Here is a 49,570-nt window from a genome sequence, read left to right as displayed (position 1 = left end):
GTTCACCACCTCCGACCTGGACGATCTGCTGGCCAGACTCGACCGACACTCTCTCGACCGACAGGAAGAATCCTCCACCGCACCGACTGCTTGATCAACCCCCGAAGGACTTCGCGCGTCGACCACTTAGCCTTCGCGCAGGGCGCGAACGGCCTCCTCGACGCGCTTGCCGTAGTCGGCGTCGGCGGCGTGGAAGTGAGCCAGGTTCTTCTCGATGACGTCCTCGAGGGTGACCTGCGAGAGGCCACCGGCGATGTTCGCCACCAGACGCAGCTTGGCGTCCTCGGACATCAGGCGGTAGAGCTCACCGGCCTGGAAGAAGTCGTCGTCCTTGGTGTGGGCCGGGGCCTCGTGCGTGCCCGTGTAGCCACTGACCGCGAGCGGGGCGCCGAGCGCCAGACCCGTCTCGGCCGGACCCTGGTGCGAGTTGGGCTCGTAGTTCTTGTCGTGGCGCGAACCGTTGCGCAGCGCCATGACACCGTCGCGCCCGTAGTTCTCGGCCTTCGACGCCTTCGGGGCGTTGACCGGCAGCAGGGTGTGGTTCACACCGAGGCGGTAGCGCTGGGCGTCGGCGTACGCGAAGAGACGACCCTGGAGCATCTTGTCCGGCGAGGCGGTGATGCCCGGGACGAAGTTGTTCGGGGAGAACGCCGCCTGCTCGACCTCGGCGAAGACGTTGTCCGGGTTGCGGTCGAGGACCAGACGGCCCACGCGCTGCAGCGGGTAGTCGCTGTGCGGCCACACCTTGGTGAGGTCGAACGGGTTGAAGCGGTAGTCCGCGGCCTCGGCGGCGGGCATGACCTGGACGTAGAGGGTCCAGCTCGGGTTCACGCCGCGCTCGATGGCCTGGAGCAGGTCGGTCTGGTGCGAGTTCGCGTCGGAACCGGCCAGCTCGGCGCCCTGCTCGGCGGAGAGGCAGCGGATGCCCTGGTTCGTCTTGAAGTGGTACTTGACGAAGAAGGCCTCGCCCTGGGCGTTGGTCCACTGGTACGTGTGGGAGCCGTAGCCGTTCATGTGACGGTACGACGCCGGGATACCGCGGTCACCCATCAGCCAGGTGATCTGGTGCGTCGCCTCGGGGGCGTGCGCCCAGAAGTCCCAGACGTTGTCCGGCTCCTGCTTGCCCGTGAAGGGGTCGCGCTTCTGGGAGTGGATGAAGTCGGGGAACTTGATCGGGTCCTTGATGAAGAACACCGGGGTGTTGTTACCGACGAGGTCGTAGTTGCCCTCTTCGGTGTAGAACTTCAGCGCGAAACCGCGGGGGTCACGCACGGCGTCGGCGCCACCGAGCGAGTCGGCGACGGTGGAGAACCGCAGGAAGGTCTTGGTCTTCTTGCCGACCGTGTTCAGGAACGCGGCGCTGGTGTACGCGGTGACGTCGTCCGTCACCTCGAAGTGGCCGTAGGCGGCCGAACCGCGGGCGTGCACCACGCGCTCCGGGATGCGCTCGCGGTTGAAGCGGGCGAGCTTCTCCAGGAGCTGCTGGTCCTGGACCAGCAGGGGGCCACCGACGCCGGCGGTAGCGGAGTTCTGGTTGTCGGCGACCGGGGCGCCAGACTCGGTCGTCAGCGTGCGCTTCGACATGGTGACCTTCCGTACGGAAAACTGCTGACGGAAATCGTCTTCCGTCATGCGGAACAGCCTAAATTCGGCGTGATCGTGGCGTCAACAGTTTGTTGAAAAGAAAGATTGAGGAGAGGTGATCCGGACGGTGCCGGCGCTTGGGCGCGACAGGACAGGTGTCAGCACCGGCACCATCCGGAAACTCAGGTCCCCGCGAGCGGGGAGGAGCGCGGCCCGGAGAGCGGGCCGCGGGCTCAGATCTGGGCGCCGGAGAGGCGCTCGACCGCGCGCAGCAGCGCGGAGTGGTCCAGGGCGCCGTCACCCTGGGCGCGCAGCGAGGCGACCAGCTGGGCGACGACCGCGCCGACCGGGAGGGCCGCACCGACGTTGCGGGCGGCGTCGGTGACGATGCCCATGTCCTTGTGGTGCAGGTCGATCCGGAAACCGGGCTTGAAGTCGCGGTTCAGGAAGTTGTCCTTCTTGCGGGTCAGGACCGTGGAACCGGCCAGACCACCGTTGAGGACGTCCAGGGCGGCCTGGAGGTTCACGCCGGACTTCTCCAGGAAGACGACGGCCTCGGCGCACGCCTGGATGTTCACCGCGACGATGAGCTGGTTCGCGGCCTTGACCGTCTGGCCGGAGCCGTGCGGGCCGCAGAGCACGATGGTCTTGCCGAGGGCCTCGAGGATCGGGAGCGCCTCGTCGAAGTCGGCCTGCTCGCCGCCGACCATGATCGACAGTACGGCCTCGATGGCACCGGCCTCGCCGCCGGAGACGGGCGCGTCGATGACGCGAATGCCCTTCTCGGCGGCGTTCTTCGCCAGGTCGATCGAGGTCTGCGGGGTGATCGAGGACATGTCCACGATCAGCGCGCCGGACTTGGCGTTCTCGAGGATGCCGTTCTCGCCGTAGGAGATGGCCTCGACCTGCGGGGAGGCGGGCACCATCGTGATGATGACGTCGGCGTCCTTGACGGCCTCGGCGATCGAGCCGGCCACGCCGCCGCCGGCGGCGGCCAGGCGGTCCAGCTTGTCCTGCTCCAGCGTGAAGCCGGTGACCGAGTAGCCGGCCTTCAGGAGGTTCTCGGCCATGGGGGAGCCCATGATGCCGAGACCGATCCAGGCGATCGACGGACGCGCGGTGGGGTTGCTCATGATGAGGGTCCTTCTCTTAATGCTTTGTACGAAAAGTGTGTGGCGTGCCTGGCTGATCGCCCGGACTTTGTCCGCTACTTCGCGGCGCGGGCCTCGGTGGCGAGCCACTCGAAGGACGCGGCGGCGTCGGCGGCCTTGTACTCGAGGCCTACGTAGCCCTCGTATCCGGCCTTCTTCAGCTGGTCCAGCAGCTCCTCGAGAGGCAGCTCGCCGGTGCCGGGGGCACCGCGTCCCGGCTTGTCCGCGATCTGGACGTGGCCGGTCTTGGCGGCGTACTTTTCGATGACCTCGGAGAGGTCCTCATCGTTCATCGCCAGGTGGTACAGGTCGAGCAGGAACTTGGCGTTGCCGAGGCCGGTGGCCTCGTTCACCTTGTCCACGACCTCGATGCCGGCCGGGGCGCTCACCAGCGGGTAGAGCGGCGACTCGGGCTTGTTCAGGGTCTCGATCAGGAGGATCGCCCCGACCCGGTCTGCGGCTTGCGCCGCCACGACCAGGTTCTTCAGGGCCAGCTCGTCCTGGACGGCCGGGTCCACACCCTCGACGCGGTTGCCGTAGAGGGCGTTCAGGGCCTTGCAGCCGACCGAGGCGGCGAAGTCCGCGGCCACGTCGATGTTGGCGTTGAAGCGGTCCGACTCCTCGCCGGGCACGGATACCGCGCCGCGGTCCGGCCCCGGCAGCTGGCCGGCGTAGAAGTTCAGGCCCACCAGCTGGGTGCCGGCGTCCTCAAGAGCCTTCTTGAGGACGCCGAGCTCCGACTGGGCGGGGGTGGGGGTTTCGATCCAGGGCCACCACAGCTCGACCGCCGTGAAGCCCGCCGCGGCGGCAGCCGCGGGACGCTCCAGAAGCGGGAGTTCCGTGAAGAGGATCGAGAGGTTCACATCGAAGCGCTGGTCCGTGTATCCCATGAGGGGTGTGCGCTCCTTCCGTATCGCGGAAGTTGTTTTCTGCTTGATGGAAGACTGCATCGAGGTTCGCGTGGCTGTCAAGTACGGACCGCCGAAAAGTCATGCCCGCCCGCCACCCGGCCGCCGCCCCTCGAGGGAGCGCTTCGCACCACCCCCCTCGCTTGGGTAGGTTGACCGTTGTGCGATTGAGAGTGGAGTTCACGACCGAGCCCTTCGACCTCGAAGAGGCCCCCGCCCATGCCCTGGCCGCCCGCGAGGTCATCCAGAGGGCGCGACTGGACGCGGTGGACGTCGGCCCGTTCGGCAACACGGCCGAGGGTGAGACCGCGGACGTGCTGGACGCGGTGGCCGCGCTGCTGCGCGACGCGCTGGGCGCCGGGGCGACCCGGGTGTCCCTCCAGGTGAACGTGATCGAGGAGGGCACCCCGTGACCGAGCCCCTCGATCACCCCTTCGTCACCGCGGTCAAGCCTCTGGTGGACGCGATGGGCGGCGAGCTGATGGACCCTGCCCTGGCCCAGCCCGACGACGTCGTGCTCGCCTGGGAGGGGCAGGACCTGCTCGCCGTACGGCTTCCGCAGCTGTCCGACTCGCTGGACCGCATCCTGGCCGCCCTGGAGCGTCGCCACGGCGTACCTTTGGCCCAGCTGGACCGGAAGTCCAAGCAGGACGTCGTACGGATACTGGAGGCGCGGGGCGCCTTCTCCGTGCGGCACGGTGTGGAGACGGTCGCGGGCGCCCTGGGCGTAAGCCGCTTCACCGTCTACAACTACTTGAACAGGGAAAACCCCAATAAGCGGAGCCCGGAGTGAACGCCGTCTGACCCACGGTGACGAGCCGCCGCCCAATTCATCCGGGCGGCGGCTTTTGTGTACGGGAAGTTTCAACAAAGTGTTGACGCCGTGTTGTCGAGGGCGTTAGCTATGCCCAGCCCGTTAAGCAACAAGGCCACGGAGGCCTACCGTGACTTCGAGTCCGACCCCGGGTCTCACCCGGATCAACACCTTGGACGACAGCGCGGCCACGGCTGAGCTGCACGAGGTGTGCGCCAGTTCGGCATGGGGGAGCAAGCTGCTCGCCCAGCGCCCCTTCATCAGCGTCGACGCCCTCTTCTCGGCCAACGAGTCCGCCATGGCGGAACTGACCGCCGAGGACCTGGGCGAGGCGATGGGGGGCCACGCGCCGATCGGCCGGCCGAAGCCTGGTGACCCGACCTCCGCCCGCGAACAGCGGGGGATGGCCGGCGCTTCCGAAGAGCTGAAGTCCGAGCTGCTCGAACTGAACCTGGCGTACCAGGAGAAGTTCGGTCACGTCTTCCTCATCTGTGCCACCGGTGCGACCGGTGCGTTCATGCGGGACGCGGTCAAGAGCCGGATCGGGAACTCGCCGGAGCAGGAGCGAGAGATCGCCCGCGGTGAGCTCGTGAAGATCAACCGGATTCGCCTGACCCGACTCGTCGAGGAAGAGAGCGCATGAGCACCGACACCACCGCTTCCGTGTCCACGCACATCCTGGACACGAGCATCGGCCGCCCCGCCGGAGGCGTGGCCATCTCCCTGTCGGCCCGTACGGGCCTCGACGGCGAGTGGTCCGCCCTGGGTGGCTCCGCCACCGACGCGGACGGCCGCTGCAAGGACCTGCCGGCCCTGCCGGAAGGCACCACCCACGTACGGCTCGACTTCGAGACCGAGACGTACTTCTTGAACAAGCACAGTCCTAAGAAGCAAGCCGAGGCGCAGCAGGACGCCCCCCGCGTAAGGGACAGCGGTGCGTTCTTCCCCGAGGTGACCATTACCTTCTCGGTCAACCCGGGCGAGCATTACCACGTACCGCTGCTGCTCAACCCGTTCGGCTACTCCGTTTACCGAGGGAGCTAGCAGACATGCCCACGATTCTCGGCCAGAACCAGTACGGCAAAGCAGAGAACCGCGTAGTCAAGATCACGCGGGACGGCGACACCCATCACATCAAGGACCTGAACGTCTCGGTCGCCCTCTCGGGCGACATGGACGACGTCCACTACTCCGGCTCGAACGCGAACGTCCTTCCGACGGACACCACCAAGAACACGGTGTACGCGTTCGCCAAGGAGTACGGCATCGAGTCCGCCGAGCAGTTCGGCATCCACCTGGCGCGCTGGTTCGTCAACAGCCAGGAGCCGATCCAGAAGGCCCGGATCCGGATCGAGGAGTACTCCTGGAGCCGGATCGCCACCTCGGACGCCAACTCGAAGTTCATCGGCTCCGACGAGGTGAACCACTCCTTCGTCCGCGAGGGCATGGAGACCCGGGTCACCCAGATCACGTACGACGGTCAGAACTGGGAGGTCATCTCGGGCCTCAAGGACCTGGTCGTCATGAACTCCACGAACTCCGAGTTCTGGGGTTACGTGAAGGACAAGTACACGACGCTCAAGGAAGCCTACGACCGCATCCTGGCCACCCAGGTGTCGGCCCGCTGGCGCTTCAACTGGTCGGACGACGAGCAGCGGATGCCCAACTGGGAGAAGTCCTACGCCGAGACCCGCAAGCACATGCTGCAGGCCTTCGCGGAGACCTACTCCCTCTCGCTGCAGCAGACCCTGTACCAGATGGGTTCGCGCATCATCAACCACCGTTCGGAGATCGACGAGGTCCGCTTCTCGCTCCCGAACAAGCACCACTTCCTCGTCGACCTGGAGCCCTTCGGCCTCAAGAACGACAACGAGGTCTACTTCGCCGCGGACCGGCCGTACGGTCTGATCGAGGCAACGGTTCTCCGGGACGGCGTCGACGCCCGTATCCCCGTGGACATGACCAACCTCTGACGCGGCACGCGTGTCCCGGGGCTCCGCAGTGGCCCCGGGACGGCGCGACACTCTTCAGCTTCCTGAATCGGCACCCGGACGCACCACACGGGGCGGCAGTACTGTCAGCTGTCAAGGCCCCCGGCTCCGGCACTCAAAACCCTGGGCTTTGCCGTGCCCGTACCGCCACTGAAAGCACGAGGAAGTCCCATGGCAGCATCGGCAGCCATTGACGGCGCGGTAGAGCGCATCGTCATCGAGAACTGTGCGATTGCGACCGTCGACGCGAAGGACACCGAGTACGCCTCGGGACACGTCGTCGTCGCCGGCAACAAGATCGAGTCCATCGGCGCGGGCAAGGCCCCCGAGAACCTCGAGAACGTCGTCCGCCGCATCGACGGCACCGGACACCTCGTGACCCCCGGTCTGGTCAACACGCACCACCACTTCTACCAGTGGATCACGCGTGGTCTGGCCACCGACCACAACCTCTTCAACTGGCTCGTCGCGCTGTACCCGACCTGGGCGCGCATCGACGAGCAGATGACGTACACGGCCGCCCAGGGCTCCCTGGCGATGATGGCCAAGGGTGGTGTGACCACCGCGATGGACCACCACTACGTCTTCCCCAAGGGCTCCGGCGACCTCTCCGGCTCGATCATCCGTGCCGCGTCCGAGATGGGTGTCCGCTTCACCCTGGCCCGTGGCTCGATGGACCGCAGCGAGAAGGACGGCGGCCTGCCGCCGGACCACGCGGTCGAGACCCTCGAAGGCGCGCTCGCCGACACCGAGGCGACCGTGAAGAGGTACCACGACTACTCCTTCGACGCGATGACCCAGGTCGCCGTCGCCCCGTGCTCCCCCTTCTCGGTCTCCACCGAGCTGCTGAAGCAGGGCGCCGAGCTGGCCCGCCGCCTGGGTGTGCGGATGCACACGCACGGCTCGGAGACCGTCGAGGAAGAGCAGTTCTGCAAGGAGCTGTTCGGCATGGGCCCGACCGACTACTTCGAGTCGACCGGCTGGCTCGGCGAGGACGTGTGGATGGCGCACAGCGTCCACATGAACGACTCCGACATCGCCGCGTTCGCCCGTACCAAGACCGGTGTGGCGCACTGCCCGTCCTCCAACGCGCGGCTGGCCGCGGGCATCGCCCGGGTCCCGGACATGCTGGCCGCCGGTGTCCCGGTCGGCCTCGGCGTGGACGGCACCGCCTCCAACGAGTCCGGTGAGCTGCACACCGAGCTGCGCAACGCGCTGCTCATCAACCGCCTGAACCCGGTCCACCGCGAGCGCGCCCTCAACGCGCGCCAGGCCCTGCGCCTCGGTACGTACGGTGGCGCCCAGGTACTCGGCCGCGCCGACAACATCGGTTCGCTGGAGGTCGGCAAGTGCGCCGACCTGGTGATGTGGAACCTGAGCACCCTCGCGCACTCGTCCATCGCCGACCCGGTCACCGCCCTGGTGTTCGGTGCCGCCGCCCCGGTGACCCTGTCGCTGGTCAACGGCAAGCAGATCGTCGAGAACAACCGACTCCTCTTCGCCGACGAGGACGCCATCGCGGTGTCCACCCGGGAAGAGGCCCAGCGCCTCGCGCGGATCTCCGCGCAGGCCTGACCCAAGGAGTCCGGTCGGGGGGGACGGCCCCCGTCCGGTCGCCGCGGACCCGAGCGGGGTCCGCGGCAGCCGGTCCCGGGTGGTGCCGGAGCATTCCACGGCGCCCCCGGGGACGGTGACTCGTGACACTTGCTCAGCAGTACGTGCCCCGCAGCACCTGCTCCGCAGTACGTGCCCCGCGCCACTGCCACGGCACCTCCAGCCCTCGTGCGGTCCTGCCTGGCGAAACGACTCGGGCGAATCGTTTCCTCTCACGGCCTCCCCCGCATCCCCCCACACACACCCGCACCCCCCACCACTGAACACAGCTTCACAAGGCTCGACTCGCACAGCTTTCGCACCACCTCCAAGACACCCACGTCACTGCCGACGTGTTTAACCGACCGGAGGAAGCCGTGGCCGCAACGCCCAGGTTTCGCAAAGACGCAGTCGCAGTACCGGAGGAGAAGCACCCGGTCGACGAGACCCTGCCTCCGCTGAAAATGTTCACGAGCGGTCTTCAGCACGTGGCCGCCATGTACGCCGGTGTAGTAGCCCCACCCATGATCGTCGGGCCCGCCGTCGGTCTTTCCCCGACCGAGACCGCCTTCCTGATGGGCGCCTCGCTCTTCACCGCAGGACTCGCCACCCTCCTCCAGACCCTCGGAGTCTGGAAGATCGGCGCCAAGCTCCCCTTCGTCAACGGCGTCTCGTTCGCCGGTGTGACCCCGATGATCGCCATCGGCAAGGGCGAGGGCGCCGATGCCATCCCCATCATCTTCGGCGCCATCATGGTCGCCGGACTCGTGGGCTTCTTCGCGGCCCCCTACTTCGGCAAGCTCGTCCGGTTCTTCCCGCCGGTCGTCACCGGTACGGTGATCACCCTCATCGGGATCTCGCTGCTCCCGGTGGCCTTCAACTGGTCGCAGGGCGGCAACCGCACCGCCACCGACTACGGCTCGATGAAGAACATCGGGATGGCGGCCGTCACCCTGGTCATCGTCCTGGTGATGCGCAAGTTCCTGCGCGGCTTCCTCCAGCAGATCGCCATCCTGCTCGGTCTGGTGGCGGGCACGCTGATCGCGATCCCGCTGAACATGACCAACTTCGACCCCATCAAGCACGCGGACCTGGTCGGCTTCCCGACCCCGTTCCACTTCGGGGCCCCGCAGTTCCAGGTCGCCGCCATCATCTCCATGTGCATCGTCATGCTGGTCTGCATGACCGAGTCCACCGCCGACATCCTGGCCCTGGGCAAGATAGTCGGCCGTCCGGCGGACGCGAGGACCATCGAGGGCGGGCTGCGCGCCGACACCCTCGGCAGCGCCATCAGCCCGCTGTTCAACGGGTTCATGTGCAGCGCCTTCGCACAGAACATCGGTCTGGTCGCCATGACCAAGGTACGCAGCAGGTTCGTGGTCGCGGCCGGTGGCGGCATCCTGATCCTGCTGGGGCTGTGCCCGATGGCGGCGTCCGTCATCGCCCTGGTCCCGCTGCCGGTCCTCGGCGGCGCGGGCATCGTCCTCTTCGGCTCGGTCGCGGCCAGCGGCATCCAGACCCTGGCGGGCGCGGCCATGGAGAAGGGCGAGAACGCCCTGATCGTCGCCGCCTCCATCGGGATCGGTCTGATCCCGATCGCGGCGCCGGGCTTCTACCACGCCTTCCCGAAGGACCTGTTGGTGGTCCTCGACTCCGGCATCAGCACGGGCTGCGTGGTGGCCATCGTGCTGAACCTGGCCTTCAACCACCTGGGCAACCGGAAGGACGCGGCGACCGCCGCGGTCCCCGAGGCGGTCCCGGTGCACTGAGGCACCGTTCGGCGGCGCGCACGCCACCCACTGCGGGTGTGGCGTGCGCGCCGCCGAACGCGGGCTTCTCCGCAACGTGCTCGGCGCCGCCGCCGGGACGCGCTATCCGGGCTGCTTGACGCAGGTGCGGTCCTTCGTCGGCAGGGCGCCGGTGGCGAGGTACCCGTTGACCGCGTCGTCCACGCACGTGCTGCCGTAGCGCCCGAAGAGACCGTGCCGGTTGGCGCCCTCAAGGGTGACCAGCCGCGAACCCGGCAGTTGGCGGTGCAGCTCGACGCTGCTCTTGTACGTGGTGCGGGGATCGCCGTCGGCGGCCACGATCAGCGCCCGGGCACCCCTCGTGATCCGCGTGGGTTCCTCGCGCGGCCGGTCCCAGAAGGCGCACGGGCCGATGGTGTCGGTCAGCGGTCCGAACAGCGGGTGCGCGGCCCGGCCTCGCTCGATGTCCCGCCAGTAGACCTCGGGGTCGTGCGGCGCGGCCGCGTCCCCGCACAGGATCGCGAACTGGGCGCCCGTGGGCTCGGATCCGCCGTGCAGCAAGTACCGCAGCGTCGCGGCGAACCTCGGCGACAGCGTGGTCGGCGCGCCCTGCGCCGCCCTGTTCAGTACGGAGACCTGCTCACCGAGGTCCGCCCGCGTCGGGTCGCCGTCGTCGGCGAGGGCCGAGAAGAGGAGGGTCGGCACCTGGGTGTCGTCGATCCGGAAGGAGTCGGGGGCGGCGCCGATGGTCAACGGGCCGCGCGCGGACGCCGCGTAGACGCGGTCGACGGTGGCGAGCACCTCGGCTCCGGTACGCCCGAGCCCGTAGGTGTCGTGGCGCCCGGCCGCCCAGGCGGCCCAGTCGGAGAGCGCCTTCTCGCTCTCGCGCTCGGAGCCCTTCAGCAGCCGGGGCCGGTAGTCGCCCGGGGCCATCGCCCCGTCGAGCACCATCCGGTCGTAGCGGCCGGGGAACATCTGGGTGTAGACCGTGCCCAGGTAGGTGCCGTAGGAGTAGCCGAGGTAGGAGATCTCGCGCTCGCCGAGCGCGCCCCGGATGACGTCCATGTCGCGGGCCGTGTTGCGGGTGCTGACGTACGGGAGGACCGAGGCGTCGGCGGCCCGGCACTGGTCGGCCAGGCCCTTCTGGAAGGTGACCTGACGGTCGAAGCCCGCCCGCCCGGCCCCGGCCGAGAACCAGGCCATCGGGACGGGCCAGCCGCAGTCGAGGGGGGTGCTGCGGCCGACGAAGCGCGGGTCGAAGCCGATGATGTCGAAGCGGGCGCCGACCTCCTTCATCGAGGCCCTGGCCGTCGGCGGGGAGGCGACCGCGGGGCCGCCGGGCCCGCCGTTGTTGAGCAGGATCGCACCGATGCGGTGGCGGGTGTCGGTGGCCTTCAGGCGGGAGAGCGCCACCGTGATCGTGCGCCCCCGGGGAGCGCTGTAGTCCAGCGGTACGGTCAGGTCCGCGCACCGCACAGCGGCCCGGTCCAGATCGCGGCCCGCCGTGTCGCCGGGTCCCTCGACGCAGCTGCCCCAGCGCAGCCGCTGCCGGTAGTACCGGTCGAGCCCGGCTCCCGGGCCGTTGCTCACGGAGGACCCGGCGGGCGCGGCCGCGGCCCGGGCGGGGGAGGTGGTGAGGCAGGCGGCGAGCGCGGCGGTGAGGGCGAGGCCCAGGGCGCTGGCGCGGCGCGCGGCGGGGCGGAGGGTGCTCACGGGGTCTCCTGGGGCTGGGGCGTACGGGTGGCGGCCTCGGTGCGGCCGCATGCCCCGAGGCTAGGGAGCCGCACCGGTACGGCACATCGCCCACGGGCCCGAGGACCCCGGTCCCGGACGCCCCTTCCGTGCGGGAGCCGCGGCCCGGTCCGGCCTCCTCCTCGGGAGGGAGGGGCCGCACCCGTCAAGGGCGGCTGGGGTCCTGGGCGGGGTTCCAGAGCATCAGGTTGCTCATCAGCTCGGCCTGCTCGATCGCGTCGTCGAGGGCGTGGTGCGTGTGCCGCCGCGCCGGGAGCAGCTCGGGCGCCATCGTGCGCTTGGCGACCGAACGCAGCGGCACGCGCGCCTTCGTGGCGTACAGCGTCTTCATGTCCAGGCAGCCGGAGTGCCCGAAGGGGCTCTCGCCGCCGAACCGCATCAGGTACCAGTACAGGAACGTCCAGTCGTACGACGCCGGGTAGCCGCACATCACGGCCCGGGCCCCCGCGCAGACCTCACGCACCCAGGAGCGGAACTCGTCCATGGCCAGGGCCGGTTCGCAGCCCTCCCGGACCAGCCGGGCGCGGTCGAGTCCGCTGACGGCCAGCGCCTGCGGCACGAACTCCGCGCTGATCGGCCGTAGTTGGCGGTAGAAGGTGTGCTGCTCCGGGTCGGCGGCGGTGTACGCCGCGCCGTCCTGGCGCCCCGCGACGGCGGCCCCGAAGCTGATCATCGAGTACGGGCCGGGGATCGGCCCGTCGGCCTCGATGTCGACGGAGAGGTAGAGACTGGGGCGCGCGGGACGCGCGGTACGTGCTGCCATGCCCGGAGCATGGCAGCCGTACCGCGCGCGATCACCCGATTTTTGTCCACCGGGCACGATCCGCTACGGCACTAGTTGGCCGGGGCCAGGTACATCCCGCTCTGGTCGCTCCCGGCCGTGTTGCGGCAGCCGAAGCCGCCGGTCGCGGGCTGGGCGTAGATCAGCGAGAGGCAGCGCCCGACGGCCAGCTGGCCGAAGTAGTTCGGGTGCATGTCCTCCTGGATCGGTCCCTGCGTCTGGCTGCTGTCGATCCACCGCGCCCACTCGCTCGTCTTGGCCGAGGCGGGGGCCGCCGTGGTGACCTGCTTGCTCGCCTTCGCGCAGACCTCCCGGCCCTGCATCATGTCCCGCAGGTCCAGGAACTGCGCGCCCTTGGCACTCGCCACGGCCTTCAGCCGGTCCGCGATCTGCGGTACGAGCGAATCGCGCGCCCAGTCGGAGTCCTTGTTCCAGAACGGGCAGCCGCCGGTGTTCAGGCGGCTCCAGTCGCTCTGCGTGTAACGGTTCTCAGCGCCGCGCGGGATCGGCGACGGGTAGGACTGCAGCACGATCCGGTACGCGGAGTCGGCGTAACCGGCGCCGCGCATCACCGCGCGGATCTCGTCGACCGACGTGCCGACCTTCGCCATCACCCCGTCCATCTTCTGGGTGACCACCGCCTGCTGGTCGTCGTAGCAGTAGGAGCCCCAGAGCACGAAGTCGTACGCGCACTCCTGGATGATGTCGGCGAAGCCGAGGTCGTTGCCGCCCACGGACAGTGCGATGACCTTGACGTTGTTCGTGGCGGCCACCCCGGCGAGCTGATCGGCCTGCGGGGCCTCGCCCTTGAAGGCCACGCCGCCGTTGGACGCGCGGAACACGTTGTCGGTGACGGCCCCGGAGCAGGCCAGGTTGACCGCCACGTCGGCGATCGGCCCGGCGCTGCGCACCTCGGCGGAGTCCGAGCGGTCGCACCCGTTCGCGGTGGCGCCGTACACCTTCGACGGGTCGTAGCTGCTGCCGCTGACCCAGGCCCGGTCGGTGCCCGTACGGCTGCCGCTGTTGGTCAGGCTGTTGCCCTTCCAGCGTCCGCCCTCGCCCGAGATGTAGCTGTCGCCCATGGAGACGACGGCGGTGGGCCCGTTCCCCGGACTGGCGGCCGAGGTCCCGGCCCCGCCCGCCAGGAGCGCGCTGACGGCGAGCGGGACGACCATCCCGGCCCCGGCGAGCCGTCGCACACGGCTGCCGGCCCGGTTCTTGCTGACGTTGCGGAATCCGATCACTGCGGAACTCCTGCGGTCGGCCACGCCGGAGTCGGGAACAACTCCGGTGTATGGCTGTGTAAGTGGGGGTACCGCCGGCCGGTGGCAACCGGAAAGGTGACACGCCGCACGTTGTTACCGCTAGGTAGCCGCAGATTACGATGATGTAACGCCCGACCGTCCGTTCGGTCAGCGGACGCGCCGGCGCCCCCGGAGTCTCGGGCTCCGGGGGCGCCGGGGGCGAACTGCCCCACAAGAACTATGCGTTCGCGAAGGTCATCGCCGAGGCGGCCGGCACGTGCGGCCCGGCCCCGGTCCCGGCGGCACTGTTCGCGAGAACGACTGCGCCCCCGGCGCCAAGGGGCGTCGGGGGCGCAGTCGTTGATCCGGCCGCTGTGCGATTCAGCCGAAGCGGGGGTGTCAGCCGATGAGCTGGTCGTACGCGGGGAGAGTGAGGAAGTCCGCGTAGTCCGCGTCGAGGGAGACCTGGAGCAGGAGGTCGTGGGCCTGCTGCCACTTGCCGTTCGCGAAGGCCTCCTCGCCGACCTCGGCGCGGATCGCGGAGAGTTCGGCGGCGGCGATCTCGCGGGCCAGGTCCGCGGTGGCCAGGGTGCCGTTCTCGAAGACGACACCCGCGTTGATCCACTGCCAGATCTGCGAGCGCGAGATCTCGGCGGTGGCCGCGTCCTCCATCAGGCCGAAGATGCCGACCGCGCCCAGGCCGCGCAGCCAGGCCTCGATGTAGCGGATGCCGACCTGGACGGCGTTGCGCAGGCCGTCGTAGGTCGGGCGCGCGTCCAGGGAGTCGATCGCGATCAGATCGCCGGGGGCGACCGCGACGTCCTCGCGCAGGCGGTGCTTCTGGTTCGGCTGCGCGCCGAGCACGGCGTCGAAGGAGGCCATGGCGATCGGGACCAGGTCGGGGTGGGCGACCCAGGAGCCGTCGAAGCCGTCGCCCGCCTCGCGGTCCTTGTCGGCCTTGACCTTCTCGAAGGCGACCTTGTTGATCTCGGCGTCCTTGCGGGACGGGATGAAGGCCGCCATGCCGCCGATGGCGTGCGCGCCGCGCTTGTGGCAGGTGCGGACCAGCAGCTCGGTGTACGCCCGCATGAACGGGGCGGTCATCGTCACCGCGTTGCGGTCCGGCAGGACGAACTTCTCGCCGCCGTCGCGGAAGTTCTTCACGATCGAGAAGAGGTAGTCCCAGCGGCCCGCGTTCAGGCCCGCCGCGTGGTCGCGCAGCTCGTAGAGGATCTCCTCCATCTCGTACGCGGCGGTGATGGTCTCGATCAGGACGGTCGCGCGGACGGTGCCCTGCGGGATGCCGACGTAGTCCTGCGCGAAGACGAAGATCTCGTTCCAGAGGCGCGCCTCCAGGTGGGACTCGGTCTTCGGCAGGTAGAAGTAGGGGCCCTTGCCGAGGTCGATCAGGCGCTGCGCGTTGTGGAAGAAGTAGAGGCCGAAGTCCACGAGGGCGCCGGGGACCGGGACGCCGTCGATCTGGAGGTGGCGCTCGTTGAGGTGCCAGCCGCGGGGGCGCATCACGACGGTCGCGAGCTGGTCGGCGGGCTTGAGGGCGTACGACTTGCCCGTGCGCGCGTCGGTGAAGTCGATCCGGCGCTCGTAGGCGTCGATCAGGTTGAGCTGGCCGGTGACGACGTTCTCCCAGGTGGGAGCAGAGGCGTCCTCGAAGTCCGCGAGCCAGACCCTGGCGCCCGAGTTCAGGGCGTTGATGGTCATCTTCCGGTCCGTGGGACCGGTGATCTCCACGCGGCGGTCGTTGAGCGCGGCCGGGGCCGGCGCGACCTTCCAGTCGCCCTCACGGATCTGTGCGGTATCCGGGAGGAAGTCGAGGCTGGAGGTGCGGGCGATCTCGGCGCGCCGCTCGGCGCGGCGGGCGAGCAGCTCGTCGCGGCGCGGGGTGAACCGCCGGTGCAACTCGGCCACGAAGGCGAGGGCCGCTTCGGTGAGGACTTCGTCCTGCCGGGGCAGGGGCTCGGCGTCGACGATGGCCAGCGGGGACGGCGCTGGTGCGGACATATCTGTCACTCCTTCAGCGGCGGTGCCTGGCGGCCGCGGGGGAATGCTCGCGCGTGCGGCACGCAGTGCCGCTGACTGGTGAGAGTTCCGGGAAACGGTCGCGGGCGCCGTCTGTGGTTCAGGGCGCTTCTGACCAGTGGATAGTAATTTCCTCATGGTGGAAGTTCAATGGTTTGTTGATGTCGAGATTCTCCGGTTCGACAGATTCCGCCTTCCAGTGGCCCTGAGTGCCACGCCGGTCACGCACCGGTCACACCCCGTTCGGCCCGGGCCCCACCAGGGCTCAGGCCAGACGTGCCAGGTCCGCGGGCGTGTCGATGTCGAAGGCCTCCGCTACGTCCGCGCACTCCACGAGAACGAGTTCGTCGGCGTGTCGCGAAAGGTGCACCCGCGCTCCCTTGTCGCCCGTCGCCGTCGCCGCGATGTCCGCCCACCGGTCCGCCCCGAAGAGCACCGGGTGGCCGCGCTCGCCCGCGTAGGCCGCCGCGACCAGACTCGTGGGGGAGCGGTACGCCTCCCGCACCCGCGCCACCGCCCGCGCGCCGATGCCCGGCTGGTCCACCAGGCAGACCAGGGCCGCGTGGGCTCCCGTACCGGCCAACGAGGCCAGTCCGGCGCGCAGCGACGAGCCCATGCCCTCGGCCCAGTCGGGGTTGTCGGTCACCACGCAGCCCGTGAGGTCGGCCCGCTCGCGCACCTCGGCCGCCGAGGCGCCCAGCACCACGTGCACCGGGTCGCAGCCCGCCTCGCGCAGCACCCGTACGGCGTTCTCGACGAGCGGTCGGCCCCGGTAGGGCAGCAGGGCCTTGGGGCGCCCGCCGAGCCGCCGGCCGCCGCCCGCCGCGAGCAGCAGACCCGCGATCACCGGGCCTGGCGCCGCGTCCGGGGCGGCGTCGGGGACGAGGGCGTGATCGGGGACTGCCGGGAGGGCCGAGGAGTCTGACATGCCTGCGATTCTCCCTCGCGGCCCCGGCGGACCGACCGCAGGAGGGCCCGTACGGAGGCCAGGGCCGCCCCGAGCCGCACCGGGGCCGAGATCCGGTTCTCGGTGGCCAGGAGCAGCGCGCGTTCGTCACGGTCGGTCAAGTCGGTGGGCATTTTCGGTACGTCCTTGCCAATCGGGGTCCAATACCGCGAGTCTGGACCCTGGATTGGCCTGGCTGGCAGAGCCAATCGGGGGAGGTTGGCATGGCGAACGAGCGAGTGGTCCAGACGGCGGACAGGACCATCGGCAGCCGCCAGCTCGCGGCGCTGCTCCCCGCCGAGGTGCTGGCCCGCCCCGGCTACCGCTCGCTGGCCGACGCCGTCCGCACCCTGATCCTCGACGGCCGGATAGCCCTGCACGTGCGCCTGCCCGCCGAACGCGAACTCGCCGAGGCCGTCGGCGCCAGCCGGGCCACCGTCTCCAGCGCCTACGACCTGCTGCGCGAGAGCGGGTACGTCCGCAGCCGCCGCGGCTCCGGCACCTGGACCGAACTCCCCGACGGCCACGCCCCGGTCGGCGCCCACGCCCTCCTCGGCGCGGGCGGCTACAACGCCGACGGCGACCCCGGCATCGACCTCGCCATCGCCGCCATGGGCGCCCCCGGCGACAGCCTCACCGAGGCCCTGGCCTGGGCCGCGACCCGGCTGCCCGCCGTGTCCCGCACCCCCGGCTACCACCCCTTCGGCCTGCCCGACCTGCGCACGGCCGTCGCCGATCGATTCACCCGGCGCGGCCTGCCCACCCGGCCCGAACAGATCCTGATCACCTCGGGCGCCCAGCAGGCCTTCGCGCTCGTCGTCAGCCTGCTCTGCCGGGCCGGAGACCGGGTGGTCACCGAGAACCCGACCTACGCCAACGCCCTCGACGCGCTGCGCCACGCCCGGCTGCGCACCGCCTCCATAGCCGTCTCCGACGCGGGCTGGGACATGGAGATCGCCGAATCCACCCTGCGCCAGACCGTGCCGCGACTGGCGTACGTCATCCCCGACTTCCAGAACCCCACCGGCGCCCTCATGCCCCCCGAGCAGCGACTGCGGCTGCTGGCCGCCACCCGCCGCACCGGCACCTGGCTGGTCGTCGACGAGACCATCGCCGACATCGCCCTCGACGTGCCCGCGCCGCCGCCGCTCGCCTCCCTCGCCCCGCGCGGGGGCGCGGACCACGTGGTCACCATCGGCTCGCTCAGCAAGACCCACTGGGGCGGGCTCCGGGTCGGCTGGATCCGCGCCACCGCCAAGATGATCGCCGAGCTGACGGCCGTACGCGTCACCACCGACATGACCGGTTCGGTCCTCGACCAGCTCGTCGCGCTGCCCCTGCTCGACAACATGGAACGGTCGCTGCCCGAGCGGCTCGCCCACCTGCGCGTCCAGCGGTCCGCGCTGGTCGACTCGCTCCAGCGGCACACCCCGGAATGGAGCTGGCGGCTGCCGCCCGGCGGGCTCTCGCTCTGGGTGGACCTCGGCGAACCCGTCAGCTCGGCCCTCGCCGAACGGGCCCGGGCGGGTGGGGTCCACATCGGCCGCGGCGCCCGCTTCGGCGTGGACCCGGGGACCTTCGAGCACCGCCTGCGGATCCCGTACTCGCTGCCCGCGGACCTGCTGGACGAAGGCGTACGCCGCCTCGCCGCGGCCTTCCACGAGGGCGTCCCCCTGGCGCCCGCGGTGGAGCGCCCGCACTGGGTGGCCTGAGCCGCCCCCTCGGGCCCCGGCCCGCGGGGGCGGGCGGCGCACGTACGCGTTCGACGCCGGGCGGAACATCAGCGCCACCGCGGGCCAGGGTGATCCGGGCCGCCCCGTCCCGCCCTCAGGGGGTGCGGATCAGGCGGCGTGCGCCCGCCGCCGCCACGGCGGACGTACGCGAATCCACGCCGAGCTTCGCGTAGATGTGGACCAGGTGGGACTTCACGGTCGCCTGGCTCAGGAACAGCTTCTTGGAGATCTGCTGGTTCGACAGGCCGTCGGCGACCAGCTGGAGCACCTCCAGCTCCCGCTTGGTCAGGGCCTCGGCCGGTGTGCGCATGCGGTCCATCAGGCGCAGCGCCACCGCCGGGGCGAGCGCCGACTGGCCCGCCGCGGCCGTCCGCACCGCCGAGGCGAGTTCCTCCGGCGGGGCGTCCTTGAGGAGGTAGCCGGAGGCACCCGCCTCGACCGCGGCCAGGATGTCCGCGTCCGTGTCGTACGTCGTCAGGACCAGCACCCGGGGCGCGCCCGGGCGGGCCGTGATCAGGGCCGTGGCCTCGGAGCCGTGCATCCCGGCGCCGAACTGGAGGTCCATCAGCACCACGTCCACCGGCTCCGAGGCGGCCAGCTCCACGGCCCGCTCGGCGGTCGCCGCCTCGGCGACCACCGCGAAACCGGGCTCGGTGTGCAGCACCGCGCGCAGCCCGGCCCGGACCACCGGGTGGTCGTCGGCGAGCAGCAGCCGGATGGTCATCAGGGGGCCTCCACGGGCAGGGGCAGGGTGACGGCCACGGCGGTGCCCTGGCCGGGCGCGGACTCCACGGTGAAGATGCCGCCCAGGGTCTCGGCGCGCGAACGCATCGCCGGGAGCCCGAAGCCGCCCCCACCGTCGCCGTCCGCGGACCGGGCCGCCGCGGGGTCGAAGCCCGCGCCGTCGTCCACGACGTCCAGGGTGACCGAGGTGTCCATGAAGGTCAGGGTCAGCTCGGCGCGTCCGGCGCCCGCGTGCCGGACCACATTGGCCAGCGCCGACTGGGCGATGCGCAGCAGGGCCACCTCGTACGGGGTCGGCAGCACGGCCGGGATCCCGCTCAGCGAGAACCGCGCCCGGACCCCGGGCGCCCCCACGCACAGCCGCTCCAGCGCGGCGGCCAGCGAGCCGTGCTCCAGATCGGGCGGGCTCAGCGCCCGGACGAACCGGCGGGCCTCGGCGAGATTGTCCTGCGCGGCCTCCCGGGCCCGTGCGATGTGCCCCAGCGCCGCCGCCCGCCCCTCCTCGGAACCGCCTCCGCAAGGCCCCCCGGAAGGCCCCCCGGACACTGCCGGGGGCGGCCCGGGGGGCGAAGCCCGCCCGGGGTCCGGGGCCGGACCGGGGCCCGTGGGCGGCCCCTCCCCGAGGGAGCGCTCCGCCGCGCGGAGCAGCAGCTGGATGGAGGAGAGGCCCTGGGCCAGCGTGTCGTGGATCTCCCGGGCGAGGCGCTCCCGCTCGGCCAGGATCCCCGCGCCCCGCTCGGCGGCGGCCAGCTCGGCGCGGGTGGTGATCAGCTCCTCGATCAGCTCCCGGCGGCGCTCGCTCTCCCGGTACAGCGCCTCGTAGCCCAGTACGGTCGCCACCGCCACGGCGCCGCCCAGCAGCGGCCCGAGGAAGGCGCCCGGGGACACCACGGGGCTGTGCGCCAGGAACCCCCCGATCGCCGCGCACGCGGTCACCGCGACCGCCGCCACGCCCCAGCGCAGCCGGAGCAGGTGCAGTTCGAGGAAGTACAGCGGGAAGGCGATCCACAGCCCGTCGGGGGAGACCACGAGCAGCCCGGCCCAGACGGCGCCGAGCGCGGCCAGCCAGAGCGCCCCGGCGAGGGGCGAACGGTGGACGATGGGCGCCCGTACCCCGGCGGCGTACACGACGGCGAGCACCGCGCAGGCGGCGATCACCCACGCCGCCCGGGGCGCGGAACCGGTCACGGCCCGCCCGGCGGCGAGGGCGAGCAGCCCGAACAGCAGGGCGTGCAGGCACAGCCGCAGCACCCGGGAGACGGGCGTCAGCGCGCGGGCGGCTCCGGCGGGGCGGATGAGCGGGCTGGTTTCCATGGCCTGACCAGCGTAAGTCGCCCCTGCCCGGCCCCGGTCAACCAAAAGTTTGATGTCGGTGTGCGCCCTTCGATACGAGGATCGCTACCGAGGCGCGATGCCGTGGGCACACGGTGAAGACCAAGGTGGGAAGCATGTTCGTCGCATGGAGAGATCTACGGTTCGCCAAAGGCCGCTTCGCCCTCATGGGCTCGGTCGTGGTGCTGATCACGCTGCTCGTGGGCCTGTTGTCGGGGCTCACCTCCGGACTGGCCCGGGAGAACGTCTCGGCCATCACCGGCCTGCCCGCCACCCGCCTCGCCTTCGCCGCCCCCGCCGGTGACCAGAAGGTGTCCTTCACCAATTCCCAGCTTCCCGAGAGCGCCTGGCGGGCCTGGCGCGAGCGGCCGGGGGTGACGTCCGCCGACCCGCTCGGCATCCGCACCACCAACGCCGTCTCCGGCCAGCGCACCGCCGCCGTGTCCGCCTTCGGCGTCGAGCCGGGCGGGAGCCTGGCCCCGAAGGGGACCGGTCGGGCCACGGCCCTCACCCAGGGCCGGGTCGTCCTCACCGAGAAGGCCGCCAAGGAACTCGGCGGTCTGACCGCGGGCTCCAAGCTCAAGATCGGCTCGCTGGAGGTCACCGTCGGAGCCGTCTCCGGCACGGCCGCCTACAGCCACACGCCGGTCGTCTGGATGGACCTCGACGACTGGCAGCGCATCGGCAACCCCGGCACCTCCATGGACACCCTCGCCACGGTCGTCGCCCTCGACGCCACGGCGGGCGTGGACTGGGCGGCCGGGGACGAGGCCTCCGTCAGCAAGAGCCAGACCATCGACGAGGCACTCGGTGCCATCGGCTCCTACCAGGCCGAGAACGGCTCGCTCCAGCTGATGCGCGGATTCCTCTTCGCCATCTCCGCCCTCGTCATAGGAGCCTTCTTCACGGTCTGGACGATCCAGCGCAGCGGGGACATCGCCGTCCTCAAGGCCCTGGGCGCGTCCACCCCGTACCTGCTCAGGGACGCGCTCGGCCAGGCGGTGGTGATGCTCGCCATCGGTACCGGGCTCGGCACCGGCCTCGCCGCCGGATTCGGCGCGCTGATCAGCGGCGGCGCCGTGCCCTTCGTCCTGGACACCGCCACCGTGCTGGTACCCGCCGCCATCATGATCGCGCTGGGCGCGGTCGGGGCCGCCCTGTCCATCCGGCGGATCACCGCCGTCGACCCGCTGACCGCCCTCGGGAGCGCCCGATGACCCTGCTCGTGCACGACGTCACGCTCACCTACCCGGACGGCGACCACCGGCTCACCGCCCTGGACGCGGTCCGCCTAGAGGTCCCCGCGGGCACCCTCACGGCGGTGGTCGGACCCTCCGGCTCCGGCAAGTCCAGCCTGCTCGCGGTGGCCGCGACCCTGGTCACCCCGGACTCGGGCAAGGTCGTGGTGGCCGGGGAGGACACCGCGGCGCTCGGCGCCGCCGACAAGGCGCGGCTGCGCCGGGAGCGGATCGGGATCGTCTTCCAGCAGCCGAACCTGCTGGCCTCGCTGACCGCCGCCGAACAGCTCCAGGTGATGGCGCACATCTCGGGCAGGCCCGCGCGCACGCTGCGCCGCCGGGCCCTGGAGCTCCTGGACGCGGTGGGCCTCTCGGACAAGGCCGACAAGCGCCCGCACCAGCTCTCCGGCGGGCAGCGCCAGCGGATCAACATCGCCCGCGCCCTGATGAACGAGCCCGCCGTGCTGCTGGTCGACGAGCCCACCAGCGCCCTGGACCACGAGCGCGGCGCGGCCGTGCTCGACCTGCTGGTCACCCTGACCCGCGAACGCTCCACCGCGACCGTCCTGGTCACCCACGACCACGCCCACCTGGAGCGGATGGACCGCACGGTGACGATGACCGACGGCCGCCTGACGGAGGCGGGGGCGCAGGCGCGGGCGGTCCCGGCCGCCTGACCCGCGTACGGACCGCACCGATACGTCGGGTCCCGTCGTACGCCCCGCGCCGCGGCCTACTGCGGCGGGTTCTGCGTGGAGAGCGCCACCGACAGCTCGGCCGCGATCCCCTGGAGGATCGGCACGATCGAGTCCGTCAGGGCCTCGGTGACCCGGCCCGCGGGACCGGAGATGGAGATCGCGGCGGCGGTCGGCGAGTTCGGCACCGAGACGGCGAGGCAGCGGACTCCTATCTCCTGCTCGTTGTCGTCGACCGCGTAGCCCACCTCGCGGACCTGCTCCAGCGCCGCGAGGAAGCCCTCGGGCGTGGTGATGGTCTTCTCGGTCGCGGCGGGCATGCCCGTACGGGCCAGCAGGGCCCTCACCTCGTCGGCGGGGGTGTAGGCGAGCAGCGCCTTGCCCACGCCCGTGGAGTGCGGCAGCACCCGGCGGCCGACCTCCGTGAACATGCGCATGGAGTGCTTCGAGGGCACCTGGGCGACGTAGACGATCTCGTCCCCGTCGAGCAGGGCCATGTTCGCCGTCTCGCCGGTCTCCTCGACCAGACGGGCGAGGTACGGGCGGGCCCACGTGCCGAGCAGCCGCGCCGCGGACTCGCCGAGGCGGATCAGCCGGGGACCGAGGGAGTACCGTCGGTTGGGCTGCTGCCGGACGTAGCCGCACGCCACGAGGGTGCGCATGAGGCGATGGATGGTGGGCAGCGGCAGACCGCTGGTGGCGGACAGCTCGCTCAGGCCGACCTCGCCCCCGGCGTCGGCCATGCGTTCGAGCAGATCAAAGGCGCGCTCAAGGGACTGGACACCGCCGCTGGCTGCGGGGGTCTTGGAGGAAGCGTCGGTGGTGCTGGCGCTGGACGTCGGCACGGCGCGGTCCTTTCGGTGCTGGCAGGCAAGGCAGCAGCCTACCCGGCTGCGGGCGCCGCCCCTAGTGCGGGGGCCGAGCCGTCTTTGCCGGTCAGAGGCGGTTTGTCCTGGTGGCGGACAGCCTCGGGAGGTCACCCGCCGGGGCCCCGGTGGTGGTAGCTACATTCTGTAGAGCGAAATCTTAATTCCATCCTGTGGAAACATCCAATTGCGGTGCGGGTGTGTCAGCGGTCCCTCCGGGGGCTCTTGACTGGCCCCGCATCGGCGTGAAGACTCCGTCAACAGAACGTTGAATTTCGCTCTGTGGAAGTAGATGGGGAGGTTCCGGTGTCCGCCGACGTCGTGGAACTGGTACTGCGCTCGACGCGCGTCATCACCCCCGAGGGGACGCGTGCCGCTTCGGTGGCCGTCGCCGACGGGAAGATCGCGGCCGTGCTGCCGTACGAGGCCGAGGTGCCCGCCGGTGCCCGCCTGGAGGACTTCGGGGACGACGTACTGCTCCCCGGACTGGTCGACACCCACGTCCACGTGAACGACCCCGGCCGCACCGAGTGGGAGGGCTTCTGGACGGCCACCCGCGCCGCCGCGGCCGGTGGCATCACCACCATTCTCGACATGCCGCTCAACTCCCTCCCGCCGACCACCTCGGTCGACAATCTGCGCGTCAAGCAGGAGGTCGCCCGGGCCAAGGCGCACGTGGACATCGGCTTCTGGGGCGGCGCGCTGCCCGACAACGTCAAGGACCTGCGCCCGCTGCACGACGCCGGGGTCTACGGGTTCAAGTGCTTCCTGTCGCCCTCCGGCGTGGACGAGTTCCCGGAGCTCGACCAGGACCAGCTGGCCGTCTCCCTCGCCGAGATCAGCGGCTTCGGCGGCCTGATGATCGTGCACGCCGAGGACCCGCACCACCTGGAGTCCGCTCCGCAGGTGCCCGGCCCCAAGTACGCCGACTTCCTCGCCTCCCGCCCGCGGGACTCAGAGAACACCGCGATCGCGAACCTGATCGCCCAGGCCAAGCGGCTGAACGCGCGGGTCCACGTCCTGCACCTGTCCTCCTCCGACGCGCTGCCGCTGATCGCCGCCGCCAAGGCCGAGGGCGTGCGGATCACCGTCGAGTCCTGCCCGCACTACCTCACCCTCACGGCCGAGGAAGTGCCCGACGGCGCCAGCGAGTTCAAGTGCTGCCCGCCCATCCGCGAGGCCGCGAACCAGGACCTCCTGTGGGCCGCGCTCGCCGACGGCACCATCGACTGCGTCGTCTCCGACCACTCGCCCTCCACCGCGGACCTGAAGACGGACGACTTCGCGACCGCGTGGGGCGGCATCTCCTCCCTCCAGCTGGGCCTCCCGGCGATCTGGACCGCGGCGCGCGAGCGCGGGCACAGCCTGGAGGACGTCGTCCGCTGGATGTCCGCCGCCCCGGCCGCGCTGGCGGGCCTCGCCCACAAGGGCGCGATCGAGGCCGGCCGCGACGCCGACTTCGCCGTCCTGGCCCCCGAAGAGACCTTCACCGTGGATCCCGCCCACCTGCACCACCGCAACCGGGTCACGGCGTACGCGGGCAAGACCCTGCACGGCGTCGTGAAGTCCACCTGGCTGCGCGGTACGCAGATCGCCGACCACGGCACCCCGAACGAGCCCACCGGCCGTCTTCTCGAAAGGCAGAACTGACAAGTGGCGATTCCTACTTTCACCGGTAACGCGAACCCGTACGGGGGCGGCGACCCGTACGCGGACTACCGCACCGCGGACTTCCCCTTCACCCAGTACGCGAACCTCGCCGCCCGCACCCTCGGCGCCGGTGTCATCGCCGCCAACGACGAGTTCTTCGCCGAGCGCGAGAACCTGCTCATCGAAGAGGCCGCGCACTTCGACCCCGAGCACTTCGGCCACAAGGGCAAGGTCATGGACGGCTGGGAGACCCGCCGCCGCCGCGGCGTCTCGGCCGTGCAGCCCTGGCCGACCCCCGAGGACCACGACTTCGCGCTGATCCGCCTCGGCGCCCCCGGCGTCATCCGCGGCATCGTCGTCGACACCGCGCACTTCCGCGGCAACATGCCGCAGGCCGTGTCCGTCGAGGGCACCTCGGTCGAGGGCGCGCCGACTCCCGAGGAGCTCCTCGGCGACGACGTGAAGTGGACGACCCTCGTCCCGCGCACCCCCGTCGGCGGCCACGCGGCCAACGGCTTCGAGGTCGACGCGGAGCAGCGCTTCACGCACCTGCGCCTCAACCAGCACCCCGACGGCGGCGTCGCCCGCCTGCGCGTCTACGGCGAGGTCCTGCCGGACCCGCGCTGGCTCACCGCGCTCGGCTCCTTCGACGTGGTCGCGCTGGAGAACGGCGGCTCGGTGCAGGACGCGTCCAACCGCTTCTACTCCCCGCCGGCCAACACCATCGCGCCGGGCCGCTCGCGCAAGATGGACGACGGCTGGGAGACCGCCCGCCGCCGTGACAACGGCAACGACTGGATCCGCTACCAGCTCGTCGCCGAGTCCGCGATCCGCGCGATCGAGATCGACACCGCCTACCTCAAGGGCAACTCGGCCGGCTGGGCCTCGCTGTCGGTCAAATCCGGCGAGGACGGCGAGTGGCAGGAGTTCCTGCCGCGCACCCGCCTGCAGCCCGACACGAACCACCGGTTCGTGCTGGACGCCCCGGCGGTCGGCAGCCACGTCCGCATCGACATCTTCCCGGACGGCGGCTTCTCCCGCCTGCGCCTCTTCGGCTCGCTGACGGACCAGGGCACGGCCGCCCTGACCGCCCGCCACCAGGAGCTGGGCGGCTGATCCCGCACTGAACCGCCCGTGGGGCGCACCGGTCACATGAGTGCCGGTGCGCCCCACGGGCGTGTGCGCGTGCGTCCTACGGGCGTGTCCGGGTACGCCGTCCAGGCGCCGCCCCCGCACGCCGAGCCCGCTGCCCGCCCCGCCCGCGCGCCCTACGCCGCGTGTCCGCCGTCCACCGAGAACTCGGCGCCCGTGACGTACGCCGCGTCCGGTCCGGCGAGGAAGGCGACCATCGCCGCGACCTCCTCCGGGGTGCCGAAGCGGCCGAGGGCGGTCATCGCGCTCTGCCCCGCGGCGTAAGGGCCGTCGGCCGGGTTCATGTCGGTGTCCACCGGGCCCGGGTGGACCAGGTTCGCCGTGATCCCGCGTTCGCCCAGCTCCCGGGCCAGGGCCTTGGTCAGCCCCGACAGGGCGGCCTTGCTCATCGCGTACAGGGTGCCGCCCGGGCCGGGGACCCGCTGGGTCATGCAGGAGCCGATGGTGATGATCCGGCCGCCCCGGTCGAGCCGGGCGGCGGCGGCCCGCGCCGAGAGGAAGACCGCGCGCACGTTCACCGCGAGCACCCGGTCCACATCGGCCGTGGTCAGCGATTCCAGCGGGCCGAGCACGCCCACGCCCGCGTTGTTGACCAGGACGTCGAGGCGGCCGAGTGAACGTACGGTGTGCTCCACCGCCGCGGCCGGGGCCCCGGGGTCGGCCGCGTCCGACCGGACGGCCAGGCCGGTCCGTCCGTACGCCTCGATCTTGCCGACGACCTCGGCCGCCGCGTCCGCGTCGTTGACGTAGGTGATGACCACGTCCGCGCCGTCGGCCGCCAGGCGCAGCGCGGTCGCCGCGCCGATGCCCCGACTGCCGCCCGTGACCAGGGCCACCTGACCGCTCGTGCCGTTCCCGTTCCCGTTCCCGTTCATGGTGTTCCTCCCGTAAAAGTCAGTAAGTGGTTGCGGGTTCAATGAAAGCGGCGGGGCGGTACCCGCGCTGGCAGGAATCGGACCTCGCGTTCACGCGCGCCGCACCGATGAGTTCCGTACCGGGCGGGAGTCTGAATCCCCGTACGGTCCGGCGCACGGGCCCCCGCAAGGAGACGAGCGACCATGAGCAAGCTGACCCTCATCACCTTCCTCACCCTCGACGGCGTGATGCAGGCACCCGGAGGTCCGGAGGAGGACCCGAGCGGCGGGTTCGCGTACGGCGGCTGGCAGGTGCCCTTCGAGGACGAGGGTGTGGACGAGTTCGTGACCGCGGCCTTCGGCCGGGCCGGAGCCTTCCTGCTCGGGCGCCGGACCTACGAGATCTTCGCGGGGTACTGGCCCCGGATGACCGACCCCGACAACCGGATCGCGGCCACGCTGAACGGCCTGCCCAAGTACGTGGCCTCGGGCACCCTCGAAGACCCCGAGTGGGCGGGCAGCAGCGTCCTCGGCCCCGACCTGGAGGGGGAGATCGCCCGGATCAAGGCGGCCACCGACGGCGAGGTGCACATCTGGGGCAGCGGGGAGCTCGTCGGGTGGCTGCTGGCCCGTGACCTCGTCGACGAACTGAACCTGCTGGTCTACCCCGTCATCCTGGGTGCCGGGCGGCGCCTCTTCCCGGCCGGGGGACCGCCCACCACCTGCGAACTCACCGCTTCCCAGGTCACCGGTGGCGGGGTCGCCATCCAGACCTACCGGCCCGCGGGGCGGGCCTCCTTCGGCTCCTACTGAGGAGCCCGCCCACCGGCCGAAACGCGGTGTACCCGCCGGTCAGTGCTCCGGTACGGTGGCGACCCCCGTGCGAGCCGTCGAAGTCTCCACCTCCCCGAAGCCGTTGGAGACCCGTGTCCACGCTCGCCGTCGCTTCGACGCCCGGCCCCGCACCCCGCCGTGCCTGGCTCACCGACCTGCCCGTCCTGCTCGTCGCCCTCGTCTGGGGCGGCAGCTACCTCGTGGCCAAGGACGTCACCACCGCGCACACCGTGATCGCCGTCCTGGTGCTGCGCTTCGCGCTGATCCTGCCGGTCCTGGTGGTCGTCGGGGCGCGGCGGCTGCGCCTGCTGCGGCCCGCCCAACTGCGCGGCGGCGCCCTGCTGGGGCTGGTCCTCGGTGCGATCTTCCTGCTGGAGACCTACGGGGTCGTCCACACCTCCGCCACCAACGCCGGGCTGATCATCAGCCTGGCCATGGTCTTCACCCCGCTCGCCGAGGCCGTCCTGCGGCGCGTGCGGCCCCCGGCGGCCTTCCTCGCCGCCGCGGGCGTCTCCGTCGCCGGGGTCGTCCTGCTCACCCAGGGCGCGGGCTTCACCGCCCCTTCCGTCGGCGACCTGCTCATCCTCGGCGCCGCCCTCGCCCGCACCCTGAACGTGCTGCTGACCGCCCGGATCAAGTCCGTCCAGGATGCCGACCCGCTCTCCCTGACCACCGTTCAACTCGGCGGCGCCGTCCTGGTCTTCGCCCTGCTGGCCACCCTGCCCGGCACGGGCGACACTCCGTGGGCCGCGGCCGCCGACTTCGGCCCCCGCGCATGGGCGGGCCTCGCCTTCCTCACCGTCTTCTGCACCCTGTTCGCCTTCTTCGTGCAGATGTGGGCGCTGCGCCGCACCTCGCCCTCCCGGGTCAGCCTGCTGCTCGGCACCGAACCGCTGTGGGCCGCCGCCGCGGGCATCGCCATCGGCGGCGAGCACCTGGGCGCCGCGGGCCTCGCGGGCGCCGTCCTCGTTCTGGCGGGCACCGCCTGGGGCCGCCGCACCGCCGCCCCGGACCCCGCGCCCGAGCCCGCCCCTGACGCCGCCCCGGACCGCGCCCGATCCGCCGCTGCCGAGGCCTGAGGCCCGTACGACGAGCGGCGGCCGTCGCCTCCCGCGCCCCGACGAGTGGCCGAAAACGCCGCTTCCACCGGTGAACGGCGCCCGTACGGTGGACCGATGCCAGTAGTGGACATCAGCGGGAGCGACGCGGACTTCAACGCCGACCCCTACTCCTTCCACGCCGGACTCCGCGCGGCCGGACCGGTCCACCGGGTCACGGTGTCCGCCGACGAGTTCGAACCCGGCTGGCTCGTCCTGGGCAACGAAGAGGCCAGGCAGGCCCTCAACCATCCGGCCCTGTCGAAGGACTGGCGTGCTTGCGGCCGGTTCCCGGACGCCCTGGTCACCGCCGCCAACGCGAACGTGCTGGAGTCCGACCCGCCGCACCACACCCGGCTGCCCGTGACCTGGTGACCGTACGCGCGGACGACTCACAGTCCGGGCAGCTCGGCGAGGAGCACCCGTCGCCGTTCCCGCCGGGACAGCTCGCAGGCCTCGGCGACCCGCACCGCGGCCAGTGCCTCCACGCCGTCGCACGGGTTGGGGCCCTCGCCTCGCACCAGGCTCACGAACGCGGCCAGCTCGGCCTCGTAGGCGGGCGCGAACCGCTCCAGGAAGCCGGTCCACGGCTTGCGCGCCGGGGGCGGTCCCTGCGGTTCCGTGGAGGCGATCGGCGTACGGTCGTCCAGCCCGGCGGAGACCTGGTCCAGCTCCCCGGCCAGCTCCATCCGGACGTCGTACCCCGCGCCGTTGCAGCGGGTTCCGGTGCAGGTGACCAGGGTCCCGTCGTCCAGGATCAGCACGGCCGCCGCCGTGTCCACGTCCCCGGCCTCCCGGAACCGCGCCGGGCCGGCGTCCGAGCCGGTGGCGTACACCTCCAGCACCTCGCGCCCGGTCACCCAGCGCGCCATGTCGAAGTCGTGCACGAGGCAGTCCCGGTACAGGCCACCGGAACCGGCCAGGTAGGCGGCGGTCGGCGGCGCCGCGTCCGCGGTCATCGTCCGTACGGTGTGCAGCCGGCCCAGGGCGCCCGAGCGGACCAGCTCCCGCGCCGTGACGAAGCCCGCGTCGAAGCGGCGCATGAATCCCACCTGGAGCACCCCGCCCACCGCCGCGACCTCGCGCAGCACCGACAGGGTCCGGCCCAGATCGGGGGCCACGGGCTTCTCGCAGAACACCGGCAGCCCGGCCCGTACCGCCCGGACCACCAGTTCCGCGTGTCCCGAGGTGGCGCACGCCACCACCACCGCGTCCACGCCCCAGCTGAAGATCTGGTCGACACCGGGCGCGGCGGTCGCCCCCAGCCGGTCGGCCAGCAGCGCCGCCCGCGCCGGGTCGGCGTCGGCGAGCACCAGCGACCCCGCGTGCGGCTGGCGGGCCAGGGCGGCAGCGTGGAATGAACCGATCCGGCCCGTACCGATCAGCCCGATGCGCATGCACTCAACGTGACCCCGTCCGGGTCACCTGTCAATCCGCCCGGCCTGCCCCGATGACCACCTCATGGTCCACTGTGGCGGATACTGGGCGGCTGGAACCGGAATGACCGCATTGACGACCGCTCGACGACCGCAGGGTTTCAGGACGAGGGAAGGGCACGACAGACGTGGCTAGGGTTCGGACAGGGGTACGCGCCGTGGGCGCCGTACTCGCGGCGGTACTGGGGGCCTCCCTCGTGGGGTGCAGCAGTACGGGCGGCAAGCGCGCCGAGGAGCGGGCGAAGGCCGCCGAGCAGGGCCGTCCGGCCGTCTCCACCCCGCGCTGGACCTTCGCGATGATCACCCACGCGGGCGATGGCGACACCTTCTGGGACATCGTCCAGAAGGGCGCCAAGGAAGCCGCGGCGAAGGACAACATCAACTTCGTCTACGCGCACGACGACCAGGCCCAGCAGCAGGCCCAGTTCGTGCAGAACGCCATCGACCAGAAGGTCCAGGGCATCATCGTCAGCCTGGCCAAGCCCGAGGCCCTCAAGGACGTCCTCGGCAAGGCCGCCAAGGCGGGCATCCCGGTGATCACGGTGAACTCCGGCTCCGCCCAGTCCAAGGACTACGGCGCCCTCACCCACATCGGCCAGGACGAGGAGATCGCGGGCGAGGCCGTCGGCACCGAGCTGACCAAGCGCGGCAGGAAGAAGGCCGTCTGCGTCCTGCACGAGCAGGGCAACGTCGGCCACGAGCAGCGTTGCGCCGGGGCGAAGAAGACCTTCGGCGGCGACCTGGAGAACCTGTACGTCGAAGGCACCAACATGCCCTCCGTACAGGCGTCCATTCAGGCGAAGCTGCAGGCCGACCCGTCCATCGACTCGGTCGTCACCCTGGGCGCCCCCTTCGCCCCCACCGCCGTCAAGGCCAAGGACGCGGCGGGCAGCAAGGCGGAGATCGACACCTTCGACCTCAACGAGGCCGTCGCCCGCGACCTGAAGTCCGGGGTCCTCGGCTTCGCCGTCGACCAGCAGCCCTACCTCCAGGGCTACGAGGCCGTCGACCTGCTCTGGCTCTACCGCTACAACGCCAACACGCTCGGCGGCGGCCGTCCGGTGCTCACCGGGCCGCAGATCGTGACCGGCGCCGAAGCGGCGAAACTGGAGGAGTTCATCAAGCGGGTGACCCGATGAGCGCGATCGCCCCGTCCGCCCCGCCCGCTCCGCCCGCCAAGGAACGCGGGGACCGCGACGAGCGCCTCGCCCCCGCCTCGCTCGTCCGGCGCCTGCTCGGCCGCCCGGAACTGGGCGCGGTCGTCGGCGCGGCCGCCGTCTTCGTGTTCTTCGCCTTCGCGGCCGACAGTTTCCTGCGGGCCTCCAGCCTCAGCACGATCCTGTACTCCGCCTCCACCATCGGGATCATGGCGGTCCCGGTCGCGCTGCTGATGATCGGCGGCGAGTTCGACCTGTCGGCCGGTGTGATGGTCACCAGCTCGGCTCTGTTCAGCTCGATGTTCGCGTACCAGATGACCGCGAACGCCTGGGTCGGCGTCGGGGTGTCGCTGCTGGTCACCCTGGCCATCGGGTTCTTCAACGGGTTCATGCTCACCCGCACGAAACTGCCCAGCTTCATCATCACGCTCGGCACCTTCCTGATGCTGACCGGCCTGAACCTGGGACTCACGAAACTGATCAGCGGCTCGGTCTCCACCAAGACCATCGCCGACATGGAGGGCTTCACCTCGGCCCGCTCCCTGTTCGCCTCGCAGCTCACCATCGGCCCGGTCACCCTGCGGGTCACCATCCTGTGGTGGCTGCTCCTGGTCGCGGTGGCCACCTGGATCCTGCTGCGCACCCGCGCCGGGAACTGGATCTTCGCGGTGGGCGGCGGCGCCGACGCGGCCCGCGCGGTCGGCGTACCGGTGGTCAAGACCCGGATCGGGCTCTACATGGGCGTCGCCCTGTGCGCCTGGATCTCCGGCCAGCACATCCTGTTCTCGTTCGACGTCGTCCAGTCGGGCGAGGGCGTCGGCAACGAGTTCCTGTACATCATCGCGGCCGTCATCGGCGGCTGTCTGATGACCGGCGGCTACGGCTCCGCCATCGGCTCGGCCGTCGGCGCCTTCATCTTCGGCATGACCAGCAACGGCATCGTCTACGCCCAGTGGAACCCCGACTGGTTCAAGTTCTTCCTCGGCGCGATGCTCCTGCTGGCCACCCTGCTCAATGCCTGGGTACGCAAGCGGGCGGAGGCCAGCAAATGACCGCCCTGGTGAAGCTGACCGAGGTCAGCAAGTACTACGGCAACATCCGCGCCCTGGAGAAGGTCTCCCTGGAGGTCTCGGCGGGCGGGATCACCTGTGTCCTCGGGGACAACGGTGCGGGCAAGTCCACCCTCATCAAGATCATCGCGGGGCTGCACCGGCACGACGCGGGCAGCTTCGAGATCGAGGGCGAGGAGACGGTTCTGGCCAATCCCCGCGCGGCCCTCGACCACGGCATCGCCACGGTCTACCAGGACCTCGCGGTGGTCCCGCTGATGCCGGTCTGGCGCAACTTCTTCCTCGGCTCGGAGCCCACCAAGGGGCGCGGCCCGTTCCGCCGCCTCGACGTGGCCCTGATGCGCGAGACCACCCGCGCCGAGCTGCTCCGCATGGGCATCGACCTGCGCGATGTCGACCAGCCGATCGGCACCCTGTCCGGCGGCGAGCGCCAGTGCGTGGCCATCGCCCGGGCCGTCCACTTCGGTGCGAAGGTCCTCGTACTGGACGAGCCCACGGCTGCCCTCGGGGTCAAGCAGTCCGGGGTCGTGCTCAAGTACGTCGCCGCCGCACGGGACGCGGGCCTCGGGGTGGTCCTCATCACCCACAACCCGCACCACGCGTACCTGGTCGGAGACCGTTTCGTGCTGCTCAAGCGGGGTGCGATGGCGGGCAGCCACACCCGCGAGTCGATCACTCTGGACGAACTGACCCGCCAGATGGCGGGCGGCTCGGAACTGGACGAACTCAGCCACGAGCTGGAGCGGGTGGCAGAATCGGGGACAGCACCGGCCCACACCGACCCTTCCGCCACCACCGCACCATAGGGACGACACGACTCGATGAGCACGTACCGGGACTTCACGCTCGCCCACCGGGGGTCGGCGCGGGGCACCGTCCTGCGGACCGTCGGAACCCGTGAGCGGCGGTCCCACCTGACCGCCCCGCGCGTCCCCACCGTCGGCATCGACATCGGCGGCACCAAGGTGATGGCGGGCGTCGTCGACGCCGACGGCGTCATCCTGGAGAAGATCCGCGCCGAGACCCCCGACAAGTCCAAGAGCCCCAAGGTGGTCGAGGACACCATCGTCGAGCTGGTCCTGGACCTCTCCGACCGGCACGACGTGCACGCCGTGGGCATCGGCGCGGCGGGCTGGGTCGACGCCGACCGCTCGCGGGTGCTGTTCGCCCCGCACCTGGCCTGGCGCGACGAGCCGCTGCGCGACGCCCTCCAGTCACGGCTCGCGGTACCGGTCATGGTGGACAACGACGCCAACACCGCCGCCTGGGCCGAATGGCGCTTCGGCGCCGGGCGCGGCGAGGACCACCTCGTCATGATCACGCTCGGTACCGGCATCGGCGGGGCGATCCTGGAGGACGGCCGGGTCAAGCGCGGCAAGTTCGGTGTGGCCGGGGAGTTCGGCCACATGCAGGTGGTGCCCGGCGGGCACCGCTGCCCCTGCGGCAACCGCGGCTGCTGGGAGCAGTACAGCTCCGGCAACGCCCTGGTCCGCGAGGCCCGCGAGCTGGCCGCCGCCGACTCCCCGGTCGCCCACAACCTCATCGCCCGGGTGGGCGGGAACGTCGCCGAGATCACCGGGCCGCTCATCACCGAGCTGGCCCGCGAGGGCGACGCCATGTGCGTCGAGCTGCTCCAGGACATCGGCCAGTGGCTGGGCGTCGGCATCGCCAACCTCGCGGCCGCCCTGGACCCCTCGTGCTTCGTCATCGGCGGCGGGGTCAGCGCGGCCGACGACCTGCTGATCGGGCCGGCCCGGGAAGCCTTCCGGCGCCACCTCACGGGCCGCGGCTACCGGCCCGAGGCCCGGATCGCGAAGGCCCAGCTCGGCCCCGAGGCCGGTATGGTCGGAGCGGCCGACCTCTCGCGGCTGGTCGCCCGCCGCTTCCGGCGCGCCAACCGCCGCCGGGTCGAACGATACGAACGCTATGCCCAGGCGGGCCGACGGGCCGCCGCCGGGTCCGAGGAACAAGGACCAGAACAGCCGTGACGCCCCCGCCGCCCACCCTGCCGCGCCAGGCCCCGGCCCCCGACGAGGGCGGCGTCCCGACCGCCGCCGAGGCCCGTCGGCACGTCGTACGGCGCCGCTGGATCACCGCGATCATCATCGTGCTGCTGATCGGCGTACCCGCCGGATACCTCGCGATCGCCGCCCAGCAGAGCCGCCAGAGCGGCAAGGACAAGGCGGCCAAGGTCGGCGCCACCAAGGTGCGCGCGGGCTGGCCCTCCACGGTGCAGCGCAGCATCTACGAGGTCCCCATCCCGGACAAGGCCTGGCGGGTCGGGTTCCTGGAGACCAACAACTGGCGCACCAGCCGGCTCTACGTGCAGTTCGCGGTCACCCCCGACGATCTCGACCGGTTCCTGAGCTCGATGGGCACCAGCCGCGAGGGCCTGACCCGGGGCGTCTCCATCGGCGAGCGGGACACCGAGGCGGCGGGCTGGAGCTGGAGCCAGAAGAACGCCTGGTACGGGGCCACCCACGAGCAGCCCGACCCGCGCCCGACCCAGGACATCACGGTCGACCTGACGGACCCGGCCAAGCCGAAGGTCTACGTCGTCTCCACCGCCACCCCGTAGGCCGCCCCTTCTTGATCCTGCCCGGCCCGCGCCGCCCCGCCCCGCTAGCCTTGGATCATGAAGCTCACCAAGCGGCTGCACTCCTGCGTCCAGGTCGACCAGGACGGACGCACCCTCGTCATCGACCCGGGCGTCTTCAGCGAACCGGACGCGGGCCTCGGGGCCGACGCCCTGCTGGTCACCCACGAGCACCCCGACCACTTCGACGAGGGCAGGCTGCGCGCCGCCCTCGACGCGAACCCCGCGGCCGCGCTGTGGACCCTGCGCAGCGTCGCCGACCGCCTCGCCCCCGCCTACCCGGGCCGGGTGCACACCGTCGGGCACGGCGACGCCTTCACGGCCGCCGGGTTCGACGTACAGGTGCACGGCGAGCTGCACGCCGAGATCCACCCGGACATGCCGAGGGTCACCAATGTCGGCTACCTCGTCGAGGGTTCGCTCTTCCACCCCGGGGACGCGCTGACCGTGCCCGGGGTCCCCGTGGACACCCTGCTGCTGCCGGTGCACGCACCGTGGAACAAGATCAGCGAGGTCATCGACTACGTCCGCGAGGTCGCGCCGCGCGAGGCCGTCGACATTCACGACGCCTACCTCGCCGACATCGCCCGGCCGATCTACGACGGCGTGCTCGGCTCCCTCGGCCGCGCCCCGCACCGCCGACTCACCGCCGGGGACAGCACCGACCTGTGAGTGTCAGTGCCGGGCGGTAGGTTACGGACATGCGTATCGCCACCTTCAACGTCAACTCGATCACCGCCCGGCTGCCCCGGCTGCTGGCCTGGCTGGAGACCAGCGGCACCGACGTGCTCTGCGTCCAGGAGACCAAGTGCTCCGCCGAGCAGTTCCCGTACGACGCGCTGCGCGAGCTGGGCTACGAGTCGGCCGTCAACGCCACCGGCCGGTGGAACGGGGTGGCCCTGCTCTCCAAGGTGGGCCTGGAGGACGTGGTCACCGGGCTGCCGGGCGGTCCGGAGTACGAAGGGGCGCAGGAGCCCCGCGCGATCTCCGCGACCTGCGGGGGAGTGCGCGTGTGGTCCGTGTATGTGCCCAACGGCCGTGAGGTCGAGCACGACCACTACGGCTACAAGCTGGACTGGTTCCGCGCGCTGTCCGCGGCGGTCGCCGAGGACGCGGCGGGTCCCCGCCCGTTCGCGGTGCTCGGCGACTTCAACGTGGCGCCCACCGACGAGGACGTCTGGGACCCGGCCGTCTTCGAGGGCCTGACCCACGTCACCCCCGCCGAGCGGGCCGCCCTGGAGGCGCTGCGCGCGGCCGGGCTGTGCGACGTGATGCCGCGCGCGCTCAAGTACGACCGCCCCTACACCTTCTGGGACTACCGGATGCTCGCGTTCCCCAAGAACAGGGGCATGCGCATCGACCTGGTGTACGGGAACGCCCCCTTCTCGGCTGCGGTCAAGGACGCGTACGTCGACCGCGAGGAGCGCAAGGGCAAGGGCGCCTCGGACCACGCCCCGGTCGTGGTGGACCTGAACGTTTAGCCCGCCGGGCCGTGATCGGGGCGATCCAGGCGCGCCCTGTGGCCCGCGGCGGGTACGGGTGCCAGGCTGGAGCGTATGAACATCCCCTTCCTGGGCAACTGGCTGAACCGGCACGAGACCGAGCACGGCGCGGCCCTGGCCGCCGCCCTCGCGGACGATCCCGAGGGCGTCGCCGAGATGTTCGCGGAGTGCGAGATGCTGCGCGTCCAGGTGCGGGCGGCGGGCCTCGAACTCGACGGCACCCCGGGCTCGTTGGAAGCCCTGGACCAGCTGATGCCGGGCTGGCGGCGGGACCCCGAGGCCACCCCCTGGCTCGGCAACGACGCGGGCTTCTACCTCGGCACCGTGATCATCAAGACCCTGCCCGGCTGCGGCTGGCAGGTGTGGCCGAACGGCCAGCCGGTGATCCGGCTGGCCTCGGGCCGCGAGCTGAACGTGGTGGAGTCCGGGGTGTCCTGGGCGATGACCGGATCCCCCGAACTCTCGCAGGTGTATGCCGAGGCCTCGGAAGGCTGACGAGGGGCGGTGACGTTTATGCCCCTTTTAGGTATGTCGAGCGTGTCGCGGTGAAGTCGCCCTCGCCGCTGGATAGTTTGCGCTGACTCGACACACCGACAAGTGGGCAGGGCAGCGTATGGCCGTCGATCCGTTGATCGAGCTGCGGGACGTCAACAAGCACTTCGGGCAACTGCACGTCCTCCAGGACATCAACCTCACCGTCGGCCGCGGGGAGGTGGTGGTGGTCATCGGCCCCTCCGGCTCCGGAAAATCCACCCTCTGCCGGGCGATCAACCGGCTGGAGACCATCGAGTCGGGCACGATCACCCTCGACGGCAAACCGCTGCCCGCCGAGGGCAAGGAGCTGGCGGCCCTGCGCGCGGACGTGGGGATGGTGTTCCAGTCCTTCAACCTCTTCGCGCACAAGACCGTGCTCGCCAACGTGTCCCTCGCGCAGCTCAAGGTCAGGAAGCGCGGCCGGGAAGAGGCCGACAAGCGCTCCCGGGAGCTCCTGGAGCGGGTGGGCCTCGCCGACCAGGCGGACAAGTACCCCGCCCAGCTCTCCGGCGGCCAGCAGCAGCGCGTGGCCATCGCCCGGGCCCTCGCGATGAACCCGAAGGCGCTGCTGTTCGACGAGCCGACCTCCGCCCTTGACCCGGAAATGATCAATGAGGTGCTGGAGGTCATGCAGCAGCTCGCCGCCGAGGGCATGACCATGGTCGTGGTCACCCACGAGATGGGCTTCGCGCGCTCGGCCGCCAACCGGGTCGTCTTCATGGCCGACGGGAAGATCATCGAGGACCGCACCCCGGAGGAGTTCTTCACCGCCCCCGAGAGCGACCGGGCCAGGGACTTCCTCTCCAAGATCCTCAAGCACTGAGGGGCGGCCCGGTGAACGTCACACGCGCCCCGCGGCTGCCCGCCCGCGTCCTGGTCCTGACCCTCGCCCTGCTGGGCGCCCTGTCCGGCTGCGGCAAGTCCGGCAGCCCCCCGGTCAAGGGACCGCAGCCCGAGGACCTGCCCGTCTACCGGGTGGCCACCGGCTTCGAGCTGCCCGCCTCGAAGACCTGGGAGAAGGCGAAGCGGCGCGGCCGCCTGGTGGTCGGCGCCAAGGAGGACCAGCCGTACATGGGGGAGAAGGATCCCGCGAGCGGCCGCTACTCCGGCTTCGACATCGAGATCGCCAAGATGATGTCCGCCTCCCTCGGCTTAGACCCCAAGACGATCGAGTTCAAGACGATCTCCTCCGCCAACCGCGAGACGGCCCTGCAGAACGGCCAGATCGACTACTACGTCGGCACCTACACGATCAACGACAACCGCAAGAAGCAGGTCGGTTTCGCCGGCCCCTACTACATGGCCGGCCAGTCGCTGCTGGTGCGCAGGAGCGAGAAGGACATCCGCGGCCCTCAGGACCTCTCGGGCAAGAAGGTCTGCTCGGCCGCCGGGTCCACCCCCTACCAGCGCCTCCAGAAGGACTTCCCCAAGGCGGTCCTCGTCGCCTACGACACCTACTCGGTCTGCGTGGACAACCTGCTCACCTACCAGGTCGACGCCGTCTCCACCGACGACTCCATCCTGCTCGGCTACGCGGCCAAGGTGCCGGAGGAGCTGAAGGTCGTCGGCAGGCCCTTCTCCCAGGAGCCCTACGGCGTCGGGGTACCGCGCGGAGACAACGCGCTCCGGTTCGCCCTCGACGACGCCCTCGCCGCGAACGAGAAGGACGGCAACTGGACCAAGGCCTACGACGCCACGCTCGGCCTGTCCGGCGTACCCGCCCCGAAGCCGCCCGCCATCGACCGCTACCCCGCGAGCTGAGAGGAGCCCGTACCGACATGGACGTACTGACCAAGAACTTCTCGCTCTACGGCAAGGGGTTCCTCGGCACGGTCGAACTGACCGTCTACGCCTCCCTCCTGGCCCTGGTGCTCGGCTTCGTGATGGCCTCCTTCCGGGTCGCGCCGATCGGCTCCTTCCGGGTGCTCGGCACGGTCTGGGTGGCCGTCCTGCGCAACACCCCGCTCACCCTGCTCTTCTTCGCCGTGCTGCTGGGCCTGCCGCGCTTCGGGCTGGTCCTGCCCTTCCAGCTCTTCGCGATCCTCGCGCTCGGCTGCTACACCTCCGCCTTCATCTGCGAGGCGCTGCGCTCGGGCATCAACACCGTGCCCAAGGGTCAGGGCGAGGCCGCTCGCAGCCTGGGCATGTCCTTCGGGCAGACGCTGGGCACGGTGGTGCTGCCGCAGGCCTTCCGCTCGGTGATCCCGCCCATCGGCTCCACGCTGATCGCCCTCGCCAAGAACTCGGCGATCGCGGGCGCGTTCAGCGTCACCGAGCTGCTGGGCACGTACAAGACGCTCAACGAACTGGGCTACAGCATCATCTGGACCTTCGTCTGGATCGCCGTCGGCTACCTGATCATCACCCTGTCGATCAGTGTGCTCTTCAACGTGCTGGAGAAGCGCTGGGGAGTCGCCCGATGACCGCTCACACGCTGCACGGGGACCAGGAGTCCACGGCGCTCTACGACATCCCCGGCCCGAGCGCCGAGCGCCGCCACTTCCTCTACGGGATCGCCTCGACCGCGGCGATCCTGGCCCTGTTCGGCTGGATCCTCTACCTGCTCTTCGACACCGACCAGTTCACCGCGGCCAAGTGGAGCCCCTTCGAGTACCAGGGGATCCAGCGGCTGCTGCTCAAGGGGCTGTGGAACACCCTCAAGGCCTTCGCCTACGCCTCGGTGCTCTCCCTGGTGCTCGGCGCCGTACTGGCCACGGGGCGGCTGTCGGTGCACCGGCCCCTGCGCTGGGCGGCCACGCTGTGCGTGGAGTTCTTCCGGGCGATGCCGGTACTGGTGATGATCTTCTTCATCTTCGTGGCGCTGAAGGTCCAGCCGCTGCCCGCCCTGGTGGCGGGGCTGACCCTCTACAACGGCTCGGTGCTCGCCGAGGTCTTCCGTACGGGGATCAACTCGGTGGAGCGCGGGCAGCGGGAGGCGGCGTACGCCCTGGGCATGCGCAAGACCCAGGTGATGACCTTCGTACTGGCCCCGCAGGCGGTCCGGGCGATGCTGCCGACCATCATCAGCCAGCTCGTGGTGGCCCTCAAGGACACCTCGCTCGGCTTTCTGATCACCTACGAGGAGTTCCTGCACGCGGGCAAACTGATCGCCTCGAACCTCGACTACGACCTGCCCTTCATCCCGGTCGTGATGGTCATCTCCCCGATCTACATCGGCATGTGCATGCTGCTGTCCTGGTTCGCCACCTGGATGGCCCGGCGCCAGCGGCGCAACCCCAAGGCCGAGGCAACCGTCATCGGTCCGGCCGAGGCGGGGACGCTGCTGCCGGGCGTGCGGTAGCCCCGGAACGAGCCACCCCCGCCCGGCGGCAGCCGTGGATCACTGCTCGCGCAGCGGTACCGAGACGTAGGACGGATCGGTGCGCGGCGAGGAGAAGGTCAGCTGCGCGCCGGTGGGGTTGTGCTCGATGTAGAGCGGGTCGACGGTGTCCACGACCAGGGCGAGCCGGTGGCCCGCCGGGACGTCGTAGGCGGTGGAGAAGAGGTTCAGGTCCACTCCGAAGGCCTGCCCCGGGGTCTTGCCGTGGAAGGTGTACGGGGCGTTGCTGACCAGCTTGCCGAGGCCGAGCGGGCCGACGTCGTAGAGGTACGCGATGAAGGTGCCGCTCTCCTTCGTGGGCGTGACGGTGGTGTGCAGGCGGGCGGTGCCGCGGATCCGGCGGGCCTCGTCGTAGCGCCCGGACTGCCAGACGGCGGCGAAGGCGCGGGGGAGCAGCGGGATGGAGGCGACCGGGGGCGCCTTCACGAACTGGTCCAGCAGGCTGGAGAGGAAGACGATCCCGCCGTCGGCGCCGGAGTCGACATTGGCGAAGACGTGCCCGCTGTCGGCGAGCGCGAGCTTCTCGGCGCCGCCCGCGCCGACCGACTTCCAGTCGGCGTAGCCCTCGTACCCGTCGTCACTACGGGACTTCAGCTGGACGGGGGCCTCGGTGTCGACGCCGTTGTGCTCGCCCTTGAGGTAGCGGTCGAACCAGCGGTGCGCGTTGGTCCAGGTGTCGTTGGGCAGGCCCAGCAGGCCGGTGCCCTCGGCGGTGGCGTGGTCGCCGGGGCGGAACTCCAGGCGCTTGGGGCCGGTCAGTTTCCCGAAGAAGTCCGCGTACTGGTTGGGCGGGAAGATGGTGTCGCCCCAGGCGTTGCCCAGCATGATCGCGGCGCCGTTGGCGTTGATCGCGTCCACCTGCTCGACGGCGGAGCGCTGTCTGCCCCATTCGATCATCTGGGGCTCCCGGTCGAGGTTCGAGCCGAGGAAGTCCTGCAGGATCGACTGGAGTTCGGGCCCGGGACGGCCGGTGAGGTAACCGGCGGCGCCGAGCACGCCCGCGGCCTGGAGGTGCTGGGTGCGGCCCGAGTAGATGGACTCGATGAGGTCGGCCCAGCCGCTGAGCGCGACCACGGCCTTGATCCGCGGATCGCGGGCGGCGGCCAGCAGGCTGATGCCCGCGCCGTAGGAGACCCCGCCGAGGCCGACCCGGGCGGGATCGGCGGCGGTGGTGGCGAGGGCCCAGTCGATGACGGCCGAGACGTCCGCGGTGTCCGGGGGACCGGCCACCTCGATCTGCCCGCCGGAGAGCCAGAAGCCGCGGGAGGTGTAACTCACCACGACGTAACCGGAGTCGGCCAGCTGCTTGGCCTGGGCGATGTATTCGATCTGGGGCATGCCCCAACTGGTGGGCAGCACGATCAACGGGAACTTCTGGCCGGGGCGGGCACCCGAGGGGGAGAAGACATTGCCCTTGAGGGTGATGCCGCCGGAGCCGGGGATGTCGAAGAACCGCAGCTCCGAGGAGGCGGCTGACGTGCTGGTCGGCGTGGTCGCGGTAGCCGCCTGGGCCTGATGGGGGGCCAGGCCCAGGGCGGCGGCCGCGAGCAGGGCCGCCGCGGTCACGGCGGTGGTGGTGCGGGCGGTGCGGGCCATCGGTCGCTCCTCACGTGCGCCGGTATCAAAGTGACCCGACGGTAACGGGAGGGACTTACTGGCGGTAACCCATCGGTAAGTTACGCACTGGTAACGATTGACCAATAGTCAGTAGTGGCGCCCGCGGCGGAGGCTCAGCCGTTCTGGGCGTCGGCGCCCGCGCCCGCGGCGCCCAGTGCGCTCTTCTTCTGCCACTCGGTCCAGTCCAGGTTCCACTCGCCGTAGCCGTTGCCGATGTCGGCCCTGCCCTTGGAGCCGTCGCCCATGACCTCGAACGGGTCGCCGACCTGGGCCTCCTCGTAGAAGGCGGTGGCATTGGCGTCGCTCATCCCCACGCACCCGGAACTGGTGTTGGCCCTGCCGAAGTTGGCGCTGTTCCACGGCGCGGCGTGCACGTACATGCCCGACCAGGTCAGCCGCATCGAGTTGTCGACCATCTTGTCGTAGGAGTCCCCGAGGCCGACGGTCTGGGAGTCCATCCGGATGGTGCCCTCCTTGGCCATCAGCACCATGGTTCCGGACCAGGAGGCCTTCTTGCCGCCCGGCGTACCGGCCGAGATCGGGTAGGACGTGCCGGCCTCGCCGTCCGTGGTCACCGTCATCGTCTTGGCGTCCAGATCGACCTTCATGCGCCGGTCCTTGCCGATCTTGAACTCGGTGTTGTAGTCCTTGACGAAGTAACCGCCGCCCGAGTCCACGCCGTTCAGGTTCATCTGGACCTTCACGTCCGTACCGGACTTCCAGTACTCCCGGGGCCGCCAGTCCACACGGTCGTTGCCCGAGTAGTCCTTGAACCAGCCCCACGAACCCTCGGTGCTGTTCGAGGTGGAGACCTTCAGGGCCTTCTCCACCGCGGCCTTGTTCGTGACCGGGTTGTCGAAGACGATCGAGATCGGCTGGGCGACACCCACGACCGGAGTGGCCTTGCCCGGATTGATCGTGACCTTGTTCACCTTGTCCGGGGCGGTCGTCCTGAACCGCGCGCTCGCGCTCTGGCTCTCGGTGTTCTGCGCGTCGACCTTGTAGTCCTGGCCCGGCGAGGCGTTGCGCTCCGAAGTCCAGCTCCTGCCGTCGGCGGATATCTGCCCCGCCAGCTCCCCGCCCTTGGCGTCGGTCACCTTGACCTGTGCGAGCTTGCCGTCGGCGAGGACCACCTTGACCGGCTCGCCCGCCTTCACCTGGTCGCCCGTCAGGTTGACGGAGATCGCCATCTCCGCCTTCCTCTTCATCTCGGCCTTACCGCCGCCCGCGCCGCCCGAGCAGGCGGTGAGGGCCGTGGCGGCCAGCAGCGCGGTGACCGCCAGAGCGGTGCGACGGGTGCGGACGCGAACGGTCCGGCTGCTCGACGGTGCGGTAAGGCGTATGCGGCTCAACGAAACCCCTTCGAATGGTGATCGTTCGCAAACAAAGAGCGAACGCGGCGACTCTTGGTTGCGTGTTCCGCGAAAAATGTCGGCAATGCGGATGTGAATCGGACGACGACGGAACTGTCACCATGGAGTCACGCAGCCCGCCGCGGCCCCGGCCGGGCGGACGGGGCCCGGGTTACCCTCCACCTTCGACCCCGACGGACCCGACGAGTGGAGCCCCCCGATGAACGGCCGCGCCGACCGCCCGGAGCGCCGCCCGTGACGGCTGCCGGGACCCGCACCGCGCCCGGGCCCGCCGCCGGGGCGCCGCCGCGCGAGCCGTCGGTCCTGCGCAGTGGCGCCCTCATGGCCGCGGGCTCGATCGTCTCCCGCGCCACCGGATTCGTCCGCTCCGCCGTCGTCGTCGCGGCCCTCGGCACCGGCATGGCCGGCGACGGCTACACCGTCGCCAACACCGTGCCCAACATCCTTTACATGCTGCTCATCGGCGGCGCCCTCAACGCGGTCTTCGTCCCCGAACTGGTCCGCGCGGCCAAGGAGCACCAGGACGGCGGGGCCGCCTGCACCGACCGGCTGCTGACCGCCGCCACCACCGGACTCGTCGTCCTCACCGCCGCCGCCGTCATCGGCGCCCCACTGATCGTCTCGGCCTACACGGGCTACACCGGGGCCCAGGCGAGCACCACCGTCGCCCTGGCCCGCTACTGCCTTCCGCAGATCCTGTTCTACGGCCTGTTCACCCTGCTCGGCCAGGTACTGAACGCCCGCGGCCGGTTCGGCGCGATGATGTGGACCCCGGTCCTCAACAACCTCGTGGTCACCGGTGTCTTCGGGTTCTTCCTGTACGCCTCCCACGGCGCGGCGGACGGCCTGACGGCCGCGCAGACCCGGCTCCTCGGCTGGGGCACCACCGCCGGAATAGCCGTCCAGGCCCTCGCGCTGATCCCCTCGCTGCGCGCGGCCCGCTTCCGCTGGCGCCCCCGTTTCGACTGGCGCGGCAACGGCCTGGGCCGCCCCCTGCGCAACGCGGGCTGGCTGGTCCTGCTCGTCCTCACCAACCAGCTCGCCTACTGGGTCGTCACCCGCCTCTCCACCGCGGCCGGCCAGCGCGCCGCCGAGGCCGGGCAGGCCGGGGGCGCGGGCTACACCGCCTACAGCAACGCCTACCAGCTGTGGATCGTCCCCCAGGGGATCATCACCGTCTCCCTGGTCACCGCCCTGCTGCCGCGGCTGAGCGCCGCCGCCGCCGACGGCGACCTCACCCGGGTCCGCCGCGACCTCTCCTACGCGCTGCGCACCAGCGCCGCCCTGGTCGTCCCGGCCGCCGCGCTCTTCGCCGCACTCGCCCCCCAAATGATCGGGAGCGCCTACGGGTACGGGCGCACCGACGCCGCCGACATCGAGGTCATGGCGGGCATGCTCGCCGCCTTCGCCCCCGGCCTGATCGCGTTCTCCGGCCAGTACGTCCTCTCCCGCGGCTTCTACGCCCTCTCCGACACCCGCACCCCGTTCTTCCTGAACCTGGTGATCGCGGTCCTGGGCGGCGCGCTGTCGGTCACCGCCCACCTCCTGCTGCCCCCGCGCTGGGCGGTCACCGGTATGGCGGGCGGGTACTCCCTCGCCCTCTTCGCGGGCCTGGCCGTCACCGCGTACACCCTCGCCCGGCGCCTCGGCCCGCGCGCGCCGGGTCCGGCCGCGGCGCCCGGCACCGCGCTGAGTACGCACCTGCGGCTGCTCGCCGCCTGCCTGCCCGCCGCGGCCGCCGGATACGTCGCCGCTCGGGTCGCGGGGGCGTACGGGGACTTCGCCGCGCTCGGCGCGGGAACCACCGCCCTGGCCCTGATCGTCGTACTCCTCGCCAGGCCGCTGCGACTGGCCGAGATCACCGACCCGTTGGACGCCCTGCGCCGCGGAACAGGCCGTTAGGGTGAGGAATTCACCCGAGGACCTTGGGATACTGACCGGATGCCACGCGTACTGCTGATCGAGGACGACCCTTCCATCCGCGAGGGGGTCGCGCTCGGCCTGCGCAGACGGGGGCACGACGTCCGCGCCGCCGAGACCGGCGAAGCGGGCCTGGCCCAGCTCGCCGGATTCCGGCCCGAGCTGGTCCTCCTCGACCTGATGCTGCCCGGCATCAACGGGGTCCAGGTCTGCACCCGCATCCGCGAGACCAGCCAGGTCCCCATCATCATGCTGACCGCGCGCGGCGACGACTTCGACATAGTCGTCGGCCTGGAGGCGGGCGCCGACGACTACATAGTCAAGCCCGCGCGCACCGAGGTCATCGAGGCCCGGATCAGGGCCGTACTGCGCCGCCTCACCGAACCGGCGGGCCGCCCCGACATCGAGCACCACGGCGAACTGGCCGTCGACCGCGCCGGACTGACCGTGTCCAAGAAGGGCGAACGCGTCGCCCTCGCCCCCAGCGAGATCAAACTGCTGCTGCACCTGTCCACCTCGCCCGAGCAGGTGTTCAGCCGCCAACAGCTCCTCGAATACGTCTGGGAGCACAGCTACCACGCGGACGCGCGGCTCGTGGACGCCTGCGTCCGCCGCCTCCGCAACAAGATCGAGGACGTCCCCGGCAGCCCCCGGTACATCCAGACCGTGCGCGGGTTCGGCTACCGCTTCGGTCCCCTGTAGATGTCCGTCGTGAGAAGGTCCGCCCCGCTCGGGCTGCGCACCCGCCTCATCGCCGCCTTCCTGCTCGTCGCCGCGATCAGCGCCGTCGGCACCGCCGCCCTCACCTACCGGCAGGCGCGCACCGCGATCCTCCGGCAGAGCCAGGACACCGCGGTGGAGACCCTGCGCGATCAGCTGGAGGGCACGCGCCTGCGGCTGCCCTACGACCAGGAGAGCCTGCAGATCCAGGTCAACGAGCTGGGCAAGCGGGGCAAACCCCGCGCGTGGACGGTCTACGGCGAGTACGGCGCCCTGCGCGCGAACTCCAACGGCAACGGCAATCCCACCTCCTCCCTGATCACCGACGCGCTCCGGCGGGAGATCCGGGACAAGCCGCACGGGGTCTTCCAGCGGGTCATGTCGGGAAAGTCGCCCTACCTGGCCGTCGGCATGCCCGCCGTGATCACCGTCCAGGGCGTCAGCCAGCCCACCGGCGCCGTCTTCTACGCCGTCATGCCGCTGGTCACCGAGGAACAGACCGTCGACCTGATGGTCGCCGCCGCCCGCAACGGCGCCCTGCCCGGACTCGCCATCGCCCTGGTACCCGCCCTGCTCGCCGCCCGCAGCGTGCTGCGCCCGGTGCGCAAACTGCGTATCGCCGCCCATCAGATGGGACGGGGCCAGCTCGACACCCGGATCGAGGTCAGGGGAGCCGACGAGCTGGCCGGGCTGGCCCGGACCTTCAACGAGACCGCCCAGGCCCTGGAGAAGTCCGTCGAGGAACTCCAGCAGGCCGAGGCGCGGGCCCGCCGGTTCGCCGCCGACGTCTCGCACGAACTGCGCACCCCGCTGTCCGGGATGCTCGCCGTCACCGAGGTGCTCGACGAGGACGCCGAGCAGCTCGACCCCGACACCGCCAAGGCGCTGCGGCTGATCAGCGCCGAGACCGGGAAGCTCGCCGTCCTGGTCGAGGACCTGATGGAGATCTCCCGCTTCGACGCCCGGGCCGCCGGGCTCAACCTCGACGACGTGGACATGGCCGAGGCCGTCGGCAAGAGCCTGGAGCGGCGCCCCTGGGGCGACGGCCAGGTCGTCACCGACGTGCCGGAGGGCCTCCGCGCCCGGCTCGACCCGCGCCGCTTCGACGTGGTCCTCGCCAACCTGGTCGGCAACGCCCTGCGGCACGGCGGAGCCCCGGTACGGATCACCGTGGGGACGCGGCCGGACCCGGACGGGGAGCGGCTGACCGTGGAAGTGGCCGACAGCGGCCCCGGGATAGCCCCCGAGGCGCTGCCCCACATCTTCGACCGGTTCTTCAAGGCTGACGCGGCCCGGACCCGCTCGGTGGGCAGCGGCCTGGGTCTGGCCATCACGCTGGAGAACGTACGGCTCCACGGCGGGACGGTGACGGCGGCCAACGGCGGGTCCGGCGGCGCCGTCTTCACCGTGGACATGCCGCTGGAGGCGCACGCATGACCGGGGTGAGCAGGGTGTCCGGGGCCCGGGCGGGTGTGGTCGCGGCCGTGCTGCTGGGCCCGCTGCTGCTGGCGGGCTGCGGGATCAAGCCGACCGAGGCCATCGGCAGCGGCAGCCCCGCCGCGGTCCGGGTGGCCGCACCGTTCGGGCTCTCCGTCGTGTACCTCGTCGCCCCCGGCGGACAGCTCACCCCGGTCCCGGTCCCGTTCGTGGACCGCCCGGCCGTCGTGGTCCCGGCGCTCGACCGGCTGCTGGCGGGTCCGGACGCGGCAGCGGTCCAGGCGGGGCTGCGCACCGAGCTGCCTTCCGTCGACGGCAGGAAGACCGGGGCGGTCCAGATCACGCCGGACGGGCCCAAGGCGGTCCGGGTCCGGGTGCCGGTCCCAATCAGGAGCCTGAGTCTGACGGCCCGGCGGCAGATCGTGTGCACCGTGGCCTTCGAGACGCAGGACCCCGGGCAGACCGCGATCACGGTCACGGGGCCCGACGGGCCGATGGAACCGACGGCCTGCGGCCTCGGCGGCTGACCCGGCCGCCCGCTCCCTCTTGCGGGGCGGCCGGGGCGGGCGTCACCGTGGCCCCATGGATCACGCGCCCGCCGACCCCCCTGCCCCGGACGTCCACGCGCCCGCCGACCCCGCCGCCCCGGCCGTTCCCGATGTGTTCGACCCGCGGATCTACGGCGGGGGAGTGCCCTACGAGCCCTACCGGATCCTGCGCGACCACCACCCGGTCGCCTGGCAGCCCGAGCCGGAGGTCCTCGGCTGGCCCGCCGGGCCCGGCTTCTGGGCGGTCACCCGGCACGCCGACGTCGTCCGGGTGCTGCGCGACCACACGACGTACTCCTCCCACCTCGGCGCCACCCAGATCCGCGACCCCGACCCGGCGGACCTGCCCTTCATCCGGCGCACCATGCTCAACCAGGACCCCCCGGCCCACGGGCGGCTGCGCGGGATGCTCGCCCGCGCCTTCACCCCCGCCCGGGTCGACGCCTTCGGGGAGCGGTTCCGGGACCGGGCCGAGGCGCTGCTCCTGGGCGCCCGGGACGGCGCCGAGGACGGCGCGGCCGACGTGGTGCGCGCGGTCACCGACGAGTACGCGCTGCTCAACCTGGCCGACCTGATGGGGGTCCCGGCCGCCGACCGGTCGCTGCTGCTGGAGTGGACCGTACGGATCATCGGCTACCAGGACCCCGAGGACGCGCCCGCGCCGGCGCTCGGCCCCGACGGCGTACCCCTCAACCCCCGTTCGCCCGCACTGCTCGGCGAGATGTTCGGGTACGCGCGGGAACTGGCCGCCGCGAAGCGGGCCCGCCCCGGCGACGACCTGATGACCGCCCTGGCCCATGCCGGGCTCGCCGAAGGGGAGTTGGAGATGTTCTTCTTCCTGCTCACCGTCGCGGGCAACGACACCGTGCGCTCGGCCGCCCCCGGCGGACTGCTCGCCCTGGCCGGGGACCGCTCCGCCTACCGCCAACTCACCACCGGGCGAGCGCCCGTGGGCCGGGCGGTGGACGAACTCCTGCGCTTCCACCCGCCCGTGCTCAGCTTCCGCCGCACCGCCGCCCGGGACACCGAACTCGCCGGACGGCGGCTACGGGCCGGGGACAAGGTGGTCGTCTTCCACGCCGCCGCCAACCGCGACGAACGGGTCTTCGCCGACCCGGGCAGGCTCGACCTCACCCGCGCCCCGAACCCGCACGTCTCCTTCGGTGACGGGCCGCACGTCTGCCTCGGCGCGCACTTCGCCCGGCTCCAGCTGCGCACGCTCTACGAACAGTGGAGCCGCTCCATGCCCGATCCGGAACTGGCCGGTGAACCACGGCGGTTGCTGTCCAACTTCATCAATGGGCTGACTCGATTGCCGCTACGGGTGTCTGGGCCGCCTCGGTGACGTCCGCGAGCAACTCGGCCACGTCCGGGCCGTAGGCATCGGAGTTGGTCACCTTCAGCAGGACGCAGAAGGAGTTCCCGCCGTAGCGCCGGGCCAGTGTCTGGTGGTTGCGGGCCAGGAAGCGGGCTCCGGCCTGGTTGCTGATCGCGGTCTGCCCGGAGATCAGGAACACCGGACGGGTCCCGGGCCGGGTGGTGAGCCGGGCCAGCACCACGTACTCGGTCTGGCCCT

General features: G+C 71.2%; 48 protein-coding genes (1 of these 48 cut by a window edge). 32 read left to right on the top strand and 16 right to left on the bottom strand.

Features of this window, described 5'->3' with window-relative positions:
• Positions 1-126 precede the first annotated feature (126 nt).
• The 3 genes from QMF80_RS13660 to QMF80_RS13650 form a co-directional block, all read right to left on the bottom strand.
• The gene (locus tag QMF80_RS13660) at positions 127-1,584 is read right to left on the bottom strand and encodes a catalase (RefSeq protein ID WP_283452919.1); all 1,458 of its coding nucleotides are present in this window, start codon (positions 1,582-1,584) and stop codon (positions 127-129) included.
• A gap of 233 nt (positions 1,585-1,817) precedes the next feature.
• The gene (locus tag QMF80_RS13655) at positions 1,818-2,717 is read right to left on the bottom strand and encodes a 2-hydroxy-3-oxopropionate reductase (RefSeq protein ID WP_283452899.1); all 900 of its coding nucleotides are present in this window, start codon (positions 2,715-2,717) and stop codon (positions 1,818-1,820) included.
• Between the two features lie 74 nt (positions 2,718-2,791).
• Positions 2,792-3,625 carry a TIM barrel protein gene (locus tag QMF80_RS13650; RefSeq protein WP_283452897.1) on the bottom strand — a complete coding sequence of 278 codons (834 nt, stop codon included), beginning with the start codon at positions 3,623-3,625 and terminating at the stop codon, positions 2,792-2,794.
• Positions 3,626-3,804: 179 nt separating this feature from the next.
• Between QMF80_RS13650 and QMF80_RS13645 the strand changes: the two genes are divergently transcribed.
• The 7 genes from QMF80_RS13645 to QMF80_RS13615 all read left to right on the top strand — a co-directional run bounded on the left by QMF80_RS13645 (position 3,805) and on the right by QMF80_RS13615 (position 9,810).
• Complete coding sequence (locus tag QMF80_RS13645; RefSeq protein WP_283452895.1) at positions 3,805-4,056, top strand: YkoF family thiamine-binding protein; 252 nt, start codon at positions 3,805-3,807, stop codon at positions 4,054-4,056.
• Positions 4,053-4,436 (top strand): helix-turn-helix domain-containing protein, encoded by a 384-nt coding sequence (locus QMF80_RS13640; protein ID WP_283452893.1) that lies wholly within the window; start codon positions 4,053-4,055, stop codon positions 4,434-4,436. Before QMF80_RS13645 ends, QMF80_RS13640 begins: the two co-directional genes overlap by 4 nt.
• Positions 4,437-4,587: 151 nt before the next feature.
• A complete protein-coding gene (gene uraD, locus QMF80_RS13635) occupies positions 4,588-5,100 on the top strand; it encodes a 2-oxo-4-hydroxy-4-carboxy-5-ureidoimidazoline decarboxylase (RefSeq protein WP_283452891.1) in 513 nt (170 codons plus the stop codon).
• Positions 5,097-5,501, top strand: coding sequence for a hydroxyisourate hydrolase (gene uraH, locus QMF80_RS13630; RefSeq protein WP_283452889.1), 405 nt, complete (start codon positions 5,097-5,099; stop codon positions 5,499-5,501). The genes uraD and uraH overlap by 4 nt, the downstream gene beginning before the upstream one ends.
• 5 nt (positions 5,502-5,506) lie before the next feature.
• Positions 5,507-6,430 (top strand): factor-independent urate hydroxylase, encoded by a 924-nt coding sequence (gene pucL / locus QMF80_RS13625; RefSeq protein WP_283452887.1) that lies wholly within the window; start codon positions 5,507-5,509, stop codon positions 6,428-6,430.
• Between the two features lie 189 nt (positions 6,431-6,619).
• Positions 6,620-8,023: an 8-oxoguanine deaminase gene (locus QMF80_RS13620; protein ID WP_283452885.1), complete on the top strand. Its 1,404-nt coding sequence runs from the start codon at positions 6,620-6,622 to the stop codon at positions 8,021-8,023.
• A gap of 395 nt (positions 8,024-8,418) precedes the next feature.
• Entirely contained in the window at positions 8,419-9,810 is a 1,392-nt protein-coding gene (locus QMF80_RS13615; RefSeq protein WP_283452883.1) for a nucleobase:cation symporter-2 family protein, read from the top strand.
• Between the two features lie 102 nt (positions 9,811-9,912).
• Here the strand turns inward: QMF80_RS13615 and QMF80_RS13610 are convergent, their stop codons facing one another.
• From QMF80_RS13610 to QMF80_RS13590, 5 genes are all read right to left on the bottom strand, one after another.
• Positions 9,913-11,553 (bottom strand): alpha/beta fold hydrolase, encoded by a 1,641-nt coding sequence (locus QMF80_RS13610; protein ID WP_502962834.1) that lies wholly within the window; start codon positions 11,551-11,553, stop codon positions 9,913-9,915.
• Positions 11,554-11,686: 133 nt separating this feature from the next.
• Positions 11,687-12,304: a 3'-5' exoribonuclease domain-containing protein gene (locus QMF80_RS13605; RefSeq protein WP_283452880.1), complete on the bottom strand. Its 618-nt coding sequence runs from the start codon at positions 12,302-12,304 to the stop codon at positions 11,687-11,689.
• Between the two features lie 71 nt (positions 12,305-12,375).
• On the bottom strand, positions 12,376-13,566 hold the full coding sequence (locus QMF80_RS13600) for an SGNH/GDSL hydrolase family protein (protein WP_349372203.1): 1,191 nt from the start codon (positions 13,564-13,566) through the stop codon (positions 12,376-12,378).
• A 399-nt stretch (positions 13,567-13,965) separates the two neighbouring features.
• Positions 13,966-15,585, bottom strand: a complete 1,620-nt coding sequence (gene aceB, locus QMF80_RS13595; RefSeq protein WP_283452878.1) for a malate synthase A — start codon at positions 15,583-15,585, stop codon at positions 13,966-13,968.
• 283 nt (positions 15,586-15,868) lie between these two features.
• Positions 15,869-16,531 (bottom strand): nucleotidyltransferase family protein, encoded by a 663-nt coding sequence (locus QMF80_RS13590; RefSeq protein ID WP_283452876.1) that lies wholly within the window; start codon positions 16,529-16,531, stop codon positions 15,869-15,871.
• 242 nt (positions 16,532-16,773) lie between these two features.
• Here QMF80_RS13590 and yczR point away from each other — a divergent pair, with 242 nt between their 5' ends.
• Positions 16,774-18,261 (top strand): MocR-like transcription factor YczR, encoded by a 1,488-nt coding sequence (gene yczR / locus QMF80_RS13585; RefSeq protein WP_283452873.1) that lies wholly within the window; start codon positions 16,774-16,776, stop codon positions 18,259-18,261.
• Positions 18,262-18,376: 115 nt separating this feature from the next.
• Here the strand turns inward: yczR and QMF80_RS13580 are convergent, their stop codons facing one another.
• Positions 18,377-19,006: a response regulator gene (locus QMF80_RS13580; protein ID WP_283452872.1), complete on the bottom strand. Its 630-nt coding sequence runs from the start codon at positions 19,004-19,006 to the stop codon at positions 18,377-18,379.
• Entirely contained in the window at positions 19,006-20,340 is a 1,335-nt protein-coding gene (locus QMF80_RS13575) for a sensor histidine kinase (protein WP_283452871.1), read from the bottom strand. Before QMF80_RS13575 ends, QMF80_RS13580 begins: the two co-directional genes overlap by 1 nt.
• Positions 20,341-20,474: 134 nt before the next feature.
• On the opposite strand from QMF80_RS13575, the gene QMF80_RS13570 reads away from it, so the two are divergent.
• On the top strand, positions 20,475-21,575 hold the full coding sequence (locus QMF80_RS13570) for an ABC transporter permease (protein WP_283452870.1): 1,101 nt from the start codon (positions 20,475-20,477) through the stop codon (positions 21,573-21,575).
• The gene (locus QMF80_RS13565) at positions 21,572-22,273 is read left to right on the top strand and encodes an ABC transporter ATP-binding protein (RefSeq protein ID WP_283452869.1); all 702 of its coding nucleotides are present in this window, start codon (positions 21,572-21,574) and stop codon (positions 22,271-22,273) included. The genes QMF80_RS13570 and QMF80_RS13565 overlap by 4 nt, the downstream gene beginning before the upstream one ends.
• A 56-nt stretch (positions 22,274-22,329) precedes the next feature.
• Here the strand turns inward: QMF80_RS13565 and QMF80_RS13560 are convergent, their stop codons facing one another.
• Positions 22,330-23,136 (bottom strand): IclR family transcriptional regulator, encoded by an 807-nt coding sequence (locus QMF80_RS13560; protein WP_283452868.1) that lies wholly within the window; start codon positions 23,134-23,136, stop codon positions 22,330-22,332.
• 327 nt (positions 23,137-23,463) lie between these two features.
• Between QMF80_RS13560 and allB the strand changes: the two genes are divergently transcribed.
• Together allB and alc are read left to right on the top strand one after the other, a co-directional pair.
• Positions 23,464-24,807 carry an allantoinase AllB gene (gene allB / locus QMF80_RS13555; protein WP_283452867.1) on the top strand — a complete coding sequence of 448 codons (1,344 nt, stop codon included), beginning with the start codon at positions 23,464-23,466 and terminating at the stop codon, positions 24,805-24,807.
• Between the two features lie 3 nt (positions 24,808-24,810).
• A complete protein-coding gene (alc, locus tag QMF80_RS13550) occupies positions 24,811-25,923 on the top strand; it encodes an allantoicase (RefSeq protein WP_283452866.1) in 1,113 nt (370 codons plus the stop codon).
• A 152-nt stretch (positions 25,924-26,075) separates the two neighbouring features.
• Here alc and QMF80_RS13545 read toward each other — a convergent pair whose 3' ends face one another.
• Positions 26,076-26,834: an SDR family oxidoreductase gene (locus QMF80_RS13545; RefSeq protein ID WP_283452865.1), complete on the bottom strand. Its 759-nt coding sequence runs from the start codon at positions 26,832-26,834 to the stop codon at positions 26,076-26,078.
• A gap of 183 nt (positions 26,835-27,017) precedes the next feature.
• Here QMF80_RS13545 and QMF80_RS13540 point away from each other — a divergent pair, with 183 nt between their 5' ends.
• From QMF80_RS13540 to QMF80_RS13530, 3 genes are all read left to right on the top strand, one after another.
• On the top strand, positions 27,018-27,626 hold the full coding sequence (locus QMF80_RS13540) for a dihydrofolate reductase family protein (RefSeq protein ID WP_283452864.1): 609 nt from the start codon (positions 27,018-27,020) through the stop codon (positions 27,624-27,626).
• A gap of 113 nt (positions 27,627-27,739) precedes the next feature.
• The gene (locus tag QMF80_RS13535) at positions 27,740-28,726 is read left to right on the top strand and encodes a DMT family transporter (protein ID WP_283452863.1); all 987 of its coding nucleotides are present in this window, start codon (positions 27,740-27,742) and stop codon (positions 28,724-28,726) included.
• 96 nt (positions 28,727-28,822) lie between these two features.
• On the top strand, positions 28,823-29,119 hold the full coding sequence (locus tag QMF80_RS13530) for a hypothetical protein (protein WP_283452862.1): 297 nt from the start codon (positions 28,823-28,825) through the stop codon (positions 29,117-29,119).
• Positions 29,120-29,136: 17 nt separating this feature from the next.
• Here QMF80_RS13530 and QMF80_RS13525 read toward each other — a convergent pair whose 3' ends face one another.
• Positions 29,137-30,141: a Gfo/Idh/MocA family protein gene (locus QMF80_RS13525; protein ID WP_283452861.1), complete on the bottom strand. Its 1,005-nt coding sequence runs from the start codon at positions 30,139-30,141 to the stop codon at positions 29,137-29,139.
• 167 nt (positions 30,142-30,308) lie between these two features.
• On the opposite strand from QMF80_RS13525, the gene QMF80_RS13520 reads away from it, so the two are divergent.
• From QMF80_RS13520 to QMF80_RS13465, 12 genes are all read left to right on the top strand, one after another.
• A complete protein-coding gene (locus tag QMF80_RS13520) occupies positions 30,309-31,319 on the top strand; it encodes a sugar ABC transporter substrate-binding protein (protein ID WP_502962833.1) in 1,011 nt (336 codons plus the stop codon).
• Positions 31,316-32,389 carry an ABC transporter permease gene (locus QMF80_RS13515; RefSeq protein WP_283452859.1) on the top strand — a complete coding sequence of 358 codons (1,074 nt, stop codon included), beginning with the start codon at positions 31,316-31,318 and terminating at the stop codon, positions 32,387-32,389. Before QMF80_RS13520 ends, QMF80_RS13515 begins: the two co-directional genes overlap by 4 nt.
• Positions 32,386-33,213: an ATP-binding cassette domain-containing protein gene (locus QMF80_RS13510; protein ID WP_283452858.1), complete on the top strand. Its 828-nt coding sequence runs from the start codon at positions 32,386-32,388 to the stop codon at positions 33,211-33,213. The genes QMF80_RS13515 and QMF80_RS13510 overlap by 4 nt, the downstream gene beginning before the upstream one ends.
• 15 nt (positions 33,214-33,228) lie before the next feature.
• Positions 33,229-34,395 (top strand): ROK family glucokinase, encoded by a 1,167-nt coding sequence (locus QMF80_RS13505; RefSeq protein ID WP_283452857.1) that lies wholly within the window; start codon positions 33,229-33,231, stop codon positions 34,393-34,395.
• Positions 34,392-34,985, top strand: a complete 594-nt coding sequence (locus QMF80_RS13500) for a hypothetical protein (protein ID WP_283452856.1) — start codon at positions 34,392-34,394, stop codon at positions 34,983-34,985. The genes QMF80_RS13505 and QMF80_RS13500 overlap by 4 nt, the downstream gene beginning before the upstream one ends.
• A 57-nt stretch (positions 34,986-35,042) precedes the next feature.
• Positions 35,043-35,675: an MBL fold metallo-hydrolase gene (locus QMF80_RS13495; RefSeq protein WP_283452855.1), complete on the top strand. Its 633-nt coding sequence runs from the start codon at positions 35,043-35,045 to the stop codon at positions 35,673-35,675.
• A 29-nt stretch (positions 35,676-35,704) separates the two neighbouring features.
• On the top strand, positions 35,705-36,484 hold the full coding sequence (locus tag QMF80_RS13490; RefSeq protein ID WP_283452854.1) for an exodeoxyribonuclease III: 780 nt from the start codon (positions 35,705-35,707) through the stop codon (positions 36,482-36,484).
• Between the two features lie 75 nt (positions 36,485-36,559).
• On the top strand, positions 36,560-37,000 hold the full coding sequence (locus QMF80_RS13485; protein ID WP_283452853.1) for a DUF6278 family protein: 441 nt from the start codon (positions 36,560-36,562) through the stop codon (positions 36,998-37,000).
• Positions 37,001-37,118: 118 nt separating this feature from the next.
• Positions 37,119-37,862, top strand: coding sequence for an amino acid ABC transporter ATP-binding protein (locus QMF80_RS13480; protein ID WP_283452851.1), 744 nt, complete (start codon positions 37,119-37,121; stop codon positions 37,860-37,862).
• An 11-nt stretch (positions 37,863-37,873) separates the two neighbouring features.
• A complete protein-coding gene (locus QMF80_RS13475) occupies positions 37,874-38,800 on the top strand; it encodes a glutamate ABC transporter substrate-binding protein (RefSeq protein ID WP_283452849.1) in 927 nt (308 codons plus the stop codon).
• Positions 38,801-38,817: 17 nt separating this feature from the next.
• Positions 38,818-39,462 (top strand): amino acid ABC transporter permease, encoded by a 645-nt coding sequence (locus QMF80_RS13470; RefSeq protein WP_283452847.1) that lies wholly within the window; start codon positions 38,818-38,820, stop codon positions 39,460-39,462.
• Positions 39,459-40,340, top strand: coding sequence for an amino acid ABC transporter permease (locus tag QMF80_RS13465; protein WP_283452845.1), 882 nt, complete (start codon positions 39,459-39,461; stop codon positions 40,338-40,340). The genes QMF80_RS13470 and QMF80_RS13465 overlap by 4 nt, the downstream gene beginning before the upstream one ends.
• Positions 40,341-40,379: 39 nt before the next feature.
• Here QMF80_RS13465 and QMF80_RS13460 read toward each other — a convergent pair whose 3' ends face one another.
• Both QMF80_RS13460 and QMF80_RS13455 read right to left on the bottom strand, forming a co-directional pair.
• On the bottom strand, positions 40,380-41,975 hold the full coding sequence (locus tag QMF80_RS13460; protein ID WP_283452843.1) for a CocE/NonD family hydrolase: 1,596 nt from the start codon (positions 41,973-41,975) through the stop codon (positions 40,380-40,382).
• A gap of 134 nt (positions 41,976-42,109) precedes the next feature.
• Positions 42,110-43,339, bottom strand: a complete 1,230-nt coding sequence (locus QMF80_RS13455; protein ID WP_283452915.1) for a L,D-transpeptidase — start codon at positions 43,337-43,339, stop codon at positions 42,110-42,112.
• A gap of 264 nt (positions 43,340-43,603) precedes the next feature.
• On the opposite strand from QMF80_RS13455, the gene murJ reads away from it, so the two are divergent.
• Genes murJ through QMF80_RS13430 form a run of 5 tightly spaced genes read left to right on the top strand, consistent with a single transcriptional unit; the run spans position 43,604 to position 49,339 of the window.
• Positions 43,604-45,271 carry a murein biosynthesis integral membrane protein MurJ gene (gene murJ / locus QMF80_RS13450; protein WP_502962832.1) on the top strand — a complete coding sequence of 556 codons (1,668 nt, stop codon included), beginning with the start codon at positions 43,604-43,606 and terminating at the stop codon, positions 45,269-45,271.
• Positions 45,272-45,310: 39 nt separating this feature from the next.
• On the top strand, positions 45,311-45,991 hold the full coding sequence (locus QMF80_RS13445; RefSeq protein WP_283452841.1) for a response regulator: 681 nt from the start codon (positions 45,311-45,313) through the stop codon (positions 45,989-45,991).
• Positions 45,992-47,446 carry an ATP-binding protein gene (locus QMF80_RS13440; protein ID WP_283452839.1) on the top strand — a complete coding sequence of 485 codons (1,455 nt, stop codon included), beginning with the start codon at positions 45,992-45,994 and terminating at the stop codon, positions 47,444-47,446. It abuts the gene before it with no gap.
• Positions 47,443-47,973 (top strand): hypothetical protein, encoded by a 531-nt coding sequence (locus tag QMF80_RS13435; protein WP_283452837.1) that lies wholly within the window; start codon positions 47,443-47,445, stop codon positions 47,971-47,973. Before QMF80_RS13440 ends, QMF80_RS13435 begins: the two co-directional genes overlap by 4 nt.
• A 55-nt stretch (positions 47,974-48,028) precedes the next feature.
• Positions 48,029-49,339, top strand: coding sequence for a cytochrome P450 (locus QMF80_RS13430; RefSeq protein WP_283452835.1), 1,311 nt, complete (start codon positions 48,029-48,031; stop codon positions 49,337-49,339).
• Here the strand turns inward: QMF80_RS13430 and QMF80_RS13425 are convergent.
• Positions 49,290-49,570, bottom strand: the final stretch of a protein-coding gene (locus QMF80_RS13425) for a hypothetical protein (protein ID WP_283452833.1). Its footprint extends 454 nt past the window's final position; the window shows 281 of its 735 coding nt (coding positions 455-735); the start codon falls outside the window, past its right edge; the stop codon is at positions 49,290-49,292. The two genes, QMF80_RS13430 and QMF80_RS13425, sit on opposite strands and share 50 nt — an antisense overlap.

It is taken from the genome of Streptomyces sp. G-G2, assembly GCF_030063135.1.
Classification (GTDB): Bacteria; Actinomycetota; Actinomycetes; order Streptomycetales; family Streptomycetaceae; genus Streptomyces.
The sequence above is the reverse complement of the archived record's forward strand: the minus strand, read 5'-3'. Positions and strand labels throughout refer to the sequence as shown.

Bases quoted from the DNA above. Each gene is read 5' to 3' on its own strand.
- QMF80_RS13620 (WP_283452885.1), top strand. From the start codon at position 6,620: ATGGCAGCATCGGCAGCCATTGACGGCGCGGTAGAGCGCATCGTCATC.
- QMF80_RS13655 (WP_283452899.1), bottom strand. From the start codon at position 2,717: ATGAGCAACCCCACCGCGCGTCCGTCGATCGCCTGGATCGGTCTCGGC.
- QMF80_RS13525 (WP_283452861.1), bottom strand. From the start codon at position 30,141: ATGCGCATCGGGCTGATCGGTACGGGCCGGATCGGTTCATTCCACGCT.
- QMF80_RS13610 (WP_502962834.1), bottom strand. From the start codon at position 11,553: ATGCGGCCGCACCGAGGCCGCCACCCGTACGCCCCAGCCCCAGGAGAC.
- QMF80_RS13430 (WP_283452835.1), top strand. From the start codon at position 48,029: ATGGATCACGCGCCCGCCGACCCCCCTGCCCCGGACGTCCACGCGCCC.
- QMF80_RS13545 (WP_283452865.1), bottom strand. From the start codon at position 26,834: ATGAACGGGAACGGGAACGGGAACGGCACGAGCGGTCAGGTGGCCCTG.
- pucL (WP_283452887.1), top strand. From the start codon at position 5,507: ATGCCCACGATTCTCGGCCAGAACCAGTACGGCAAAGCAGAGAACCGC.
- yczR (WP_283452873.1), top strand. From the start codon at position 16,774: ATGGCGAACGAGCGAGTGGTCCAGACGGCGGACAGGACCATCGGCAGC.
- QMF80_RS13590 (WP_283452876.1), bottom strand. From the start codon at position 16,531: ATGTCAGACTCCTCGGCCCTCCCGGCAGTCCCCGATCACGCCCTCGTC.
- QMF80_RS13510 (WP_283452858.1), top strand. From the start codon at position 32,386: ATGACCGCCCTGGTGAAGCTGACCGAGGTCAGCAAGTACTACGGCAAC.
- QMF80_RS13605 (WP_283452880.1), bottom strand. From the start codon at position 12,304: ATGGCAGCACGTACCGCGCGTCCCGCGCGCCCCAGTCTCTACCTCTCC.
- QMF80_RS13515 (WP_283452859.1), top strand. From the start codon at position 31,316: ATGAGCGCGATCGCCCCGTCCGCCCCGCCCGCTCCGCCCGCCAAGGAA.
- uraH (WP_283452889.1), top strand. From the start codon at position 5,097: ATGAGCACCGACACCACCGCTTCCGTGTCCACGCACATCCTGGACACG.
- QMF80_RS13530 (WP_283452862.1), top strand. From the start codon at position 28,823: ATGCCAGTAGTGGACATCAGCGGGAGCGACGCGGACTTCAACGCCGAC.
- QMF80_RS13580 (WP_283452872.1), bottom strand. From the start codon at position 19,006: ATGACCATCCGGCTGCTGCTCGCCGACGACCACCCGGTGGTCCGGGCC.
- QMF80_RS13445 (WP_283452841.1), top strand. From the start codon at position 45,311: ATGCCACGCGTACTGCTGATCGAGGACGACCCTTCCATCCGCGAGGGG.
- QMF80_RS13565 (WP_283452869.1), top strand. From the start codon at position 21,572: ATGACCCTGCTCGTGCACGACGTCACGCTCACCTACCCGGACGGCGAC.
- QMF80_RS13575 (WP_283452871.1), bottom strand. From the start codon at position 20,340: ATGGAAACCAGCCCGCTCATCCGCCCCGCCGGAGCCGCCCGCGCGCTG.
- aceB (WP_283452878.1), bottom strand. From the start codon at position 15,585: ATGTCCGCACCAGCGCCGTCCCCGCTGGCCATCGTCGACGCCGAGCCC.
- QMF80_RS13460 (WP_283452843.1), bottom strand. From the start codon at position 41,975: ATGGCCCGCACCGCCCGCACCACCACCGCCGTGACCGCGGCGGCCCTG.
- QMF80_RS13540 (WP_283452864.1), top strand. From the start codon at position 27,018: ATGAGCAAGCTGACCCTCATCACCTTCCTCACCCTCGACGGCGTGATG.
- QMF80_RS13485 (WP_283452853.1), top strand. From the start codon at position 36,560: ATGAACATCCCCTTCCTGGGCAACTGGCTGAACCGGCACGAGACCGAG.
- QMF80_RS13480 (WP_283452851.1), top strand. From the start codon at position 37,119: ATGGCCGTCGATCCGTTGATCGAGCTGCGGGACGTCAACAAGCACTTC.
- QMF80_RS13660 (WP_283452919.1), bottom strand. From the start codon at position 1,584: ATGTCGAAGCGCACGCTGACGACCGAGTCTGGCGCCCCGGTCGCCGAC.
- QMF80_RS13495 (WP_283452855.1), top strand. From the start codon at position 35,043: ATGAAGCTCACCAAGCGGCTGCACTCCTGCGTCCAGGTCGACCAGGAC.
- QMF80_RS13435 (WP_283452837.1), top strand. From the start codon at position 47,443: ATGACCGGGGTGAGCAGGGTGTCCGGGGCCCGGGCGGGTGTGGTCGCG.
- QMF80_RS13470 (WP_283452847.1), top strand. From the start codon at position 38,818: ATGGACGTACTGACCAAGAACTTCTCGCTCTACGGCAAGGGGTTCCTC.
- QMF80_RS13490 (WP_283452854.1), top strand. From the start codon at position 35,705: ATGCGTATCGCCACCTTCAACGTCAACTCGATCACCGCCCGGCTGCCC.
- QMF80_RS13650 (WP_283452897.1), bottom strand. From the start codon at position 3,625: ATGGGATACACGGACCAGCGCTTCGATGTGAACCTCTCGATCCTCTTC.
- QMF80_RS13570 (WP_283452870.1), top strand. From the start codon at position 20,475: ATGTTCGTCGCATGGAGAGATCTACGGTTCGCCAAAGGCCGCTTCGCC.
- QMF80_RS13505 (WP_283452857.1), top strand. From the start codon at position 33,229: ATGAGCACGTACCGGGACTTCACGCTCGCCCACCGGGGGTCGGCGCGG.
- QMF80_RS13440 (WP_283452839.1), top strand. From the start codon at position 45,992: ATGTCCGTCGTGAGAAGGTCCGCCCCGCTCGGGCTGCGCACCCGCCTC.
- QMF80_RS13465 (WP_283452845.1), top strand. From the start codon at position 39,459: ATGACCGCTCACACGCTGCACGGGGACCAGGAGTCCACGGCGCTCTAC.